Genomic DNA, 54,441 nt, shown 5'->3' on the forward strand with positions numbered 1-54,441 from the left:
CAACTCGAGGAGTTGGAAGCGGACGCCGGTGAGGATGAACTAGCGGCGGAGATCGCAGCCAAAGCCTCAACCGTCAAAGCCTTTGAGCGCAGGCGCCCATCACGTAAGCCCTTTCCCGAACACCTGCCACGCGAGCGCGTCGTCATCGCTGCTCCCGCCAATTGCGCCTGCTGCGGATCGGCCAAACTGTCGAAGCTCGGTGAGGACATTACCGAGACCCTGGAGGTCATCCCGCGTCAGTGGAAAGTCATCCAGACGGTGCGGGAGAAGTTTACCTGCCGCGAGTGTGAGAAGATCACGCAGCCACCAGCACCCTTCCATGTGACGCCCCGCGGTTTTGCAGGACCGAACCTGCTGGCGATGATCCTGTTCGAGAAGTTCGCCCAGCACCAGCCGCTCAACCGCCAGAGCGAGCGCTATGCCCGCGAGGGCGTCGACCTCAGCTTGTCGACGCTGGCAGATCAAGTTGGAGCATGCGCCGCGGCGTTGAAGCCCATTCACTCCCTGATCGAGGCGCATGTCCTTGGCTCCGAACGTCTGCATGGCGATGACACGACTGTGCCGATCCTGGCGAAGGGAAAGACGGATACTGGCCGCATCTGGACCTATGTCCGGGACGATCGGCCGTTCGGAGGGCTCTCCCCGCCGGCGGCCCTTTACTATGCCTCGCGAGATCGGCGGCAGGAGCATCCAGAACGCCACCTGAAGACCTTCACCGGCATTCTGCAGGCGGACGCTTATGGCGGCTACAATCCGCTGTTCAAGGTTGATCGCGATCCAAATCCGCTGAGACAAGCGTTTTGTTGGGCACACGCGCGGCGCAAGTTCTTCGTGCTCGCCGACGTTTCCGCAAACGTCAAGCGTGGAAAGAACGCCGCGCCGATCTCGCCTATGGCGCTCGAAGCCGTCAAACGGATCGACGGCCTGTTTGATATCGAGCGGGAGATCAACGGGTTTACGGCCGATCAACGCCTGGAACGTCGCCGCAAGGAAAGCCTGCCGCTCATCGATGATCTGCAAGCCTGGCTTCAAACCGAGCGGGCAAAACTCTCACGCAGTTCTCCGGTCGCCGAGGCCATCGATTATATGCTCAAGCGATGGGACGGCTTCACGTCATTCCTGGACGACGGCCGGATTTGTCTGACGAACAACGCCGCCGAGCGAGCCCTGCGAGGCTTCGCGCTCGGCAGGAAGTCCTGGCTCTTCGCCGGATCAGATCGTGGCGCTGACCGTGCCGCCTTCATGGCCACGCTGATCATGAGTGCCAAGCTCAACGACATCGATCCGCAGGCGTGGCTTGCCGACGTTCTTGCCCGCATCGCCGACACGCCGATTACCAGGCTGGAGCAGTTGCTTCCGTGGAATTGGACGCCGCCGACCGTCAACGCTCAAGCTGCCTGACCTGTGGCCTTCACCGGAGGCTTACCAGAGCTGCGCGCCGACACCGGCGCTATTGGCTGATGTCTACAAAGAAACATCAAGATAAATGACCAGGAAATCCGCGGCGGCATGCGCCTGCGGGTTTCCTGAGTTGACGCTCATGCGGAGAGGATCAGGTTGGGGTAGATTGCGTGGTCTGCCTCACCCGCTCAGAGATTTCACCGATCGTGAGCTCATCGCCAGTGATGGAAAGGCCAATATAGGTTTCCGCCTCTATAGTGATTTCCTGCCCGGCCAATTGCGCCTGAACGGTCTCAATTTCCTGGGACCCAGCGATGGACCAATTCCGACTTTCGACGGAAGCACCAAGCTGTCGCAAAACTTTCTTAACGGTCGCGAGTAGGTGCGGATCGTATTCAGGACCTAGTATCACAGTTCTTGCCATCGGATTATCCATACTTGGTTGGCTGTTCATCCAGCATGCCTGATCGCGGGTTTCAGAACGATAGCCGATGTGTATCCTCGCCATCCGTTAGCCATCAGAGCCGGAAGTTTTCCGCCGCGGCGTTGAGCCACTCCTTCTGTTAAGGAATATGCACCACAAGATCTTCCAAATATGAGGCAAACCGTTCGAATGTCTTCATGGCATCGGGATCCTCGGAAGCATGGCCCCACCCTACAGTATGGGATTCCTCGAGCTGGTCCAGAATTTTGAAGAAAATATCACTGCTGCGCGCGATATCTTCATGCTCAAGTGCCATGACACAGTGCATGAAACAAAACTCGTCGCCCACGCATAGCAATGAGGGCGCAGTCTGCATGTCTTCGTACAATCGGTTGATCGATAACATTTGGATCCAACGGCGTCACAGGTTCAATTATCTACCTTATTTTTGGCAGAACAGTTCTGGTTTCCAAGAAGCGCCGCGATGGCAGCCTTGAGGCCTACGCCACTGACGCGGGTGCCCATCATATCTCTTATAAGGGTGGAAATAATCTCAGCAGCTTCGGTGGCGGACAAACCGCCATCCCGGATATTGGAGACACAGTTGCGGTTGGAATCCGGGTTTCCCGACGTCGGGCCGTAGGTGATATAGGCACCGAGACTATCGGCGGCGGAAAGTCCCGGACGTTCTCCCACGAGCACGATCGTCAGTTTGGCTTCCAACGCCTCACCGACAGGATCGCCAATGGCGACTCGCGCCTGGTTGGCGAGAATAATCGGCGCAGCCGTCAGCTTAAGAGATTCCAGCCTCGGAACGAGCGCCTCGATCAAAGGAACCGCATTAAGCTCAACCGCACTGGACGAAAGGCCGTCCGCGACGATGATTGCGACATCGTAGCCTTCGCCCGTCCATTTCTGTTTGAGACGAACCGCGGATTCCGCCGAAAGCTGCCGTCCGAGATCAGGCCGCCGCACATAGATGATGCGGTCACGCGCCATGCTCTCAACGTTGACAACCGAAAGACCAAGGCGATTGAGCCTGTTTGCCAGCGAGGGTCGGTCGACGCTTGTCCAGACCGCTTCACGCGCCCGCGCGTGGTCAAGAAGAAAGGCGAGCTGTGCACGCGTCGGAAGGCCCGCGCCATGGCGGCCAAGCGAAACACGCGCATCGGTCATGTCCTTCAGGTTCAGTGTTTTATCGTTGGGTGCTGGTTTAAGCGTTTCTACCACCTCAGGCTCCGATCAATTCGCTGTTTCGGACATAATTGGACAGCGCAATAGGCTCTCCAGCCATGGCACCGTGGCGATCTGTCAGCCCGATATCAAACAACCATTTCTCGAACTCCGGGGCAGGTGGACGCTTCAGGGTCTCACGGCAATAGACTGCGTCGTGATGGGAAAGAGACTGGTAGTTGAGCATGATGTCGTCTGCGCCGGGAACTGTGATGACGAAGTTGACATTCGCCGCGCAAAGCAGGGTAAGCAGCGTGTCCATATCCTCCTGATCGGCGTCAGCGTGATTTGTGTAACAAACGTCCACTCCCATCGGCAGGCCAAGGAGCTTTCCGCAGAAATGGTCTTCAATGCCGGCTCTGATAATCTGCTTGCCGTTGAAGAGATATTCGGGTCCGATGAAGCCGACAACCGTATTCACAAGCAGCGGCTCGAATTCGCGGGCAACCGCATAGGCGCGTGTTTCCATCGTCTGCTGGTCGACGCCGAAATGGGCGTCGGCGGAAAGCGCCGCGCCCTGACCTGTTTCAAAATACATGAGGTTGGCGCCCGGTGGGCTGCGTTTGAGTGATCGTGCGGCTTCATGTGCTTCCTTGAGCAAGGCAAGGTCGATGCCAAAACCGCGGTTGGCTTTCTCCGAGCCGGCCACAGACTGGAAGACCAGGTCGACAGGCGCGGATCTTTCCATTGCCTGCATCGCCGTTGTGACATGACCAAGGCAGCAGGTCTGCGTGGGGATCGCCAGCTTCTCCCGCAATTCGTCGAGAAGTGAGACGATGCGAATATAATCATCTGTTGCATCGGTTGCGGGATTGACACCGATGACAGCATCCCCGGATCCCATGAGGAGACCATCGATCGCAGAGGCGATGATACCGCGGCTGTCATCTGTCGGATGATTTGGCTGATTTCGAGTCGAAAGCCGGCCAGCGAGCCCCAAGGTGTTTCGGAAACGTGTAACGACATGGCGCTTGGCCGAGACAGCGATCATATCCTGAAGCCGCATGATTTTTGATACCGCGGCAACCATTTCCGGGGTGAGGCCCCACGTCACCGCCTCCAGCTGGTGCTGCGTTGTCTCGGGACGTAGCAGCCACTCGCGAAATTCCCCTACGGTAAGTGAAGAGACCGGTGCAAACGCTGCCGAATCATGCCGTTCAGTGATGAGCCGTGACACCTCATCTTCGTCGGACGAAATCAGTTCTTCGCCCAGAAATGCCTTGAGCGGCAGATCGGCCAGCGCTATCTGTGCGGCAAGCCTCTCGACCGGACCTTCGGCGGCGATTCCCGCGAGCTGGTCGCCGGAGCGCTCCGGCGTCGCCTTCGCCATGAGGTCCCTCAGGTCGTCAAAACGAAATACAGTTTTCTCGATCGTCATCGTGTGGGGCATGGAATGGCTTACCGGTTGAGGAGTGTGAGGGCATCATCATGGAGTTTTGCGTTGGCCGACGCCAAAACGCGGCCATCCGAATGAAATGACAGCGCGTTGCCCTGCCAGTCGGTGATTGAACCGCCAGCGCCGGTCACGATCGGCACGAGCGCCATGTAGTCATAAGGTTGCAGACCCGTTTCGAGCGCGATCTCGCAATGGCCCGATGCGAGGAGGCCGTAAATATAGCAATCACCGCCGAAGCGTCGCAGCTTGGTTGCCCTGGACAGACGCTCGAAGCAATCGATCTCGGCACCATCGAACATGTCGGGTGATGTCGTATAGAACCGAGCGTCAGAGAGATTTTCGTTGCTGCTGGTTCGTGCCGGTTTTCCGGCAAATGTTGTTCCTCCCGGCTTTCCCAGCCACCGCTCGCCGGTTGCGGGAATATCGACTACGCCACAGTACGGTTTGCCCTGATACGCTAGTGAGATGAGCGTGCCAAACAATGGAAAGCCTGTGATAAAGCTCTTTGTGCCGTCGATCGGGTCGAGCACCCATGTAAAGTCGTCGCCTTGCTTGACGCCAAACTCCTCACCGTAAATCCCATGGTCTGGAAAACGCGCCTCGATCATCTCGCGAAGATGTTTCTCGATTGTACGGTCGGCTATCGTGACCGGGCTGTCGTCGAGTTTCGAGATGACGTCCAGTGGCGTCCTGAAATAGGATAGCGCCAGCGGGCGTGCGGCGTCGGCAAGCGCTTCGGCAAAGGCGAGGTAAGGCGCTGCCTCTTGCAAATGGATATCGTCGGTGGTCATCAGAGCGCTTTCAGGAAAAGGGGCCAGCGAGGATCATGGATGATCGAGCGGGCGCGCATGTGTTTCCATATCCCGTATTTGTAAAAGTCGAAATCAAGCGTCGAAATCCGGTTCTGCACCATCGCCCATGTGCTCCACTTGATGTCGGCCAACGCCTTGTGCACGATAAAGCGGGCATGAGACGCCTTGTTGTAGAAACCGAAATATTCCTCGATGATTTCGCAGTCGATGTCCTCCGAATAGAACATTTCGCCGCTCCAGATCGCCAGATCGTAGAGACGTTCGTTGTTCGAGGCATATTCGAAATCGATAAGCTTGATGGACTTGTCGTCACCAATCAGGAAATTTCCCGGCATGGGATCGTTGAAGCACGGAACGAGATCAAGCCCGGAAGCCTCAAGTGCTGCGCGCGCGCTCTTATAGGAGCGAAACAGCCAGTCGTGGTCGAGTGGCCAGTGGCCGCTAAGTGCTCTTACCTGATCAAAATGCTCGTCAATCATGTCGAACACGGTTTTTGTCAGCGGCAGCGCAGGGGCATCGTGAAACTGCCGGTACACACGCACCGCCTCGTTTCTGATCGCCGTGTCGGCGAAATCCTTATGGGTCGAGGCGCGGCGGCCGTCTATAAATTCAGCGATTTCGATATCGAGGTGATCGAGATAATCGAACGTCTTCGGCCCGACGCCGATTGCCTCGGCCTGCTTGCTCGCCGCAGCCGCAGCCTTGCGGTCGATGAACATCTCCGTGCCGCGGCCAGGGATTTTCAGAAAATACCCGAGGTCGTCACCTTCTACCTCTATGCGAAAATTGGTGTTGCTGATGCCTCCGGAAACCGGACGGTAGCGCAATCGCCTGCCTTCCCACGGTTTAACCTGGATGATTGCGGCTTCCAGCGCCCTCTCGGCATCTGATCGTGCCATTCCCAGTTCGTTCATAGGCTTGTTCCCGTTATCGTTTTTAGCCCGTTGTTTTAAGTGTCGACCTAGAGTGTTCGCAGCCTGGCTTCGAAGTCTGGATGGCCAAGCAGCATTCGGCAGCGCAGGAAGCGCCAGCCGGCATGTTTCAGAAATTCGACACCCTTCGGTGGTGACCGAAGCTCAAGCACGAGGCTTCGTAAAGCCCAATAGAGGTCGTCCGCCGCAGCATAGACCCGGCAGCGACTGAAGGCCTTTTCGGTGAATGCGCCATCGTGCATTTCCAGTAGCGGCTTCATCTCGCTCTCGAACTGGAAAAGTTCGTTCATCAGCACGCCGAGCTGATAATAGGGGTCGATGTCGGCTGCCATGTCGAAATCGACGAGTTGCAAAGAACCGTCGGGGCCAAGTATGACATTCGACGTCTGCGGATCCCCGTGGGCCGGTTTCACATCGACACCTGCCGCCGTCACTGCCTCGCGGATTGGCTTCATCCATGACAGCATCCACTCAGCATCACCGGGCAGATCTGCATCGCCAGCGGAGACAATCGCCCAAAGCTCGTCTATCCCTTCAAAGACCGACCAACTTTGACCGAAGGGCGCACCGGCTGCGATCGTTGTCTGTATTTCAATCAGTCGGGCGGCCCTTGTCGGCTGCATGAGATCGTCGATCTTGGCCGTCCGCCAGCCGTTTGCAAGCAGGGAAAAAAGCGTTGCGCGTGTCTTGGTGTCGTAAGCGATGGGCTCAGGTGAGAAGCCGAGTTGGTGAAAACGGGTTGCGGCAGCAAACGCCAACTCGCCGTCGACCAGATCAGCGACTTCATCAGCACCAAGGCGAAGGAAATATCGCGCTTCCCCTTCAGCGCTTGCCACTGCAAAGCCGCTGGACTCGACGGCATGGTAAGACGGCGATGCGACAGGAGCCGTTGACCGAGAATAGGCCGGTCGGTTCCCGACCACGTCAGAAAACGCAAGAAGTGAGTTCTCCGCGCGTTCTTCCAGCGGGTTCTGCGGCGATCCGACTATTTTCATTCGGCAGCCTCGACGAGTTCTGCGGCCTGCAGGCCTTCGCAGGCGATCCGGTAGAGCATGTCGGCAAGGATCTGCGTGCCAACGGCCTGGTCTTCCGGGGAGGTATATTCAGTTGGATGATGGATGACGCCGTCTCGGCTGTGCACCGCAAGTACAACCGCCGGGCAAACTGCTGACATCGCAACCGAGTCATGGCCACCGATCGTATCGAGGTGGCGAGCGCTCAATCCGAGATTTGCTGCTGCACTTTCAGCAAGAGCAACTAGTCCAGGCGCGAATTTCCCAGCCTTGCGGCGGTCGATCGAGCGTACTTCGGAGGTTACTCCGGCCTTTAACGCGGCCTCGTCAATCTTGATTTTCATCTTGCGCTCGGCATCTGCCAGAACGTCCGGCGACCCTGATCGCAATTCAATGAACAGCACGGCTTCGGCGGGCACCACATTTGGTGAATTGGGAAAGACTTCAAGTCGCCCGACCGAAGTATGCAAGTCGAGGCCATGCTCGGTCGAAAGTTGTTTAAGGTCGGCGATCAGATAGGCGGCAGCAAGCAACGCATCCTTCCGGTCTGCCATCGGCGTGGCGCCCGTGTGGGCCTGACGGCCGAGGAAAGCGAGTCGATATTTCGTGGCGCCCCAGAAGCGCGTGAAAACACCGAACCGCTCGCCGGCATTGCTGAGGGTCGTGTCTCCCTCGATATGAAGCTCGATCAGGGCGTCGGGGATCTCCACTTTGTCTTTTCCCGCATAACCGATTTCTTCCAGCGACTGGCGCACGGTAATGCCGTCCCCGTCGGCCCTGTCGAGCGCCCATTCGAGTTCCGTTGCCCCGGCAAAAACACTGCTACCCAGGAGGCTGGGCTGGAAACGTGCGCCTTCCTCGTTCGTCCAGTTGACGATCTGAAAGTTGCAGGCAGAAAGCCGGCCTTCAGCCTTGAGGCGCTCGGTCACGGCGAGAACCGCTTCGCAGCCCGCTATCACGCCAAGCGCGCCATCGAAGCGCCCGCCGTTCGGCTGACTATCAATATGCGAACCAACCATGATCACCGGAGCATTGGCGCCAGCCAGCGTCATCTTGCCGAATTGGTTGCCAATGGCATCGATGGACTGCGTGAAACCGTTATCGGCAAACCAGCGGCCGAGCCAATCGCGCGCCATACCGTCTTCTCTGGACAGTGTAAGGCGTGTCATCGATCCGTCGGGACCACCTCCAAAGGTGGACACAGCCTCCATCAGCGCCTGAAGGCGATTGGGATTGATTGGGGCAGGTGAGGAAGCAGCGTCAGGCATGTATGATTTCCACGTTTGATTGATTGAATTGTTCCGAGAATTCCCGGGCCACCACACCACTGGTTACGACCGCATCGATGTCATGGAGGCCAAAGGTGTGAATGGAGCCGAGGCGGCCGAATTTCGAGCTGTCGGCAACGACCACCGAGCGTTTTGCCTGCGCCTTGGCAACGCGGCGCAAGACGGCCTCGTCTTCACCGAAGTCCATAAAGCCCCGCTCGGAATGGATGGCGCTAATGGCGATGATGGCGAGGTCGAAGAAATGCTCTTTCAGTGCGGCAACGGTTTCATGTCCGTAAGTCGCCTGGTATTCGGGCCGCATACGCCCCCCGAGAACGCGGACGCTCGCCTGCGGCAGGTGGAAAAAGTGGGCGGCGACAGCCAGAGAATTGCTGACGACGGTGATATCCTTGCGGCTTTCGAGATGTTTCAGGCATGCAAGAGTCGTCGTACCGGTATCGATGAACACCTTCATCCCGTCTTCGACCAGGGCAGCTGCTGCTTCGCCGATCCGTGCCTTTTCGCGAGATGCGACGCGCAGACGCTCGGTAAATGGCTGGTCGCTTTCCTGCTGGTCGAGAACTGCTCCACCATAGACCCGGCGGGCATAACCGCGTGCCTCCAGTTCCTTCAGATCACGCCGGATCGATTCCTGACTGACATGCAGATGCTCGGAGAGTTCCTTCACGTTGACGCGCTGGGTCTGTTTCAGCGTGTCGAGGATTAGCTTGAGGCGATGTTCCGTGAAACTCATGAATATTCCCTGGATGCTAGCGACGGTCGGAACCACATGGCCGGGCACGCGACCACGTTCAGGCCGAAGCCATTTGAGGTGTTTGCATATCACCGCCGGCGAGTGACGGTACCAGATGACAGGCGGCGAAGTCCTGGCTGCCTCTTACAGTCAGTGCAGGCTGAAGGGTGCCACATTTCTCCATCGCATGCGGACAGCGCGACTTGAAGCTGCAACCGGTGGGAATGTCGATCGGACTTGGCGGCTCGCCTTCGAGAAGGCAATCTTCCGGCTGGTAGCGGCGTTTCTCAAGCGTCGGCATCGCGCTTAAAAGCGCCATGGTATAGGGGTGGCCAGGATCGAAGAACAATCGCTCATTGTCGGCCAGTTCGAAGACCTCGCCGAGGTACATCACAGCGACCCGGTTACAAACCTTGCGGACCATCGCGAGGTCGTGGGAGATGAAGATGTAGGTGAGGTCGTATTCTTTCTGCAGCTTTTGAAAAAGATCGAGCAGCTTGAATTGCTCCGTCTGGTCGAGTGCAGATAACGTCTCGTCCATGATGAGAATTTCCGGCTCCAGCACGAGTGCGCGGGCGACATTGATCCGCTGCCGCTGGCCGGCACTCAGCCCTATCGGCAGCTCTTCATAGAGATCGATGGAGAGGCCGACTTCGCGCATAACCTTGAGTACGCGTTCGCGAATCTTGGCGCTGTCTTTCCACCCGTGAGTGCGAAGCGGGCCCTCAAGCATCTTGCCGACAGACGTGCGGGGCGGAAGCGAGCCGAAGGGGTCCTGCAGAACCATCTGAAGCTTCTTGCGGAACGAAAGGAGGCCCTTGCCGCTCAGGGTCGCAATATCATTATCACCACACAGGACCTGACCGGAACTCGGCAATTCCAGCCGGCTGAGAAGCCTCATCAGGGTGGATTTGCCACAACCGGATTCACCGACGATCGCAAAACTATCACCACGACGGACATCAAAGGTGACGTTTCTGACGGCACGGACGTGATTGAAGCCGCCAAAGCCTGTTTTCTTTCTAACCTTGTAGATTTGTGACGCGTCGCGCAAACTCAATACAGTTTCGCGCTTGTCGTTCAGCCGTGGGATCTCGCTTTTCTCAATCCAGATCTTCGGCGTCTGCTGAACAAGGTCCTTCGTGTAGGCGTGGGCAGGCGCCGCGATCAGCTGTTCGGTCTCTTGCTCTTCGATGATGCGGCCTTCTTCCATCACCAGCATGCGGTCGCAGGCTTCGCGGGCAACCGGCAGGGAAGAGGAGACGAACAAGACGGCCGTGTCGAAGCTCGAAGTCAGTTCCTTCATCAGACGAATGACTTGAGCGGCAACAGTGACGTCGAGCGGTTGAGTCACGTTGTCTGCGATGAGAAGCGCGGGATTGGTAACCAGAGCATCGACGATCAGGGCACGTTGCATCATGCCACCGGAAAACTGCGACGGGTAGTCGCTGAAACGGCTGCGGGCAGATGGAATTCGTACCGCCTCAAGTAACTCGATTGTTCTTTTTTCCGCTTCTTGCCGGGAGGTGCCCGGCACGACGGCACGCAGTTTCTCCACGATCTGAGAGCCGACCGGTAGAGTTGGATCGAGGGCACCCATCGGGTTGGCGCCAACATAGGCGATACGCCTGCGCAAGACGCGCATCTCGCTCTCTGGGATGCCGTAAATATCCTTGCCTTCGAAGAGCACGCTACCGGATTGCAGGGCGAGTGGGGCTTCCAGCCAGTTGACGACGGCTTTTGACAGAACCGTCTTGCCAGCACCGCTGGCGCCGACGACGCCAACGATTTCGCGCGGTGCGATGCTGAAAGATATATCATCGAGAATGATCTTCGGCTGGGCACCGCGTCTGGCAGCAACAGTGACATTCCTGAGTTGAAGAAGCGGCTGGCTCATCACTCTGACCCTCCGTGAACGGTGTTTCGGGCACGCTCCAGAGAGGCGCCGATGAGATTGATGCTGGTCAACGTCAGGCCGAGGAACACGCCTGGCATGGTGGCGATCCACCAGGCATTGAGAAGGTACTTCCGTCCATCCGCGATGATATTGCCGAAGGTGGGAGTCGGCGGCTGGACGCCCAGGCCCAGGAAGCCGAGGGTCGATTCAAAAATCATCATTCGGGCTACGTCTAACACGGAGGTGAAGATCACGGGCGGGAGCAGCAGCGGCAGAAGCAAGCCGATGATTATGCGAGCATCGGTCGAGCCACCCAGCTTTGCGGCGCGCACATATTCCCGTTGTCTCTCTGTCATGACGATACTGCGCATGATGCGCGCATAGACAGGCCAGCTCGACAGACCAAGGACAAGAACAATAGCTGGAATTGTCGGGCGTGAGACGCCGAGGACGGCGATTGCAAGAATGATCATCGGTATCGAAAGCTGTGCGTCGGTGAGACGCATGATCAGCATGTCTATGCGACCGCCGAAATATCCGGCGATGGTTCCTAGGGCGCATCCGACGATGAGCGTCACCGCAACCGAGGCGATACCGATCAGGAAAGAGTAACGCAGGCCGACAAGCGAGCGAACCAGCATGTCGCGACCGATCTGGTCAGTGCCAAGCGGATGGAGCCAGCTCCAGTTCTCTCCGATGAAAAGCGGGGGCAGGAGGCGCGCTTTCACATCCATCTTGGTGGGGTCGATACCGCTGATTTCAGGATAAAGAGCAGCTGAGATCGCCAGCAGGAGGAAGATTGCCACGCCGATACGAAAGCCGGGCGTCGAGGCGGCGCGGTCGAAGATGCGCCGTGCAATCGAGCGGCTTGCTGCTTTAGACAGTAGTGGTGTGTCGAGTGCGGATGTGATGGACATCAGTATTCCAGCCTCGGATCGATGGTGGTTGCGACGAGATCGACGATGATGTTGATCAGAACGAAGATCGCACTGGTAACGATCGCAATGCCCTGGATCAGCGGAAAGTCGCGCTGCAGCACGGCGTTGATCGTTAGAAGACCAAGTCCCGGATAATCGAAGATGTATTCGACGATAATGACACCGCCGAGCAGCCCTGAGAACTGCACGCCAAGCAGATTGAGCAACGGTACCGAGGCGTTGCGCAGCGCGTGGTTGGAAATGATCCGAGCCTTGCTCAGGCCGCGCACGCGGCCGACCGAAACATAAGGCTCCATCATCTGCCCCGACACGGAACTGACCAGCGTGCGGATCAGAACCGGCGACAATTCGACCGCCAGCACGATGGCGGGCAGGATCGTATATGCAAAGCCCTGATAGCCGATCGCAGGCAGCCAGCCGAGCTTTACTGAAAAGAGCAGAGCTAGAACGATGCCGAGCCAGAAATTCGGCAGCGAGATGAAGACCGAGGAAATGTAGAATGCCAGCTTGTCGGGCCATCTTCCGATCGACAGTCCGCCGGCAATGCCGACGATTGCAGAAAAGATCAGCGCGATCACCAGTGTGACAGCCGCAAGCTGGAGAGTCATCGGCAGGGCGTCAAAAATCAGGTCGAAGACTTTTGCGCGCTCGCCGCGTGTCGTGTCGTTGAACGTCGCTCCGCCTGTCGAGGCGCCGTTTGCCGGGCGCACGAAGGACTGACCGAGATCGCCGCGAACGACGCCGCTCATATACCTGCCGAATTGCACGGGGATTGGATCGCGCAGGCCCATATCGGTCGCTATCTTCTCGATCAGCGCCTCGGGCGCCATACCACCCGCCATTAGGCGCACCGGATCTCCCGGCACCACCCGCAACAGGGTGAAAATCAGCAAGGAGACGAGGAATATGATGATGACACCTTGGAAAAGGCGCCGCATCAGGAAGTTCACGGCAAACATTCAGCCACTCCGCTCGGAAACTTACGTGAAAGTCTGCACGCCTCCAAAGGAAAGGCGGCGTGCAGATGAATGTCGTCAGGCAGCCGGTTTGGCGGCATCAATCGATCCGTCCGGATAGATGTACATGCCTTCAAAGTCCTTCTGCATGGCGTGGATCATCACCGATGTGAACAAGGAGAGCGCCGGCATTTTCGAAGCTATGAGCGGCATGGTTTCCTCCTGAAGGATTTTCTTGCGTTCCTCCAAAGTCGGTGCCGAACGCTCCTTGTCGAGGCTGGCATCGATATCCTTGTCCTCGATGCCGCAGATGCGGTGGGACGTGGAGTGGAAATGGGTGCGCAGCACAAGGTCCGGTTCCGGCGAAGCCGTTGACCAGCCGCAATCGACCATGTGGCCCGGGCCGCCGCCTGGCCGGTGATAAAGCTGCTCGTTCCAGGCCGCGGGCTCAAGTACGGTCAGGCTGACGTTGAAGCCCTGCTCCTGCAACATGGCCGTGACCATCTCGCCATATTCCTTGGTCTTCGGGTAGAAGCCGACGGAGGTGATGTATTCGAGCGGCGGCAGCCCTTTACCGTTCGGGAAACCGGCTTCGGCCAGCAGGGCCTGTGCCTTTTCCGGGTCGAATTTCGGGTAGTCGGGCAGATCGACATAGCCGAACTTAACCGGCGATACGAAGTTGGATGAGGCGTGGCCCGCCGAACCCATCAATTCCATGATCATGTCCCGATCGATCGAGTGGCAGGCGGCCAGACGGATACGCGGATCGTCAAAAGGTGCTTTCGAGCAGCGGAACCACAGATACTTGTTTTCGACCGAAACGACCTTGTTGATGAATATTGCCGGATTGTCCTTGATCGAATCCACCTGTTCGGGCTCAAGCCGCTCGACGATTGAGGCCTGACCATTCATCAACGACAGCATCCGGGTGGTAGAGTCGCCCGTGAAGGTGAAGTTGATACCGGGAATGGCGGGTTTGCCTTTGAAATAGCCATCATAGGCTTCCATCACAGTGTCGTTGCCGCGCTGCTCGACAAACTTGAACGGGCCGGTCCCGTTGAGCCGCTGTGAGAGCGGACCACCGGGGCCGCCTGCGATATCCTTGGCCGACATAATTGGCAGGAAGGATGCGAGGAAGATGAAGAGGTGAGCCGGATAACCGCCCTTCGATGTATCGACGATGACGGTGAAATCATCAGGTGTTTCGATGCTTAGGGTTTCGGTGGGGCCGGGATACCACTGTGCCGGACGGTCTGCCCGCGAGCCGTATTCAAAGGTTGCCTTGACGTCTTCCGCCTTGAAGGGCTTGCCGTCATGAAAGACGATGCCGTCGCGCAGTTTGATCTGCAGGCGGTGGGGATCAAGCAGCTTGATGTCGGTTGCCAGTTCGTAGACGACCGCACCGGGGTCGTCGAGCTTCATCGGCGTGCGGGTCAGGAAACCCATCACGAAGCCTTCGATATTCTTCTGCGACAGTGTGGTGTGCGCGGTCGGGTCCCAGTTGCCGGTGATGTTTTCGGCCGACAGGAAGGTCATAGTTTTGCCGGCCTGTGCAAAAGCCGACGAAATGAAGAAGTCAGGATTAATCTGCATATAGCCCGCAACAGCGGCGGCGCCAACAGAGCCTTGAAGGAAGCGGCGGCGACTGAATTCTGAACCCATTGAGTTCCCCTTTTCTATTTTGAGCAAACCGTCAAATCAGTCAAAACGGTCAAATCAGTCATAAGCAAAGGGCATGCCAAGTTGAGTCTTACGGGAAATCGTGCCTTTCAGTCCGGGCCATCTGTGGGATTTGACCATTTATTGGTCGATTGAGAAAGAATTAATCGGCGGGCACGATCGCTGAAAGACCAGTTGTGACCGATTCCCGTCGGCCACTCTTGTCGATGCTGGGCAGCGGCCAGACGGCACGCAAACAAAATCTCGGCGCCAGCAGGCAGTCTTGCCAAGGGCGTTTAAAAGAACATTCGACTTTTTGCGTGCCTTATCTAGACTCTGCTGAAAAAATTTTGCCCCGTCTCCCTGCGGACACTTTGCCGAAACTCTTCCCGCCGGCCTTTGACCGCTCGTGGAGTGGCAGGATTGCCCGAAATCCTGCCACTCCACGTTGTGTTGATATCTCCGCTAATCTTAGACAAGCCGACCTTCATTTTGCGGTGAAACGTCGGTTGTGCCCTCGTAGTTAGAGGTATCGTTTTCGATCACCAATCGTCCCCGGAGTTGGTCGATAGCCCGTTGGAAAACGGCTGGATCGTCCATTGCCCGAGAAAGAATAATTGCTCCTTGGATAGCGAGAACTGCCTCTTCCGCGAGGAGGCGCGATTGATCGGCTTCACGGCCCTGCCGAATAAGCGCTGACTGCAATGCGTCCACCCAAGCTACGAAATAACCTCGGATGGCTTTCGCGAAGAGGTCACGCGTATTGGCGACTGCCAAGGCACCGACGAGGCACACGCGCCTTCCGGACCGAAAATATTGGTCCGTGGAGGCGAGCATGGCACAGATGGCGCCATTAACATCGCTCTCGTTACGCAATGGGGAATATACGGCATCCTCGAACCATTGGCCGATTTCGTCGAGAACAGCCCGCACCATCTCTTCTTTTCCGTTCGGGAAGAAGTGGTAGAGGCTGCCCTTGCCAAGACCGGTAGCCTTGCCGATCAAGGCAAGGCTTGCGCCCTCGTAGCCATGTTCGCGGAAAACTTCGGCCAACGGGGCTATGGCGTCGGCTCTTTCAGCGACCATGCGGGCCATGATTAGAGGCCCAGATCGCTGAGGCTGGCGTGATCATCCGGCCGACGGCCAAGAGGCCAGTGAAACAGACGATCGCTTTCAGCAATCGGCATTTCATTGATGCTTGCGTGTCTGTGCGCCATAAGACCGTCCTCTGCGAATTCCCAATTCTCGTTACCATATGCGCGGTACCATTGACCGCCATCGTCACGATATTCATACGCGTAGCGTACCGCGATGCGGTTATCGGTGAAAGCCCAAAGCTCCTTTATGAGGCGGTATTCGTGCTCCTTGTTCCACTTACGTGTCAGAAATGCCTGAGCTTCTTCGCGATTGCTCGCGAACTCAACGCGGTTCCGCCAGCGGGTGTCGAGCGTATAGGCCAGAGCAACTTTCGCCGCGTCTCTGGTGTTCCAGCCGTCCTCAGCCAACCGAACCTTTTCGATGGCGCTGTCGCGGGTGAAGGGGGGGAGTGGGGGACGTGACATCTCTGGTTCCTTGTTGAATTGATGAAATTGTACCGAACGGTAATCTGTTTACCGATCGGTACAGTCTCGCATGAGCAAGCGGTTGTCAAGCTGCATTTCCGTCTGGCTATTTGAGATCGATTGGGAGCGGCGCGTGGTAGACTCGTTGGCGGCCGCTACCGACCAGATCGGAGTGTTCTCACTCTGGTGCGATCGCGAGGGAGGTCGTACGCGGCGGTTCGTCGGCTGCGGGGCTAAATGGGGACTTATCGGGCCTAAAGCGCCTGGGCCGTTCTTGGATAATGACGGGCAGCACCTCTGGCTGCGTTTAGATGGTTCAGCATCAGTTGCGAGGCCTTGTTTTTGTCACCCTCTGATATGGCGGCAATAATGCTGAGATGTTCGCGGCACCAATCGCGTACCCGACGACGATTGGAGTATCCACCGAACTCCAGTAGACGCCTTAATCTGTTTTGCTGCTGAATGGCCTGAAGAAAGAAAATATTGCCGCTGAAACCGGCGATCATTTCATGAAACTGGGCGTCCGTATCAAACAGAAGGCGTGGATCGACATTTGCGATATCGGGGTGGCCTTCAAGATAAATATGTTCCAGCCGCGAACGCTCAAGCAATCCTGCGTCGAACTTGAAGCTGCTGAGAAGCAGGCCGGCCGGCTCGAGTGTGCTTCGGTAATCGTAGCTGTCGCGCAGCGCCACCTGTGAATCGAGCGTTGGCCGAAAAGTCCAGCCGCGGCCGCTATTGCGTGAGAGCAGGCCATCATTGACGAGATGTGTCAAAGTCCGTTGCAGAAGTGTTCGGTCGATGTTGTAGCGCCGGGTTAGTTCCGCCTGCGTGATGCTGTCGCCCAGAACGCCGGACAGTCTGTCTTCGACGATGCGGGCGTAGAGATCCTGATCGGCGGTCGCCGGCACTTCAAGCTCGGTACGATGGAGCGCTACCTGTTGTGCCTTGAGGAAAAAGCCCTGGTTCTTCCTCGCCTCGACTATCCCGCGTTCGGCCAGAAGATTGAGGGCCGCTCTGACAGGGGTGCGCGAGACCCCGAGCATGTCACCCAATTGTTGCTCGCGCAAATGATGGCCGATCTCGAATTTCGCATCGCGAATGAGATCCAGAATCTGGTTGGCGAGGCGGTGCCTGCTCTGCCGTGCGTTGGTCGTCACTGCCTGGAGGATTTTTGTATCGCTATCTGACATGTTGTACAATCGTGAAGGCTGGATTTTGTGTAGCCTACTAAAAGCCTTTCCTTTGAGAAAGTCTATCTCCCCTTGGTAATCGCGTGTTGAATTAAGCGTTCAAACTCAATTATGGGGCGAAAAAACCGATAATGTGGCAAAAATAATCAATGTGAGCAAATAATAGGCATAAATCAGAATTGCTTAATATTTTGCTTTCTGGCTTGACTTATCGTTTTTCTGAATTGTATTGTTGTAGTCAGAAAATGCAATGTGACTGAACAATAATAAGGGAACGCGCATGCTTAAGAACATATTTGCCGCATTTATCCTGCCGTTAGGTATGGCTGCCACTGCCTCTGCTGCCGAGCTTCCGGGCGGCGGCTTGGTAGAGAAAGGGGCGTTGACATATGGTGTCGCCGCGACCTTTGCTCCCTTCGAATTTCAGAAGGACGGTCAGCTCACGGGCTTTGACATCGATCTCATCGCCGCACTGTCCAAGAAGCTGAAGGCCGAGACAAAGCCGATGAACATGGAGTTCAAGGGTCTCATTCCCGCGCTGATCGGCGGCCGCATCGACCTCATCAACTCTGCCATGTACATCAATCCGGCACGCTCCGAGCAGGTTGATTTCATTCCCTATCTGAAGATTGGAAATATGGTGATCGTGCAGGCCGGCAACCCGAAGAAGATCACCGGTCGAGACGACAGCCTTTGCGGAAAGACGATCTCTGTCACGCTCGGTGGCATTCAGGAAAGCCAGGCGCGCGCCGATGATGCACGTTGCAAGGCGAAAGGGCTCGAGGCCGTCAAAGTGCTGACCTTCCCAACGGCGCAGGACTCCGCGCTGACCCTGCGTCAAGGCCGTGCCGATGCGACTTTCGATTCCACGCCGGGTGCCATCGAACTGCAGGGCGCCGTTCCCGGCGTTTATGAAACGGTTGGCGAGGAATTCGAGTCCAACACTAGCATTGGCATGGCGACCCGCAAAGGGGATGCGGCCCTTCAGGCTTCCATCAAGGCCGCGCTTGGCGAGATCGTTGCTGATGGCTCGTACAAAGCGCTGATCGAGAAGTGGAAGCTTCCCGCAACGGTTTCGATCTTCAACTGAACCGGCTGATAAACAACAGAAAAGGAGAGCGGGATGTCACTTGATCTGGTCTTCGACTATGTCTTTTCACCCGCTTTCTTCCACGGCGCGCTGCTGACCCTCATCATTACCGTGACGTCGTTGTTCTTCGGAATGATAACCGGCCTCATCGTTGCGTTGCTGCAGGAGTCCCGCTTAAAGCCGCTAAAGATATTCACGCTTGTCTATTTGTGGATATTCCGCGGCACGCCAGTCCTGTTCCAGATCATTTTCATCTACAACGTGCTGCCGAGTTTCGGCATCATGCTGTCGGCCTTCGTCAGTGCCGTTATTGCGCTGTCGCTCAACGAAGGTGCCTATATGGCGGAGATCATTCGTTCTGGTCTTCAGGCCGTCAAAAAAGGCCAGAGGACGGCGGGTCTTGCCCTTGGCATGAGCCGCTTTGCCGTCATGCGCTACATCGTCATTCCGCAGGCTGCTCGTATCGTATTGCCGCCAACGGGAAACCAGATGATCGGGATGCTGAAGACGAGTGCGCTCGTGTCAGTGGTAGCGGTGGAGGAACTGCTTCTCGTCGCAAACCAGACCGCAAGTTCCAACTTCAAGTATTTCGAAGCGCTGACCGCCGCCGGCATCTATTATCTGGCACTCACCACCATTTTCATGGGCTTGCAGTACCTCCTTGAGCGAGCGCTTGATCGTAAAAGGCCGCGCGGGAAGAAACGTGCTGTCTCCTGGATGGAGCGCCTGACTGCGCTCACGGAAAAAGCGGAAGCCCGATAATGGAAAACGCGATGACATTCACAGAGAACAAGCCGCTGCTGGAAATCATGGGGATCAACAAGAGCTTCGGCGATCTGCAGATTTTAAAGGCTTGCAGTCTCAATGTCCGAAGCCGGGAAACCATGGTGATTATCGGCCCGTCCGGTTCCGGCAAGTCGACCTTGCTGCGCTGCATCAATCTGCTAGAGCCCGCAGATGACGGCAACATTTTCTTCGAGGGTAATGACATTGCCCGCGAATTGCGTCGCGCTGCCGAAATCCGCCGGCAGATCGGCATGGTGTTTCAGAATTTCGAGCTTTTCCAGCATCTCACCGCCATCGAGAACATCATGCTTGCACCCATGAAGGTCCTCGGCATGAGCCGCAGCGATGCACATGATATTGCCATGGATCTTCTGAAGAAGGTTCGTATTCCCGAGCGTGCCGATTTCTTCCCCGACGAGCTTTCCGGCGGGCAGCAGCAGCGTATTGCGATTGCCCGCGCGCTCGCCATGAAACCGAAGCTGATGCTTTATGACGAGCCGACGTCGGCTCTGGACCCGGAAATGATCCGTGAAGTGCTCGATGTCATGGCCGAGCTCAGCAGCGAAGGCATGACCAGTATCGTGGTGACCCACGAAATGGGTTTTGCCAAGCGCGCGGCAGACCAGATCGTCTTCATGGAAAACGGCGAGGTGATCGAAAACGCCTCGCGTGATGACTTTTTCGGTGGAACCGTCAACGAGCGGGCCACACGCTTTCTCGACCAGATCCTGCACTAGGTGACATGCAATCATGACCAATAAGCCAGACATCGCACGCATGAAGCGCGAACTTGCGGAAATCATCGCCATCCGCAGCGAAAACCCGCCGGGCGGAGAGGGGGATGTCGCCATCTATGTCGAGCGACTGCTGAAGGAGGAGGGCTTCTCGGTATCTCTCACCGAATACAAGCCGGGACGCTTCAACGTTGAAGCGAGGCTGGAGAACGGCCCAGGTCCTGTCTTCGCCTTCAATACGCATATGGACACGGTGCCTGCGGGCGATGGTTGGACCTCCGACGCGTTCACGCTACGGGAGGAGGATGGCAAGCTCTTCGGTCGCGGCGCCTGCGACTGCAAGGGGCCGCTAATCGCCATGATCGAAGCGATGCGCATGCTGGTGGCAGACCGCGCCACCTGGTCGGGCACGCTTCTCGGCGTTTTCGTCGGTGACGAGGAGATCGCAAGTGAGGGTGCCAAATATTACGCCGCGACAAAACCGAAGATCGATTTCGCGGTAGTCGGCGAGCCGACGTCCAATACGACCTATTCGGCCCATAAGGGCAGCCTTCGCCCTGTCGTGCGCGTTCATGGCGTTACCGCGCACTCAGGCACACCGCATCTTGGCGACAACGCCATCTACCGCGCCGGCCAGCTTCTGACCTTGATAGACGCCTATCACAATGAGGTCGTGCGCAAGCGGACGCATCCGCTTGTCGGCGAAGCGAGTTTGACGGTCACGCGCATTTCCGGTGGCCATGCGGACAACGTGCTTCCCGGCTCCTGCGATCTGCTGCTCGATCGACGTATGGTGCCGGGAGAAGACGAGGATGCGGTCAAGCAGGAGTTTGCAGCACTGCTGAAGGACGCTCAAGATCGTTTCGGCGTGAAAGCTGAGATCGTGGATTACAAGGCGACAACCGGTAGCGCCACGGAAACGGCCGCCGATCACCCCGTTGTTCTTGCGAGTCTGACTTCCTGCAAGGAGAATGGCACAGCCGATCCCGGCCCCTTCGGGTTCCAGGGCGGATGTGATCTCGTTCACTTTCGCGCGCTCGGAGCCCAGGGAACGGTCATCGGACCGGGCAGCCTGTCCGTTGCTCATAAGGCGGACGAATTTGTGCCGCTGGACGAATTCATCACCTGTAGCGTCATCTATCGCGATGTTGCGAGAAAGATGCTGCGGCCAAACCCATGAAAGCCTCCCTTCACAGAGCACAGCTGCGATATGGCGGCGGGCTTCTCCTTCACACAGCGTCCTCTGGCCCGGTCGACGGGCTCGACACGCTCTATCTCATGCTTGAGCATGGCCCGCACACGGGTATCGGCGAAGTCCGCATCAATATTGCATACCTCAATCGCATCAGCCCGGAGCTATGCCTTGAAAAGACCTTGAGTTTTTTGGGTGACGTTGACTGGTCGCTGGAACCGGCAGCGATGCAGGCCGAACTGGCATTGCAGAAGGGTGTCATTGCGCCGGTTCGCATGCTCGTCGATATCGCTCTCCACGATCTGATCGCGCGGGAAAGCGGCGTGACGGTCTCAACCATGCTTGGCGGCGGTGCCGCTTCGGTCGTGCGTTATCACACCAACCAGACCCTGTTCATATCCTCGACCGAACGGTTTTTGGCGCAGGCCGACGCCTATGTCGCGCGCGGTTTTTGCGATCTGAAAGTCCGCGTCGGCGGCGGTGACTTCGCCGAGGACGTGGCACGCATTGCAGCGCTACGTCTCCGGTTTGGCGACGCCGTCAAGCTGGCGATCGACGCCAACGGGTCGTGGGGCGAGGCGGAAGCAGTTGAAAATTTGCGGGTGTTGACGCGTTTCGGGCTCTCCTATGTCGAGCAGCCGGTTGCCCTCGGTGATTGGGACATGCTGAACCGTCTCGCCGAGGCAAGCCCTCTGCCGCTGATGCTTGACGAAAGTGTCGCCACATCGGCGGATATGGACGCCATCGTGGCTGCCGGAGGCCGGCTTTGGGCACACCTCAAGCTCGTCAAACTCGGCGGTATCGCCGCCAGCTTTGCCGCAGCAAAGCGGCTTGCGGAGGCAAACATTCCCTTCATGGTCGGGCAGATGAACGAGGGCGCGGTCGCGACGGCGGCCGCACTGCATCTGAGTTGTGCGACCGGCCCCCGCTTCGCCGAACTCTATGGCGCGGATGGGCTGGAGAACGATGCTGCGAGCGGACTGGTCTACCGGGATGGCGGCGTCGAAGGCCCTGCTCACGCCGGTTTGGGTTTGGAATTCGATGCGTCGAAGGCGCATCTCGTCAAGGAGTTTGAAGCATGAACATTCCCAGCGATATCATCCAGGGACAGGAATCCGCTTTTCCGAGGGAAGAATATGCGCGCCGTCAGGCGCTCGCCCGTGAAGGGCTTGCAGCCGCTGGCCTCGACGCGCTTGTGGTCACCGGGCCGGAAAACATCTTTTATCTGACAGGGCAGCAGACACCCGGTTATTACACGTTCCAGGCGTTGATCCTGCCTGCGGATGGCGATCCGGTATTCCTGATCCGTCAGCTCGAATATTTCAACTTCATCGCCAACACCTTCATTTCGGATGCCGTCGTCTATCAGGATGGTGAGGACCCAATCGGCCTCTTGGTGAAGCTGATTGAGAACCGTGGCCTCGCCTCCAAGCGCATTGCCATCGACAAGCGTGGCTGGTTCCTGCCAATCGCCGTTTATGAGGCTCTACAGGCGCGCCTTGGCGCGATCGGAGATGGCGCCGGCGTCATCGAAAAATTTCGTGCCGTCAAGTCGCCGCTGGAAGTGGCAAAGCTCGAGAAGGCCGCAGCCTATGTGGATGAGGGCATGCGCGCAGGCCTTGCGGCCGTTGGCGTCGGCGCCACCGAGAACGATCTTGTTGCCGCAATGATGGGCTCTGCCATCGCTGCCGGTTCTGAATATCTCGGCATGGAGCCGCTTGTGTCGGTCGGCCCGCGCACCGGCGTGCCGCATGGCACCTGGCGGCGCCGGGCGATTGCGGCAGGCGATCCGGCATTTCTTGAAATGGCGGCCTGCCACGACCGTTACCACGCGGCGCTGATGCGCTCCGCCTGGATCGGCGAACCGCCCAAGGAAGCTGCCGACATGATGAAGGTCTGCCAGGAGGCGCTGCAGGTCTCGCTTGATGCCATTCGTCCGGGCGAGGCCTGCGAAGTACCGCATATCGCCTGCCAGAAGGTAATAGACCGCGCCGGCTATACCGAAAACTTCAAGAAGCGCCTGGGATACAGCGTCGGCATTTCCTTTGCGCCGGATTGGGGCGAGGGGGCAATCCTCAGTCTCAATGCCGGTGTTAAAACCGAGCTGCAACCTGGCATGACCTTCCACCTGCCGCCGGCGCTTCGCATCTATGGCCGGTTCACGGTGGGCGTCAGCGAAACGATCGTCATCACCGAGACAGGTTATCGCGCGCTCGGCACAATCGATCGCGATCTGCTGATCGTCTGAAGCAAAGAGATTGAACGGAGCTGAAGATGGGTCTGATCCTTGTCCAACATGACACCGACAGTCCTGCTCTTTACGGAGCGGTGGCTGCAGCGGTTGCCGTGAGCCGCAATTGTGGCTTCATGCACATCGCAGCCCATTTCGATACCGCCTGCCATGCGGATGCAGAACAGCACGTGGTGGCAACAGGTGGGCTTGCGGCAAGCGGTCTTTGCTGGTTCGAGCGGCTGTCGGGAAAGCCGGTCTCGCCGCCCGCGACGGTTGGAGAGGTACTCGATGCGGCTCGCCTCGCAGACGTTGTTGTCCCGGTTCATCCAGCTTTTATGGCCCAGCCAGATGCCGCAAGGATGCTTGCGGAAAGCGCAAATGAAGTGATCAACGTTGTCGAGCGTGAGGATCATTTCATCGACGGGGAGACCGACGTCGTGCTTGCCTGGCGCGATCGCTTCGGTCGCGTCGATCTGAAACAGGCCGAGGCCGCGCACGCCGCCGCAGTGAAGATCGCATTGGTGGGCGCCGAAAGTGATCATTTCGGCGTCTATCCGGCGGCATTGGCAAGCCTTGCCGACGCGGCGGACAGTCTTTCTGCTGCTGTCGATATAGACTTCATCGATCCGGTCGATTTCCGGGACGCCGATGCCGGCAAGACGCTTCAACCCTATGCCGGTATTCTTCTACCGGGTGGATCGGACATGAAAAATGTGGCCGGACAGACAGCGGTGGCGGCATTTGCACTCGACAACGCCGTCCCGATCGTCGGCCTCTGCCTCGGTATGCAGACCATGGCAACCGCCGTGGCCTGGAAGGCATTCGGCCGGGAAAATGCCAATCTCGCTGAGGCTGATCCCGATGCCGATATCAAGACGTTCCGCGCCATGGCTGGAGAGAAAACAGCCGATGGCGGCCTGCTGCCCGAACACCGCACGGGCGATCAGATGACACAGCCGATGCCGGGAACGCGGCTGGCGGCGCTGATCGGTGCGGATACGTCCATTCGGTGCAATCACCGTTTCCGGCTCAATCCGGAACTGGTGGAAGCGATGCAAATGCGCGGGTTGCGGGTGGCCGCCCGAGGCGTAGATGGCGCTGTCGTCGATGCAATTGAGGTGATCGACCATCCGTTCTATATCGGGATGCAGGGCCACCCCGAATTATCGTCCCGCACCGGCGCTCCCCATCCCTTGATCGTCGCCTTTCTTCAGGCGGCGCTTATCAGACAGTCACCGGCAGTCTAATCGTCGTTACTCAACCAAAAAAGACAGGAAACACTCATGCGCTCTCTTTTCCATCTCGCTTATCACGTCAACGATCTCGATGAGACCCGCCGTTTCTACGGCGACGTTCTGGGCTGCCAGGAAGGGCGCAGCACGGAGACATGGGTGGATTTCGACTTTTTCGGTCATCAGATTTCCATGCATCTCGGCAAGCCGTTTGAAACGACGCGCACCGGCAAGGTCGGAAATCACATGGTGATGATGCCGCATCTCGGCGTTGTGCTTGAGCTTGATGCCTGGCTGGCGCTTGCCAAACGCCTCGAGGATGCCGGCGTTGCCTTCGACATACCGCCGGTGGTGCGCTTTGAAGGTGAGCCCGGCGAGCAGCGCACGATGTTCTTCTTCGATCCAAGCGGAAATCCGATAGAAGTCAAAGGGTTCAAGGACTTCGACAGCGTTTTTGCCCACTAGGTTTATTGTCAGAAGAAGAGGAGTCCGCCCGATGATCGCGCTTGTGACGCGTATGACCGCTGACGTGGAACAGCTCTGGCTGGCTGCACTTTCACAAAATCTGCCGGGTGAAACGATTGTCCCGTTTCGGCAGCTCGATGAGGATGCACGGCAGAAGGTCGACATCGCAATCGTCGCCGATCCCGACCCAGCCGATATTGCACAGCTGCCGGGGTTGAAGTGGATTCACAGCGTCTGGGCCGGCGTCGAACGCCTGGTCGGCGAACTTGGCGAAAGCCGGTTGCCGATCGTGCGCCTCGTTGATCCGCAGCTCAGTCGCACAATGGCTGAAGCCGTGCTGGCTTGGACCTATTATCTGTTCCGTGACATGCCAGCCTATGCGAAGTTCCAGCGTGAGCATGTCTGGCACCAGCTCGCCTATCGCCGGCCTGAGCAGGTTACAATAGGCCTCCTGGGTCTAGGTGCGCTCGGAGCAGCCTCCGCGTCACGCCTGAAAGAGGCGGGGTTCAGCGTGATCGGCTGGAGCCGCTCGGCAAAGTCGCTTTCCGGTGTCGAGACCTTCCATGGGGAAGAGGGGCTGAATCGCCTTCTGAGCCGTACGGACATCCTTGTCTGCCTGCTGCCGCTCACCAGCGAAACGAAGGGATTGTTGAACCGTGACCGGCTTTCCAAATTGCCTGGGGATGCCTCCCTGATCAATTTCGCCCGTGGTCCGGTCGTCGTTGATGGAGACCTGATCGAGGCGCTTGATTCCTGCGCCCTGAAACATGCGGTTCTCGATGTTTTCGATATCGAGCCGCTGCCTGCCGACAACGCCTTGTGGGATCATCCCGGCATTACGGTTTTGCCGCACATCTCTGCGCCGACAGACCGGGAGACTGCAGCCGCCATCGTCGCTGGCAATATCCTGACCTATCGCAGCACGGGCGCACTTCCAACCACCGTCGATCTGGAGCGTGGCTATTGAACTTGGCCGCGCCACATCCCGATAATCAAACGTATCTTCTTTTGGAACGGAATGAACATGACCTCCCCTGAACGTACCGTCTATGTGGACGGACATTATTGCCTCGAATCTGAAGGCAAGGTTTCGATCTTCGACCGTGGTTACCTCTTTGCCGACGCCATCTATGAAGTGACCTGCGTTATCGGCGGCAAGCTTGTCGATTTCGACGGCCACATGGCTCGGCTTGCACGATCGCTGAAGGAACTGGACATGCCTGCGCCAATGAGCCCACAGGAATTGCTGGCCATCCATCGCAAGCTGGTCATCGATAACAACGTTGATGAGGGACTGATCTACATGCAGATCTCGCGCGGCGTCGCAGATCGCGATTTCAATTTCCCACCAAAAGACACGCGGCCGGTGGTGGTGATGTTCACCCAGTCCCGCCCGGTTCTGGAGAGCCCGCTTGCCAAGCGTGGCCTCAAGGTCATCACTCTCCCCGATATCCGTTGGGGCCGCCGTGACATCAAGACCGTGCAGCTTCTCTATCCTTCGATGGCGAAGAACGCCGCCCATGAAGCGGGCGCTGACGATGCCTGGCTCGTGCAGGACGGGTTCGTAACGGAAGCATCTTCTGCCAATGCCTACATCGTTACCGCAGACGACATGATCGTGACGCGCGCATTGTCCTCAGACATCCTGCACGGCATCACCCGCGCAGCCGTTCTTGGATTTGCCCAAGAAGCGGGCTACGCGTTGGAAGAGCGCCCGTTTACCGTCGCAGAAGCGCTCCAAGCGAAAGAGGCCTTCATCACCTCAGCCACTTCCTTTGTCACCTCGGTTCTTTCGATTGACGGTGAAACGATTGGCGATGGCGCAATCGGCCCGGTCAGCAGCCGGCTTCGCGAAATCTATCTTGAAAAAGCGGTTGGTGCTCGCATCTAATTCTAGTTTCTGCTCACTTTTTCCGGAGTTGCGGAGAGGGGCAGGCAACTTCTCCGAAAAGCGGGGCTTACCAGTCAATCGAAAACCAAGGGCGGCGGGCTAAGCGCAATGATGAATTGCGCCGTCGTTCACGCGCTGAAAAATGGCATTAAAGAGTGTCAATGCGCTAATATTCGATGCTTGAACACAGGTTATCCTAGGCCACTGACTGCAGGAGACTTCGCGTCTTTAAATTCAGGTCTCTCAGATGTGCCAGCGGAGCTCCATCCCCAACAAGCGGAACCTCCACTGATATCGCGGCCTTACCGTCGAGCTTCATAATCATGTCCTTGAGGGCAAGGATGCCGTCGCCCGGAGCAAGCCGTCCTGCTCGTGCTTCATTCACCATATCCTCGGGCCTTGAGGGGGCAGGGCCTGTCACGTCGCAGAGCTGCAGGTGATGCACGATGTCCGTATCGATTTCACTGATGCTCCCACCGTTTCGGAAAAAGTGGATGGCATCCACCAAAGAACCTGCATTGCCCTGCTTGCAGGCTTTCACCAGTTCGGCGCTTCGTGCATATGTATTGATGGTGCGCCAGCCCATATTCTCGATATCGACCGCCATGTCGTAGCGTGCGGCAAGCTGGCAAATTGCGACGAGGTTGCCAATCAAGCGTTGATGGTCGTTATCGTCTCCACAGGCGCTCAAACGCTTGGCTCCGATATCGGCCGCAGCAGCGACAATATGTTCAACTGATGCCGCGTTAAAATCGGGTCCAAGAATAAAGAATTCGATATCGAAGACTTTAATGCCTTCGCCGTCGAGTACGGACCGAAATTCCGATGCGGCCTGACTTCCTTGAGGCAATTCGTAAAATGGCGCGCCGGGAAAGGCGGGGTGAAGGCGGAGCCCGACCGAGTTGAAACCGGCGGCGGCTGCCTGCTTCGCGAACTGCGCGGGCGGCAGTTGGATCGCGGAAAAGTGCGCTACACCGATTGGAACGTCTTTTAAGTTCGATACATCTTTCATCGCACGACCCCCATCCGCTCGAGATGCCCTAGCAGGTTGGTGCCGGTGCGATGGATGTGCTGGCGGAGTTTTTCTGTGGCGTAGTCCAGGTCTCTCGCGACCGCGCCCTGCGCGATCTCGCTATGTTCCTGACTAACGTTTCTATCGCCCGACGTCTGCGTCAGGAATATTCTGCGGTAGCGGTCGTTAAGGTTGAGGAGCGTCTTGCAGAATTGCAGCAAAAGCGGCTTTCCGCATCCTGAAATCAAGGTTAGGTGAAAGTCGCGATGGATCGCCTCCCAGTGCTCCAAAGTCTCTGGTCTGCTGGCATCCCTTTCTGCGCGGTTGAGCTTGTGGAGCACACGCATGACACTGCCTTCCCACTCCGCATCACCGATCCGGATGGATTCTCTCAGAGCGAAGACCTCGAGCTCTTCGCGTAGGGTGGTGATCTCCTCGAGGTTGGTCAGCGAAACCGGCGAGACGCGATAACCGCGATTATCCTCGAACTCAACGAGACCATCGGAGATCAGCCGGGCAAGAGCTTCGCGCAGAGGGCTGAGGCTGACGTTGAAAGACTGCCGGGCCTTGTCGAGATTGATCTTGCTGCCAGCTTCAAGTTCGCCCGAAATGATTGCTTCCCGCAGTCGGAAGGCCAACTGGCTGCCGATCGTGTTTTTGCCGTCATCGGAAAAACCAACGTTTCCAGCCTGCTCGTTCAACAAATTTGGGGCCTCAGCCTGCGTCATGGAACCTCCGAAGCGCGCGTGTCTGCCATCGTTGACGATTACGATAAACGATTATTTTGTCAACGATGATCGATGCCTTCTCAGAAATCATCGGAGACCTCGAAAAATATTAGCCATCTATGCCGAAGAATCCTCGACCTGAAGAGGTTATCCGACTTTTACAAGAGGCTTTTGTGTTGGAGCCGTCCAAGACGCCTTGACTAATAATCGATTATTTTGCATCGATGTTGGTGTGGAGGTGATCAATGGTAATCAAGACTGAAAGCGATGTAACGCCTGCTGTGCTTGCCGTAATGGGGCAGACATCCGATCCCAGGGCGAGGGAGATCCTGACCGCGCTGGTGAAGCATCTTCATGCTTTTGTGCGCGAGGTTCGTTTGACCGAAGTCGAATTTCGCGAGGCGACTGCCATACTGAACGAGATCGGCCAGCTGCAGACGGACAGCCACAACGAGTTCGTTTTGATGTCCGGTTCGCTCGGAGTGTCATCTCTCGTCTGTCTTCTCAATAACGGTGACAGCGGGCAGACCGAGACCTCGCAATCGCTACTTGGCCCGTTCTGGCGACTTAATTCTCCCCGGGTCGAGAATGGCGGGACCATCATCCGATCCGATACTCCCGGTACGCCTCTTTTCGTCAGGGCCCGCGTCATCGACCGTGATGGTCATCCTGTTTCAGGCGCCGAGGTCGATGTCTGGCATGCGTCTCCGGTTGGTCTCTATGAGAACCAGGACCCCGATCAGGCGGAGATGAATCTCCGCGGCAAGTTCACGACCGATGAAGAAGGACGGTTCTGGTTCAGGACCGTTAAGATGGTCGGTTATCCGATCCCGGTGAACGGCGTCGTGGGGCGTCTTCTCAAGGCTCAGGGTCGGCATCCCTATCGTCCGGCGCATCTGCACGCGCTGATTTTCAAGCACGGTTACAAAACGCTGATCTCGCAGGTCTTTGATCCGAGCGATCCTCATATCGAGTCCGATGTGCAATTCGGTGTGACCGCGGCGCTGACAGGTGATTTCGTCCGCCATGAAGAACCACATCCCACCGATAAGGACGTTCAGGGCCCGTGGTTCTCGCTCGACTACACCTATGTGATGGAGCCGGGCGAAGCCGTCTTGCCGCGTCCCCCGATCAAATAAGTTATTACGGAGCCCAACCATGATTACCGAGGAACTGCGCCAAGCCGCGGCAGATGCCATATTAAAGGCAGAGACAGATCGAAAGCCGATCGTCCAGCCGAGCAAAACCTATCCTGACCTCGACCTGGAGGATGCCTACCGCATCCAAGCGCTCTGGGCGCAGTCGCGTGTCTCTCGCGGCGCTCGCATCATCGGACATAAGATCGGCCTGACGTCGCGCGCCATGCAGATGGCGTCGAAGATGACCGAACCCGACTATGGCGTCATCCTGGACGATGCGCTCTACAACGACGGCGCGCAAATCAAGTCCGACCTGTTCATCAAGCCGCGTCTCGAGGTCGAGCTGGCATTCATCATGGGCGAGGACCTCAAGGGCGCTGGCACCCGGATCTACGACGTGATGCGGGCGACGGAGTTTATCGTACCGGCCCTCGAGATCATAGACTATCGAACCGAGGTTCCGCGTGCCATTACCGATACGATCGCTGACAATGCCGCCTTCGGAGCAATCGTCGTCGGCGGGCGCGTTATCCGGCCCATGGATATTGACATCCGCTGGGTTGGGGCAACGCTTTCAAAAAACGGAATCATTGAAGAGTCGGGCGTTTCGGCGGCTATCATGGGTCACCCTGCTGCTGGCGTCGCCTGGCTGGTCAACAAATTGCATGCCGTTGGCGGTGGCTTGAAGAAGGGGCAAATCGTCCTTGCGGGTTCGTTTACCCGGCCGGTGGATATCCTGAAGGGCGATGTCATCCAGGCTGACTATGGTCCTATTGGCTCAATCGGTGTTTCTTTCGTGTGAGGTTGAAAAATGGAACTTCCCGTCAATCAGTTTAAAGCGAAGCTGCGCGCCGGCAAAAGCCAGATCGGACTATGGTGCGGGCTTCCAGGAAGCTACGCGGCAGAGATCGTCGCGCCGGCTGGTTTCGACTGGCTTCTCTTCGATACAGAGCATTCCCCCAGCGACGTACTCACGGTACTCCCTCAGTTGCAGGCAGTAGCGCCCTATCAGGTATCGCCAGTCGTGCGGCCGGCGGTCAACGATCCGGTTTTGATCAAGCGTTTTCTCGATATCGGTGTCCAGACGCTTCTAATCCCCTATGTTCAGAATGCCGAAGAAGCCAAAGCCGCTGTGGCGGCAACCCGATATCCTCCCGAGGGTATTCGCGGCGTCTCGGCTCTGACACGCGCCACGCGCTTTGGTCGGGTTGCGAACTACGCACGAAACGCAGCGCAGGAGCTGTGTGTTCTTGTTCAGGTTGAAACGCGCGAAGCGATGGCGCACGTCGAAGCCATCGCGTCGGTCGAAGGGGTTGATGGTGTCTTCATCGGCCCGGCTGATCTAGCGGCGAGCTTTGGATATCCGGGCCAGCCTGGTCACCCCGAAGTGGTCGAAGCGATCGAGAAAATGATCGGTCAATTAAAGCGCCTCGGTGTTCCCGCTGGGATACTCACGCCTGATGAGACCTTTGCATCACGGTGCATCGAACTTGGAACACTATTCACCGCTGTTGGTATCGACGTCGCTCTGCTGGCGCGGGGTGCAGAGAAGCTGGCCAGCCGGTTTTCGAAAGCGACGTGAAGATGTCGCGTCGTCCGATCGATATCGGTGAGATCGCGCCGACGGGATCGATCCGCGCGGCGGTGAACATTGCGAATGCTGCGCTCGTTCGCGTGGACGAGAGAACCGGCGCGCTGATTGGTCCCAGTATCGATCTTGCAAACTCACTGGCGGCAGAGCTTGGCTGCCAGCTTGCACTCAGACCATACCCATCGGCTGCCGCGATACTGGCGGCAGCCGACCAGGATGATTGGGATATTGCCTTCATTGCGGCCGACCCATCGCGCACGGACCGCTTTGAATTCTCGCCGCCGTACGCGTTTGTCACCGCAACCTATCTTGTTCCAGAACAGTCGCATATTTATGCGGTCGCGGAAGTCGATATTCCCGGCTGCCGCATCTCGGCGGCACGGGAAGCAGCATATACCAAGCAGCTTGAAAAGCTCCTTAAGCATGCCGCGATCGTTTATGCGGACAGCCCAGCCGCAGCGATCGAACTCCTGAAAAATGGGACATGCGATGCTGCCGCGGGGTTGAAGGATTCCCTCCAGGTCGCCGCAGCGCAAAGTGAGCGTTTACGCATGTTGGAGGACACGTTCCTCGAAATTCCGCAAACTATTGCCATGCGGAAGGGCGCGAAAGCTGCACTGTTCGTGTCAGAATTTGTGAGCGAGTATGTCAAAGCTCTCTCGTCCGATTGCCTTCATGGAAGGGATTGTGACGGCAGTTAACCTTAGACTTTGCCGTTCTTCCTACGGCTTCGGGAGCAGATCAGACTGACCGCAACCGTATAGCCGCGCTCCGTGATCAGACGCACCGCGTCACGCTCATATTCTTCGCTGAAATTCGATTTGCTCACGATGCTCATCTTGCCTCAAAACCAGGATAGGAAGCGTCTTCAAATCTAAGGCCATTCAGCCTTTTATCGAGTGAATGAAACCAAATCAGTATCTTCTTCGTATCTAGGCCGGGCCTTGCTGGGCGCTAACGGAGAAGACGGCCTGATGGAGCTTGAAAGAGACGATAGGCGGACGGGCGTGGCCGTAACAGATGACCTGACGAAGGCGACCCTGACCGTTGCCTGGGTTATCATCCTGAACAAGCCGTTTTATCCGCTCTACGTCTGGTATCTCGTTGATGCCGGTGCCGCTAAGGCATCGCTCGTTACGCTGCTTTCGGTGCCATTTTTCCTTGGAATTCCGCTTTTGGCAAAGAAATCCCATCTGGCTGCGCGCCTGGCGCTTCCTGTCGTGGGGACGCTTGATACACTGTTTGAAACGGCGATATTCGGCCACCCGTCCGGCACCGAATTTTTCTTTGCGGCCTGCATCATGCTGGCGACCGTCTCGTTCTTTGCTGACGAGAAACCCTGGCAATACGCGACGGCAATTCTCGTCTTTATCGCGTTCGTTTGCTCGCGCACGTTTCTGGGCGCGGCGCTGCAATCCTGGTCGGCAGATGACCTTGCAACGCTTCTCAATCTGAATGCGTTCTCTGCCGCCAGCCTCATGGCCTTTATCGCGCTTCGATATGCCGGCTTATCAAGGCGAACTGAACCCTGAACCCGATTGATCGATAGGAGGAGTTTATGCAGAAAAATCGTAAGCGCATCATCGGCACACTGACATTCTCGCTGTTTCTATTAACGGGCTCGCTCGCCGCGGCGGGCCCAAAGCCCGTTGCCATTGATGCCGATCACTATCGGGGCACATGGCTGGAAATCGGCCGCATGCCGATGCTTCTGACGGACGGATGCGTCGCCGGCTATTCCACCTACCGGCAGGGTAAATCGGCGGATGAAGTGCTGGTCGAAGATGGCTGCCGCGAAGGCACGCCGCAGGGCAAGTTGAAGACCATCAACGGCGTTGGAAAGATCGAGGACTTTGCGTCTACCAAGGCGAAGATGCGGGTTCGTTACCCGCTTCTGATCACGTTCAATTACTGGGTGCTCTACAAATCGCCTGACAAGTCCTGGTTCATCAGTGCCAATCCATCCACTGACGATGTCTGGGTTTATGCCCGCAACGTTCCTTCCAAGGCGAAGCTCGAAAGGATGATGATGAAAGTGCGTGAGCTGGGCTATGATGTCAAAAAGCTCGAATTTCCCGCCCAGAAATAGCCACTGACGGAGCGTGCCGATGAAGTCCCTTGAAAACGGCTATCGAGCCATCGTCATCGGTGCGTCCGGCGGTATTGGCGCAGCACTGCTTGCGCGCCTCGATGCCGATCCCCGGTGCGCGCTCGCCCTGCCTCTGTCTCGCAGCCGCGACGGTCTCGACATCACCGATGAGCAGACGGTGCGTGAAGCCGCTGCCCGTCTGGAGGACCAGCGCGGTTCATTCGATCTGATCTTCAACGCAACGGGTGCTTTGGTGATCGAAGGTGCCGGGCCGGAAAAGTCGATAAGGGCGATCGACGCCGATCACATGGCGAAACAATTTTCGGTCAATGCAATAGGGCCTGCACTGCTACTGAAATATTTTTCTCCGCTTTTGCGACGGGATAAGCGAAGCGTCTTTGCCTCTCTGTCTGCGCGTGTTGGCTCGATTGGCGATAACCGGCTGGGCGGGTGGATCTCCTATCGTGCCGCGAAGGCCGCTCAAAATCAGATCATTCGAACCGCCGCGATAGAAATTGCCCGCACTAACCCTCAAGCCATCATCGTCGCGCTGCATCCCGGGACAGTCGATACGAAACTGTCTCATCCTTTTTCTAAGGGCAGAGACCGGTTCACCCCCGATCAATCGGCTGTGCGCCTTTTGGAAACGATCGACGGTCTCGACCAGAGCCAGACAGGTCAATTTTTTGCCTATGATGGCTCAACTATAGAATGGTGAGTTCTGGGGTACATAGTCCTGCCGCTTGCACCAGCAACGCGACGAGACGACACGACGGTAAGTTTGGAATAGGACGACTTTCTGCCTTGCAGCCTAGTGAACTCGGCCTTTTTCCTAACTTGCAAATTTATTACCGCTGGTGCCTCAGCTACGTGACCCCTGAGGTAAACCTTTAGGATGCGAATCCCTGTTCACACGCCGTGAATAGACCTGCGATACGTCCGCTTGACAGTGCAATTTGCAGGTTACCGGTTGATATCTATTGAAGAGCAGGGCTCGGCGCAGGTGTGTTTCAGGGTCCAACGGACTGTCGGGCGTAAGATGCATTTGTCAGCGTGACATCCGCTTCGCGCGTTGTCACAAACCGCGGCTGTACTAAGCTCCTTCGCTGGGTCGACAGCTATTCCCAACCACGAGCTCCAATCCCAAAAATCACAGCCGGTAATTGAGATTGAACGCCATGCATGGTTCCATGCCGGACGCGTAGCTGATTCCTCCCCGTCGAAGCCAAATTACGATCCGAGAGGCCCATGTCGATTTCAGATACGATTTTTCGCCCTTTCGAAATGCTGATACGGCCGCTCGACATTCCCTTTCGGCCACTGCCGTCGAAAGGCCCTGTCGCGGTGCTACTGCATTTCATCGGGATGTTTCGGGGCGTCCTTATTGCTCTTGCCCTGTCGTCCATGGCGGTTGAGGCTATCAACCTGTCGATCATCTGGGGACTGTCCGTTATCGTCGATGGCGTGACGGCGCAGGGAGCAGACGCTTTTCTGCGCAATGAGTGGCCACTGCTGACCGTGCTTGGGCTGTTGATTTTCCCAGCGATGCCGATAGCGTCGTTTCTTCTCAACACACTCACCTCGCACACGCTTGGCATCGCGATGCCGGCGGCCATCCAGTGGCAGGGTCACAAGGCGGTGGAGCGGCAGGATCTGGCGTTTTTCCATGAGCTTTATGCGGGGCAGGTCGCCTCGCGTCTTTCGCAGGTCTCGTCGGCCGTTCAGCAGCAGATCATCAATGCATTCCAGACAGGACCGCGTTTCCTGCTGCAAATGATCGGCTCTCTTGCGCTTCTTGCCGCCTTGTCCTGGCAGCTGGCGCTGCCGGTGTTCATCTGGATCGTGCTCAATGTCGTTCTCGCCGTTAAACTTGCCCCGGTCTTCACGGAGCGGTCACGGCGCTCGGCGAAACAAAAGAGCCTTGTCTCGGGGGCGATCACCGATCTTTACAGCAACATGCAGATGATCAAGCAATTTGCAGCCGAAGACAGCGAGGCGGGCGCAATTCGCCGCATTCTGAACAAGGCGGTGCAGACGCAGCACAGGGAGCAGCGTGTCTACCGCGCGTCCGAGCTGGTCGTGGTTGCGCTTAACATGGCGTTGTGGCTGGCGATCCTGTCTGTGGGGTTTTCCGGTCTGGTGAAGGGGTTCATCACGGTCGGAGAATTCGTCGGCGCGGTCTATATATTGCAGCGGCTGTCCGGGCACACATTCACCTTCCTGCAGATGGGCCAGCAGATATTTCAGGCGATCGGCACGATCAAGGACGCCATGCCTGTCATGACGACGCCGCCGACGATTACGGACAGATCCGACGCGGCGGAAATGAGCGTCTCGCATGGGAACATCGATTTCGACCACATCCGCTTTGCTTACAAGTCAGGCAGACCGGTGATAGATGATCTGTCGCTGACCGTGCGCGCCGGGGAGAAAGTCGGTCTTGTGGGTCTGTCGGGTGCGGGAAAAACGACGTTGGTCAATTTGCTTCTGCGCTTCTACGACATTCAGAGCGGAGCTATCCGCATCGACGGTCAGGATATTCGCGAGGTCACGCAGATGAGCCTGCGCCGCAATATCGGGGTGATTGCCCAGGAAGTGGCGCTGCTGCACCGGTCGGTAGGCGACAACATACGCTACGGTCGACCGGATGCGACGCAGGAGGAGGTGCAGCAGGTGGCGAAAGTGGCGAAGGCCGACGCCTTTATCGGCGATCTCGCCGACAGCGAAGGACGAAAAGGGTATCAGGCCTTTGTTGGAGACCGCGGCATCAAGCTTTCTGGCGGACAGCGACAACGGGTCGCCATTGCGCGGGTGCTGTTGAAAGACGCGCCTATCCTCATCCTCGACGAAGCCACCTCCGCGCTTGATAGCGAGTCCGAAGCCGCCATTCAGGAAAAGCTCAATCTGGTGATGGAGGGCAAGACGGTGATCGCCATCGCGCACCGCCTGTCGACCATTGCACGGATGGATCGCATCATCGTGTTGGATCATGGCCGGATTGTCGAAGAGGGAAGGCCAGAGGACTTGGTCGAGCAGGATGGATTGTTTGCGCGGCTCTGGAAACGCCAGATTGGCGGCTTCATTCCAGAAGATGAGGGAGTGACGTCGGAGGCGGTGGTGGACCGAAGCTGAGAGCCGAAAGCTTTATCATTTGCAAAGAGGTCACGATGAAAACCGACTGGAATTCGATCAGAGGCATGCTGAATGCAGCAATCGACGCCTGCGAACGCATTGAGGCGTTACGGTATGCCGAGACTGACCGGGAGGCCACGATCAATATCGGCGGACAAAAGGTCAGCCTCCATGATTTTCTGGTGACCGCGTGGACATACCCGGAGAAGCTCCGTTACCAGATCATACGCGAACGCCACGACATCGGCGTCGATCTCCCATACGTGCCGGAGGCAGCGCGCATTCTGTTGGCAATGTCCCAAGCTGCAATTGAATTGGTGGATGCTGGTGAAGTGACCCCGGCCAAACAAGATATCCAGCAGATGATCAAATGGTTTGATGAGGACTTGGTGCGTGGGAATGAAAGTGCCGTCGCTACTCAACGATAAGCAAGGTTGCAATGGACTGGGTGGCGTAAGTGAAGGAGAGGCGGGATTGCCGGATTGCTGCTCGAGATCGTTGCAGCGGAGCCTTTGAGTGGCAAGCACCTTGCGACACTTCGCGAGTATCTTACCCTTGCTCCAGAACAGTTTGCAGCGCTGCTGAAACGGATGCAGGACAGTGATGCGGCAATAGGTCTTGTCGCGCGCGCCGCAAACCGTCACCTCGGAAAATCCGATCGCGAAGCTGCAGGCGTTCTGTCGGCAGCCCAGCGCCATACGCATTTTCTTGATTCACCGCGCATGACGGCCGTCCTCAGCCGCTCGGATTTCCGGTTTGCCGATCTCAAGCGCAGCAACATGACGGTGTTCCTCGTTCTTCCGCCCGACCGCCTCTCCACCTATTCGCGCTGGCTGCGACTGCTTGTCTCGCCACTGCAACGGAATATGGTACGCGGTGATCCAGCCTGTCCTGAAGGGAACGCGCTCCCCATAGCGCCGAAGTGATCGGCAGGACGGGCGTGCGTCTTACTGTGAAGGAATAAAAGTGGAGGCGTGCTGCGTGTTTTCAACGACAACGACCATGAAAGCGTCCGCTGTATCGTTGGCGCGGCCCGGATCGGGATGGGCGAAACAGGCCGGAGCTGCTCTATTCACGGTTCTCTCGTGCTAGGCGAGACAGCCGATATTTTTAGGATCCCATATGATCCGTGTTAAGACATAGCGGGCTCTGGATCGATTGCGTATCTCATGGACTATGCCGTAAGCTCGCACATGAGCTGTGGGCCTCCTGGCGTTTGTGACACCCCGGGCATGATACTTTTTGGGCCGATGATCTAGCTGGGAATACCTGCGGCGTGTGTCGTAACAGGTGTTTTGACGCTAAAAATCTGGATCGATCTCCGCTCTACGAGGCGATGGCGACCTGGGATCCGAACGGAAAGGCGCAACGAACGGTTGGCGCACTGTCGTTAAAACCATGGGCGGAGCCTTGCAGATTAAGCATATCCTTGAGAGCTAATTGACAAAGTGAGTGGAAATCTCGATTGATCTCCACGTTTCATGGGAACGAGCAACGTTTTTCTAGCTCAAATACTTTCCCGAATATTGGCTACTCGTATTCTATTTATTTCATCAAGCATGCCGCTTCCAGCTATCTGGAGCGGCTTTTGATAGAGGCAAGCTAATGTTCTCATTGAGAAAAATCTAATGTAGAACCATTGGCGCGGATGTTCTCACATAGTTCGCCCGTTGTTCAGTGACAGTTATGAGGCCGACAATTCGCCGTGGAGGCGCCGCAACTGCTCGCCGCACTCGTCGCCTTCAGCCAGCAATGCAATGCGGGCTTGAGCGATGGACAGCAGGGGCACGCTCAGTGCCCCTTGGTCTCGCTATCTTTCTTCGCCTGATCGTAATGCCACTTGATCGCATAATACATGCCTATGCCGAGCACTATGATCTTGGCCGGGAAAAAGACGAAAGGAAACCAATCTACCCAAGAACCATCAGACATTTCGAGCGTTTCCATTCGGCTGTTTGGAATTGGCTATCTTCAAGGATAGCACTCGCTTGAAATGCTCCTTCAACAGCTCCATTACAAGATCGTCAGGCATGGTCTTTTTGACGCAGCCTGCGACAGTTCGCCCCCATGGCCATGGCCCGCACTTTTTCGGTGCGGAAGGCTGTTTGTGTTCTTGGTGACCACCGGAGCAGTCTCGCTTTAAAGATCGGGGATGTTCAATTTTCATTCTGTCCGAATGAACGGCGCGATCTCAGGCAAGCTGACGTTCGATCGCAGCCTTGTCGATGACCGACCAGACCCTGCGGATTTTTCTGTGCTCGAATTCGTAGAACACATGCTCGCAGAATTGAACGCGCCGGCCATTGACCGGAAGGTCCATGAAAGTGGATTTGGGGGTGCAATCGAACGAAAGACGGGCGGCAATCCGCGTCTCGTCGCTGACAAGGATATCTGCTTCAAATCGCAGGTTGGGAATGTCGGCAAAGTCCTTGACCAGCATGTCGCGATATCCTGCCAGGCCGAACGGTCGGCCGTTGTGTTCGACATTGTCGTCGACGAAGGTACGGAGGTCATCGAGGGCCTGGTGGTTAAGGCAGTCGAGTTAAGCGAGATAGATGTCGTTGAGTGTTTGCAAGTTGTCCTCCTCTACCGGCATGGTTTGTTCTGCCCGCAGTTCTGGAGTTACCGGAGCAAGATGGTGCAGGTCAAACTGCGATGAGCTCGCACCTGCCATTATCTAGCCGGTAAAATCCATCCTGCGGAACGGGCAGTTCGAGCATCTCCCGCTTTGAAAGTCCGAGAAACACGCCGCGAAGGATCCGCCCGAACAGACCATGGGAAATGGCGATTGTCGGATGGCGGATATCCGAGATCCATGAGGTCGCGCGCTTGCAGGCGTCATCAAAACTCTCTCCATCTGGCGCCCTGAAATACCAATCGAACGCGTTGGACCCGTCAAGATGGCCGGGAAACTCGTTGTCGATCTCAAATCGCGTCATCCCGAGTGCTGGAAGAAACCGGCGGTCGTCCTGCTGTGGTTATTACCGTCGACGATGGCGGGACGTCGTTCGGTACCGTATCCTCTTTCGAGGAGATCAGGGAACTGGCGCCGCGGATTGGCGCTGATGCTGCGGAAAGCGCACGTCTCGAGTTGCTGAGGCTGAGACGGAGATGGAATGCGGCCGACCGTCGTATCGGCTACAGCGCAAGCCTTGCGAAGGCGCAGGATCTTGCCCGGTTCGAGGGCATTGCCGGGCGTGTCCTGATTTCGCTGCAGCCCTATTACATCCACGATATCGCCGCCAAGCTTCATTGCATGCTGGTGATGTATGATCCGGAGCTACGCAAGCAAGAGACCCCCTGGCCGGAACTGCGCCGCATGCTGCGTGAACTGATCCAGCCTTACTGGTCTGTGATTGAGCCGCAGTCGCGTATCCGCCTGCTGCGGCCGAAGACGCGCGAAACACCGTTTCATGAGGAAAGGGGCAGGATCGCCGTGTAAGCGGCGTGAAGGGCTCGGTAGGGCGCGGCAACGGTCTTTGGTGAACAGGATCGTTGCCAGGCCTTCGGCGCCCTTCGACGGCGAGACAGAAGCACGCCCTGTCTATGCGGCAAGGCCCGTTACCAGATAGGCGGACGCCAGAAGCAGGGTGATTATTGTGAAGAATATCAGTCCTGCCGCCAGTTCATCGAACCGGCCGTCGCGTTCATTGCGGTCCCAGTCGTAAGCCAAAGCCAACCTCCATCGTTGCTGTGAGAGAAGGGTGGTCCGGTATGGTTAATGAAGTACTAATCTGCGCGGTGGGAAAGTTGTCGGTATGATTTGGCATTTGGCCTTCCGAAGAAGGCGCCGACCGTCAACCGGCAGGTCTGACGATGCTGATGTCGGTTTTGCTGTCGAGGACGATATGCAGGTCGCGGATCATGGCGGCCGCGAGCAGAAGAGCGTTTCGCACCTCTTCATCGCTGCGCCACCCGAGCTCGATGGAGAGGGCAACGGTTTGGATTTCGAGGAGACGGTCCCGACCGGGGCCGGGTGGAATGCCGATTGTTTCGCGCATGTCACGGATCGTTGTAACGGCCCGTTCGAGCATTCGTCGCCTCTGATAACCGTTTAGGTGGTCGAGCAGGTTGGCGTCACGGATGAGCTCGGCAATGAAACTGTTGGTCAGGGTCATGGTATGAGGTTGCCGGGACAGCCGATCGGCGTCAACAGAAGTCCGGCAGCGCGGCCTTTGGACTGCGGTTTTGGGGCGTTACTGTGATGCCAGTGCATCAGGGCAGAACGCGCGGTGAACAAGATTATGCCGCGACATTGTGATACATTATGGATAAATATCATCGATTTATGTGAGATTTATAATAAATAAAATTAAACTTATTGTAGGTGCCGGTGTAGTAATTTATCTGGCAATGGAGATGAAACAATAGTCTTCTCAAACGAAGAAATAGGCCCTTTCTCCTGGCGGGGGCAATCCCACACAGATTGCCGATCAGGATGATTTGGTGCGATCAAGTGAAAAACTTACCGAGCGGGAAGTGATGCGTCGGTTTTTTGAAAACTTCCTGTACGGTAAGTCAAGAGATGGAGGTTGACGATGTTCAGGTCCGCACGCGGTTTCGGAGCCGCTATCACAGAGAAACGTAAATCTCTTGGCTGGACGCAAACCGGGCTTGCTGCCCGTTCCGGAACGGGTGAACGCTTCATCGTCGAGCTTGAATCGGGCAAGCCGAGTTGCCAGCTCGAAAAAGCCCTGATCGTCGCGCGAACCGTCGGCATTGAGATCGCCGATCTCAAGACGGTCCAGACTGTGCCAGCTGCGCCGGACGATGACCTTGGCTTTTTGCCGATATTTGGTGTTGATCGATGACAACTATTTGCCATGAGACCTTGCCTGTCGCCCATCTCACTTTTGATGGGGAATGGACGTTGGACTATGATCCGGGCTGGGAAGCACGCCGCACGGCCTTTCCGGTGTCGCTCACCATGCCGCTGCGCTCCGGGTCCGTGAGTGCTGCGAAGCTGCTGCCCTGGCTTGCCAATCTGCTTCCGGAAACACATCTTGCCGAGATCGGCCAGCGCCTCAAGGTTTCTCCACAGGACATTGTCGGTCTGCTTGGTCATATCGGACGTGACACGGGGGGGGCGCTGTCGATCGGCGAACCGCGGAAAGCGGGTGTCAACCTTTAGCCCGTGCCGGATGAGCAGGCGCTGGAGCGTATTCTCGATGAACTTCCTGCCAAACCTTTTTTGGTCGGTGAGCGCAGTGTTTTCATGTCGCTTGCGGGCGTCCAGGAGAACTGCGTGCATGCCGCGACGTGAAGGGGAAGGAGCTTTATTCGAGATGTTTTTACCGCGAAGTGCTTTTTAGGAAGCAGTTCTACGATGACATCATGTTTCGTCACGCACATGTGCCAAAGCGATAATGAACCCGTTCATTACCGCGCGCGTCGGGCCGACCGAAAAACTTGTTTACGGGCATCTTTGTCACAGACCGTACGAAACGGAACGCTGCGGGAACGCGACGCCCGTATCGCCGTTATGACCTACTGCTGTAATAGATGGCATTGGAGTACGTGCGTATGGGCAGTCGAGTTTGCATCATTGGGTCAGGTCCCACCGGTATTTTCACACTTCAGCGTCTCGTTCAGTCTCCCGCACCACTCTCCATCACCGTTTACGAAGCCGAAATGCTGGCCGGAAAGGGGACGCCCTATCTTCCGGGCGCCAACGATCCGGTAATGCTGTCCAATATCCCCAGCATTGAAATACCGTCGATGCACTTGTCGCTGGTCGACTGGCTGTCCAGCCAAAGTGACGATTATCTGAGCCGCTTCTCCATTGTGCGATCTGGAATCAATGAGCGCGAATTCTATCCACGGCTCGTTCTGGGCGATTATTTTCACACACAATTCACAGCCATTGTGACAGACGCGAGGAACCGCGGGCATGAGGTCGATGTGTGCCCAGGCCATTTTGTCAGGGATATCGTTCTCGGTATTGATCAGATCCGCGTCAGCGTCGATACGAGTGATGGCAGTTTTGACGCCATTTTCGACCATGTCGTGATGGCGACAGGCCACAACTGGCCAGATAAAACCGAGGTGAGACCCGGTTATTTTGCGTCTCCATGGCCGGCGGCAGCTCTTAAGGCTGCCTGCCACGGTCGGCTTGGTATATTGGGAACGTCTCTGAGCGGCATCGATGCCCTGTTAACCGTCGCGGTATCGTGCGGTTCATTTATCCATGATGACGCGGGAATATTGCAGTTTCACGCTGCCACCGGCCACGAGAATTTCTCGGCCGTGATGATGTCGCGCAAGGGGTTGTTGCCGGAGGCTGACTTCTACGGCCCGCTTCCATATTCAATGCCAAATGTATGCACGCAGGAGGCCGTGGATCAGGAGATTGGACGAGGACCGGTTGGTCTGCTCGACAGGGTGTTTGAACTTTTTCGCCGTGAAATCGCGACTGCTGATCCCGACTACGCCTCTGAGATAGGCTTGCACAGCCTTACCGTCGATAGTTTCGCGGGAGCTTATTATGGGCGCCGGTCAGCCACTGATCCATTCGCCTGGGCAGCAGCGAACCTTGCGGAGGTTGAGCATAATGCCCGGGAACGTTTCACGGTACCCTGGCGCTACGCCATTTTGATAACACACGAAATTATCGCGCGGGCGATCCCACATTTGGACACACAGGATCTGGGCCGGTTCAACAAGTCGTTCAAAAGTGTTTTCATTGATGACTATGCGACAGTTCCGCATTTGTCGATCAAGCGTCTTCTTGCACTACGGAATGCCGGCCGGCTCGAGATTATGCGGCTCGGCGACGATTATTCCATCGATACTGATGGCCTTTCGCGCGGGGCGAGGGTGCGTATGAGGGATGCCGAAGAGATATTCGACAGCTTTATCGATGCCACTGGCCAGACTGCCCTCTCCGCCCGGGACCTGCCTTTCCCTTCGCTGCGGCGCGGGATTGTGAAACCAGCAATGACAGTGGAGTCCGTGACTCCGTTAGCTATTGAAGAGAACGACCCAATTGTCAGAAGAACCGGTGGTATAGCGGTGGACGAACGTTACCGTCCGCTCGATACGGGCCTGCTGTCGAACCGACTTTACTGTGTGGCCATTCCCTTTCTGTTGCACAAGCATCCGTTCGTTCAGGGCATAACAAGCGCAGCGGAACTGGGCGAGACCGCTGCGGAGGCCATTTTGGAAGACCTGAGCAAAACCGCATTTCCGTCGATACTTTTAACGGCCTGACAGTAGCACACGGGAAGTGATGATGACGGAGCGCATTCGACCAATGCCGACAATCGGGAAAATCGTAGAAATATGGCGATACCCAGTGAGCTCGCTCGGCGGGGAATTATGCCATGAGGCCGACATCAGTCTGAATGGGATGACGGGAGATAGGCGTTTCGGCCTCTTTGATCCCGTGTCCGGCGTAGTCGCTGCGCCGGAAAAAGACGCTCGTTGGCGCCCGGCGCTTTTTCTTAAGAGCGCCATGGATGAGAATGGCGTTCGTATTGGGTTTCCGAACGGACGATGGCTATACCTCGAAGATTCTCAATTGCCGCAGGCGCTGTCAGCGCATTTCGGATTTGAAGTGGAGATCGGCAGCTATGTCGCGGCGGATCCTCTGGCACCCTCTGTTCCGCAGATCAGAAATCGCTATTCGGTATCGCCCCTGCATTTAGTGACTACCTCCTCGTTGTGCGAACTTCAGCGGATGACGCCACAAAGCTCTATCGACCGGCTGCGTTTTCGTCCCAACATCCTACTTGAAACGGAAGACATGTCCGGCTTTTCGGAATTTGGCTGGATCGGCGACGCCATCAGTTTCGGCGCAGTTGAGGTCACGGTAACGGAAACGACAAAACGCTGTGGCATGACACTTATCGCGCAGCCGGAGCTGAAGGAGCAGCCTGAAATCCTGCGAACGATGCTGAGAAACACCAGTCGCGCGCTTGGCATTTATTGTGAGCCCAGGACAACAGGCCGTATTAAGATCGGCAGTACTGGGAAAAAACACGTCGGGTAGCCAGTTGTCTGCGGTGAGATGCGTCACAGCTTGCGCAGAGGTTATTTAAGTGTCCCTCTCGGCAGGTATGCCAAAGCGCGTGCCGACCAACGCAACAATTAAGACTGCTTACTATTGAGGGCTTGAGAGATGTAGTCTCTTTCCCGATGAAGGTAGGTGGTATTTCGTGTTCCCCGCTGCTGCGCAAAAAGGGATAAGAATCGTGAAGAATGCTATCAGCTTAGCCGTCTTTTTTGCTTTGACCGTATCATCGTCATCAAGTCAGGCGAAGGAGCCGAAATTCTCGACTCGTTTGATTATTTCCGTTGATGAGCCGCTGAATAAAGAAGGTGGGGCGGTAATCATATCTGGTCGAAAGGTGTCTGATGATGAATGGCGCGCCCTAGCTGCAGATTCGGGACCTGGGGACGCTCGCGAAAAGGCGTTTCATATAAGCGTGTCGTCGCCTGCATCTATCGTGGATTTTGTTTACCCTGAGAGCGGAACCTACAGTTTTAAGTTTCAATCTCTTCCTGGCAGCAACGCCCCGCCCCTTAAAACTCGGGAGGTTTTAACTGGCAGCGCTGAGGTAGCCGATCCGGAAACCAAAGAGCAGGTGAGTTGGCCATCGATGAGCGTCATTTATGTTGAGGGTGCCACCTATAATGAGGGATGGGCGCGGATATTCGCTTCCACGTTCGATCTGGCTTTCAATAGCGAGGATAAAGCTGCCATCTCTATCGAGCGTTTCCCTGCGGGCCGTGTTTTATCGTTATCCCAGAGCGCGATTGTAACCTTTGTGAGGGATTCCAAATGAGCCAGTTGCTCCCGGTATCGCTGTCATTTCGTCTCAATAGGAGAGATATCGGTCTGGGTGGTATTGGCTTCCACGGCGATTGAAGAGGATTCTCGTAATTTTGGACTTCATTGGGAAAGATTGCACGCTCGACCATCAGGCCATCCGAAACAGGAATTTCGCGGCGAGGATTTATCCCGAATTTCCAAGCGGGGAGGAAATCGTTCTTGTCGCCACGCGTATCGGCAGTGACGAGATTGATTTCGCTGCTTACGAGTTCGGTCAGTCTCCGTGCCAATTTTTACCGCAACCGGTCGGGTCGGTGCTTGATGCGCTGTTTGAAAATTCGCCCTATAACCTTCTGATCCATTTTTCAGGTCATGATGTTTGGATCTGGGCGCCGGAGGATCACGAATACCTCGTTGTCTTTGGTGATACCAATTTGGTCCAGGCGATAGAACGAAGTGACATATTCTCCTACAGCTTTGCTGAATATCTGGGCAGTGGTGCTTTGTCGCAAGCGACAGTCACACATCTTCGCGGCGTAGCATCGAACTATACGATCGGGGAATAGCGGGCGAGCCCGCTGAGGGCGGATCATGGATGTGCTGGAAGGGTCCGGGAATGTGTTCGCTGGCCGGTACAAGGGTAACCAAAGCTCATTTCACGATGACACCTTACGATACGATCGTGTTGTGCCTGGAAGCAGATTTTAGATGTTGGAGCAGCGTGAGCTGTTCTGCATGAAGCAACGCCTCGGGAGAAGAAAACTTTTTCGCTATTCCGCTGACATAGAAGGTCGGTGCTTTGGTTAAAGCAGATCGACTATCATCATAGCCCAAAAAAAGACGAGCATGGCGATACAGGCCGGGCGGAAGAGATAAAATCGCTGCCAGTTCGTGAGGCGGAGGTCGTTGTAGTGCATGGATCTGTCAAGTCTGACGTGATCCATGTTGCTGTCGACAGAAAAATCGCCACCGTTCTTCTTGTAGAAATTATACTCCCGAACCTGCGCGATAATCTGTTGCACAGCCAGAAGGCCAACCGCGATAAGAGCCGCAGAAAAAATGACGATCTCAAGTATCAGCAAGCGTTTCTCCTCTACAATCAGTTGAAACGGCGACGTATCCGGGTGTGCATCAAATCGTGGGAGACGAAGTGCCAAACCGCTTCAATGATGCAATTGTCTTTAAAAACTACGCAATGTCGATTTTTTCGTCCAGTATCTGACAGCGATGTGGAGCGGTATTTCGGACAGGCGAAAGGTGGGCTTCCACGAGCTTGATGCGGACACAGGGATAAACTGTCATGTGAGGCCGCATATTAGAGCATCGGATTGCGCCCTAAGTAGATAGACGGAAATATAAAAACCAAAATTTCGTCGAGGAAGACGAGAAAATCGAGATGATGTCGGCAAAAATAGAAATGAATTTAGCATGATTGGCGTGTTTGTTAGACTAATAATTCTTGCGGTTGCATTGCCTATTTTCTCGGAGACGTCCGGGGCGGCGGCGAATGCTGAGGTAATAAAGCCAGTACAAACTCAGGTCACGATAATCGTCGATAATGCTGTGCTTCAAACCGGCGGAACGGTTCTCGTGGTGCCCCAAAAGGTCTCCCGGGACGTCTGGGATAGACTGCCCAAGCGACCGGAGAATTCCCTGCTTCGGAATAATCCGAAATCTCGGGTGATCGGGGACGCGGATAAATTGCTGGAGGTGATGGTCTCCAGCAAGGTTTCCGTTGTCGAGTTCGACTATCCAGCCGATGGGACTTACGGGTTTAATCTGGTTCCCGGCGATAACACTAGGCCGTCCGCCCTGCGCACGAAGCGCATTTTGGTGGGCAGCGGATATTATACCGATCAAAAGACAGGAACACGAGTGGACTGGGGCGAAGTTTCAACGATCCACATCTATGGGCCGGACGTTGATGAGAGTTTTAGCCGATCGGTCAGGATCTCATCGAACGAAATAATGAATATTGGCGCCGACAAAATCGCGGGTGAGGGATTTGTCGTACATCGGCTCAGTGATAGGCAAATAGACCGTGCGGTGATCAAAGAGCCGAAATAAAAAAGAATATGTCTATATTACCAATATCCCGGCAGGCCGTCGACATGAGGCAACGATGAAATCCGATCGATATGGAATAGACAAGGAATTCTGCCGCAGGAACGGTTGTAGGATCTTCTTTGGGGTGGATTGGCTGGATGACGCCGAATTTGAAGCCTTCAAGGCATTTTTTGGCTCGCGTCGATTGTTCGTTTCAAGCGGGGATAAACCAATTGAGGAATCACCCACCTCAACGTTTTCCGAGGCTGTGAAATTGGAAAGTGAATTTGTCGATGACGACAAGTATATTCTCTCATCTAATGACGCGTTGGTTTATGTAAGTGATGATCGCGATGTTTACCTCGTTGCCGCATCGAGCGAGCGTATTGCAACGTTGATCACCGAAATATCAGCCCGCGGCGGGAAAACATATTCTTCCCTCGTGCGCAGCGGCACAGTCAAACCTAAGAGGCAGGTCAGGGCTTTATTCGACTATTGGGCAGATCTGAATTTCGAGATCGCCTGAACAGCTGGCTGCGCAAGTTCGAGGTTAAGACCCCGGTAATCCCTGGCATGTGCGCTCGGTTCAACGGTTGACGCGGTTCGCGGTCTCAACGCATACGCTGCGCGCCGCAGGCGGTCAGGCATGCACGCCGGCGTCTATCGCGTCGATGTATTCGAGTACTTCGTGAGCGCGCCCGTCTCGAACAAGCTGCATTGCCGTGTGGCCAGAAAAGCCTGAGAGAGGTTCTGAACGATACCACGCCTATGCCATGAGCGCAGACCCGAAACGGGCCTCAACCTTGTTGATGACTTCGATCATTTCGCGCAGCCGCCGTTGGGTTTTGTCCGACTTGATGCGTTCTTTGCGCTGTACGGCATCTTTGCCCAACCCGGCACTGCGGGCGATATCGTCGCTTGTTGTATGAAGAACGTCGGCGATTTTTCTTGGCGCGAACAGTCCTTTGTCAGCATATTGTGCCAGAGCCATGATCGCCTCCTTTGATCAGCCAACGATGCTGACGCAATATGGCGTCAGAGTTGCAGGCGTTGAAGGTATGTGTCCCTTATAGCTGCTAGGACGGACGCAATGGTCGAACATCCGACTTGGCCCATCAGCGCCAAAAGGCGTCTTCATCTCCGCGCCAATAGGTTACGTTTTTGCTCGCTCGGAGACCTCTCATGAAAACTATTCATGGAAGTGATAAGGGCGGCAAGCTGTACTTGACGCCCTGGCAGCAATATCGTCGATCAGCACAGATCAATCAAGCCTGTCAATGTGGGATATCTCGCCGTTGCCCGGCAATCAGCCAGTCGAAAAGGGTCTCCATGCCGCTCCTCGATGCGGACGCAATCCATCCAATCACTCTGCCTGACGGTCGCGTCCATTCGGACACGGTCTACCTGAAGAACGTCATCGACCATCCGCGTATCGACGTCGGTAACTTCAGCTATTTCACGCATTCCGGAACATTGGATGAAACGGCCCAGATACTGGCACCCTATCTCGGTCACGCGTGTCGCGAGCGTCTGGTTATTGGCAAATTTGTGCAGATCGCTCGGGGCAGCTATTTCATAACCAGTTCGGCCAATCATCCGATGGCTGGTTTCACGACATATCCATTTCGAATCTTCAAGCCCGAGACATTCGGATACAAGGACCTTCCTGTTCGAGACACTGTTGTCGGCCATGACGTTTGGATCGACCACGACGCGGCAATTATGCCGGCGTTCACATTGGTGCTGGCGCCATCGTTGCCGCAGCCTCAGTGGTCGCGCGCGATGTCCCACCTTATGCAGTGGTTGGCGGCAATCCGGCCCACATCATTAGAATGCGGTACTCAGCTGAGGTGATAAACGACCTCCTCGATATCGCCTGGTGGGATTGGTCGATCGCGAAGATCGAAGCTAATTTGACATCCTTGAGAAATGGTGACTTGGCCGCTCTCAAGAGCGCCTAGCATGTCTGCCTCGGCCTGTCGGAGATATGGGTTGGTAATGGTCTAAACTCAGCCGCTGCTGAGAGTAAGCGTAACGACAAATGAGGCAGCAATGAGCGACTTCGGGAACGATGGGATCGAATTGGTTCCCCAAGACGATGGAGCAGTTGAGCATCTGCTTGGAATGGAAGTGCCACGCATTGCTTTGCAGGCGACAGATGGGACCGCGGTGGACCTTTGTGGTCCTGGCATATCTGTCGTGTACGCATATCCTCGGACAAGCCCACCGGGAGGTAAGGCACTTGACGGGTGGGATGCAATCCCGGCGCGAGGGGATGTACACCGCAATCCTGCGCGTTCCGCGATCATTTCGCGGAACTGAAGGCGCTAGGCGCTAGCCATCTATTTGGCCTCTCGACCCAGACTACGGAATATCAACGCGAGGCTGCGGAACGGCTTCACCTTCCGTTCCCACTTCTTTCGGATCATTCGCTCCGTCTGGCATCGGCGCTTGGCTTACCGATGTTCAAAGCAAGCGGTCTGACCCTGTTACGCAGGCTAACGATGATCATCCAGGCGGGTGTCATCAGGCATGTCTTTTATCCCGTGCATCCGCCGGAAAAGAATGCGGAAGCAGTCATAAGTTGGTTGAAAACCAATAGTGTTGTCGACGCGGTGCCATGACCGATCCGGGCCAACAGGTGTCTGCTGCTCAGCGCCAACCTCGTCATCGATTAAGTAAAAGAAATTTGAGGCCCTTCACATTCTCCGTACTGGGAGGACATCGGGCTACTGGTCTTGTAAAAGGCGGCCCGCAGTTGGAAGCGACATTGCGGTCACATTGTTTGGCAGAGGAAATGACTCCTCTCCAGGATAGATGACAATGCGCTTTATGGGCTGGAGATCCTCGCAAGCAAGGTGAAACCCTTTTTCGATTTTCGGCGACAGACTTCGCTTTATCTCTATTGCCCAAGGCTTTTGACCTGGAGGGGTGAGCAGAAGATCGATCTCGGCGCCGGCCGCCGTACGGTAGAAGTTGGCCGCAGTGCCGTGAGGCGAAGAGGCAACGAGTGTTTCGATCACAAAACCCTCCCAGCTGGCGCCGACAATGGGATGTCCGAGAAGTTGCTCGGTGCTTCCAAGCCCAAGAAGTGCGTGGGCAATGCCGCTGTCCCTAACATAGATTTTGGGTGATTTGACTAACCGCTTACCGATATTGGTATGCCAAGGTTCGAGACGACGCACCAACAGCAGGTCGACGAGAAGATCAAGATAGGAAGCCACGGTCTTGCCATCGACCCCGAGTGAGCGAGCGAGTTCGGCTGCGTTAAGAAGCCCGGAGTGATGATGGGCCAGCATGGTCCAGAATCGTCTCAAAGTCTCAGCGGGAATGCGCGGTCCCAGCAGGGGAATATCGCGTTCGAGATAGGTACGAATGAAATCCTGGCGCCAGCGCATGCTCCCACGGTCGCTGGAAGCAAGGAAACTATCGGGAAATCCGCCCCTTAGCCAAAGTTTCTCCAGTGCATTTGCCGGCACTTCCAATCCATCGACAGGCTGCATTTCAAGATAGGCTATTCGGCCAGCCAGTGTTTCCCCAGATTGTTTGAGGAGATCAATGGAAGCCGAGCCGAGTAGCAGGAACTGGCCGGTGCGCCGTCCAGAGCGGCGATTGCGATCGATCAAGCCCCGCAGAATCTGGAACACGTTAGGCAGACGATGAACTTCGTCAAGGATGACGAGTTTGTCACCGTGACTTGCAAGATAGAGCTCCGGTTCCGATAGTTTGGCGCGGTCTGCTTCTGATTCCAGATCAAGATAGATCGAGGGCCGGGTTTCTCCAATATTGAGTGCAAGTGTTGTTTTGCCGACTTGGCGAGGGCCCAACAGTGCAACCGCAGGACTTTCATCTACGAGATGTCGGAGTTCGGCTTCAATTCTTCGTTCAATCATCCTTGCATTTATGGATTTTTATTCCATAATTGCAAGGATAAATTTGAATGGCGTTAGGTGCGTGGCCGCCCAACCGCTTCGCCGCGACCTGCTCGCCACTTGCGGATATTTGGTGAAACGCGACTAATCTTACCATCGGCGAGGCAACGTCAAAAAGCTTTTCAAGCCGCCATGTGCCAAGTTGGGAAAGCTCGGCGTCGGGCACATGTATGGTTTCAAACCGATCCTCGCACTTGATGGCAACAGAGCCCTGGAAAGCCTGACGATCTACGACGCGTTGCCGCATACGGCGATCCAGGGGCAGGCTCAAGAGATGCAGTTGATGGATAACGCCGCGTTTCCGCCTCGGCCGGTGGGCGTGATTGGTTCATGAACTCGGCCCAATGACCGCTTTTGGCGGATACCGTTGAGAAAGTCGGCTGACCCCGCTACCAATGCCAAAACCGGCGTGACGGGAAAGACATCTCGACACGCCCCGACAACGGAAGCCTCCGCGCAAGATTAGCACGCGCCTTTTTCAACGGTATCGGCCAGAAGCGGCCATCAAAGAAATCATGAACTTTGGCTACATACCTGCAATCAGATGATAGGTGCGGCGGCAGCAAACGGAGAGAGGAGTGGTCATGAAGAATGTCTTCGGTTTATGGGCTTCCTAAATCGTTCTCTATGTGATCCTCTTTGCTATCAATGACGGAGCCCTTCGCGCTAATCAACCATTAGACAGACGTGGTGGATGCGGCACGACGACCAACAATGGAAATAGAACTGCATGACGCCTGAAATTCACGAGCTTTACAAAACAATCGTCACAGCTATTCACAATGCTATTCCGGATCAGGGTTGGACGGAGGCAAGCTATCACTATCATCGCATTACCCAATTTGCCGAGGAAACTGGATCTTTCAAGCGAGATGACGGCAGTGTCGTATCGTTTGTGATCGAAGATGACGGTTCTGATGCACTAAGCGATCTGCGTAAAGCCATGGTGCGCCAGAGCGACAATCGTCACGCATGGTACTCCGCGACAGTCAGTCTCCAGCAAGATGGTGGCTTCAAGTTCGATTTCGTCTACGACACCCTTCCCACATTTAAGATAATCCCTTCGCCTGCAAAGTGGGCAGATGAGTTTCGCGCTTACCCGCGTCCAGAGCTTGAGCCTTTCGTGCCAGAAATTCCGGACTGACGCTTGACCGCGGTCGGCAACCTAAAATGTTCAGTCCGGTTTCAACTAGCTCATCGACCTAACGCAGTTGACGGGTTGGTTCACGCCATTCCGACGGATTTTGGCCTTTCTGAAACCTGACCGGTTTGGGCCGGTCGGAGACATTGCAATGGTTTGGTAAAGGTCTAATCTCAGCGGCTGCTGAGAGCAAGCGTAACGACAAATGAGGCGTCAATGAACCTTGATGGCCCGGATGCGCCTTTTGGCATGGAAGAGACGGTTCCGTAGATCGTCAGCACGCTTCTGGCGCAGCGTGGCAAGCCAAGGGCTTCAGTATCTTGACCGCGACGGAAGGACTGTTCCATTGTGAGGCTTTCGCAGGCTCCAGCATTTTTCTGAAAGACGAAGGTAGCCCATTTGCGGCGAATTCATATAACGCGCGACGGGCAGCAAGGCCGTTTTAGGGAGAAGTCGGGTTACTATAGCGGCTGACAGATGGTTGAAAACGGTCACGATGATGCAGTCTTGCAATTCGCAACGAGTCATAAAGCCGAGTTTTCTGAGCATACATGTGAGTTGCGATTTCTCTTAAGTGCTATTATATTGGCATTAATATATCCGATGTGCGCATGGGTGATAATATGTTAGCATTTAAAATGTCTTCTCCTGTGGAGGTTATCCGGGACCTGGCGGACAGAATGAAGCGCCGACGGATCCAGCAAGGATTGACCCAGCGCGAATTGGCTGCGAGATCGAATGTTTCCTACGGATCGCTGAGGCTATTTGAAGAAACCGGCAAAATTTCCCTCGAAAGTCTGGTGAAAATTGCCTTTGCTCTTGAGGCGGAAGCGGAATTCGAACGGCTGTTTCCAGGTCTGCCGCCACAGAATATCGATGATGTCATTGATCGTCCTCTCAAGCAGCGTGTGCGCCGTAAATGAAGTTCACGTCAATCCAGAAGATGAGCATTTGTCTGGAGCTCGAAGGGAATGAGAAAAAGCTCGGCTGGCAGTTTTCTCGGCGGTTTTTCTTCAGGCAATAGGTAAAGTTGCTTTTGGAACATAGCTCGCGGACTTCCCATCACCCTTGTTCGTGTTCATCAGCTTCACGTTGACCGCTGCCTTTTTCCTCAGCCTCTTTCGCAAGGGGGTAGGGGACTTGGCGTGCGGACCGATTGCTCTACTGAATATCAGCACGGCACTGACCTATATGTGCTTTTTTTATGCGTTGAAGCTGATCGAGCCGGCGATCGTCGGTGCGGTCGAGATCGGCATTGGGCCAGTTCTGGCCGTAATTATCACGCTGATCCTGTCGGGGTTCGGCCGACAAAATTGAGAATGGTCGTTTGCGTCGGCATTTCGGCCGGATGCGGTGTGCTGGCAGTTACAGCCCGACAAGGCACGGGATTTACGGTCGAAGGCGAAAATGCATGGTATGGGCTAGGCGCCAGCGCTGCGGCGGGATTAGGAGCCGTCCTCATCACAATCGCATCAAATCGCTTCTCGGTCGCGGATGGAAGTTCGGCGCGGTTTTGGCTCATCGCTTCTACATCATCTTGCCGCTGTCGCGGATCCTAACGTTCGGCTCTGACCTGTCGGGCATTCAATGGTCGGCAGGCTTGATTGTCTCGCTGGTCTCCGTCTCTCTTATCGGCGTCCTCATACCGCTTTACCTGTTGCAAGTCGGAATAGGTCGCTGCGATCCTTACACGGTCATGGTTTGAATAGCCCCGAGTTTCGTAGACACCCCCGGGTTAGATTTTCTGCTGCCTCTCGAACTCGACGGGCGACAGCATTCCGTTTCTGACGTGTTTGC

57 protein-coding genes and 7 pseudogenes are annotated in these 54,441 nt (G+C 56.2%); 36 read left to right on the forward strand and 28 right to left on the reverse strand.

Annotated features, from left to right (window positions below):
• Positions 1-1,401: IS66 family transposase (tnpC, locus tag ACFVTJ_RS24450; protein ID WP_386911120.1), on the forward strand; the 1,401-nt coding region annotated here is incomplete at its 5' end.
• Between the two features lie 151 nt (positions 1,402-1,552).
• Here the strand turns inward: tnpC and ACFVTJ_RS24455 are convergent.
• The 16 genes from ACFVTJ_RS24455 to ACFVTJ_RS24530 form a co-directional block, all read right to left on the reverse strand.
• Entirely contained in the window at positions 1,553-1,825 is a 273-nt protein-coding gene (locus ACFVTJ_RS24455; RefSeq protein WP_386911121.1) for a hypothetical protein, read from the reverse strand.
• A 139-nt stretch (positions 1,826-1,964) separates the two neighbouring features.
• Positions 1,965-2,201: a hypothetical protein gene (locus tag ACFVTJ_RS24460; RefSeq protein ID WP_386911122.1), complete on the reverse strand. Its 237-nt coding sequence runs from the start codon at positions 2,199-2,201 to the stop codon at positions 1,965-1,967.
• 53 nt (positions 2,202-2,254) lie between these two features.
• Entirely contained in the window at positions 2,255-3,055 is an 801-nt protein-coding gene (eutC, locus tag ACFVTJ_RS24465; RefSeq protein ID WP_386911123.1) for an ethanolamine ammonia-lyase subunit EutC, read from the reverse strand.
• A gap of 1 nt (position 3,056) precedes the next feature.
• On the reverse strand, positions 3,057-4,448 hold the full coding sequence (locus tag ACFVTJ_RS24470; protein WP_386911124.1) for an ethanolamine ammonia-lyase subunit EutB: 1,392 nt from the start codon (positions 4,446-4,448) through the stop codon (positions 3,057-3,059).
• An 8-nt stretch (positions 4,449-4,456) separates the two neighbouring features.
• Positions 4,457-5,245 (reverse strand): histidinol-phosphatase, encoded by a 789-nt coding sequence (gene hisN / locus ACFVTJ_RS24475; RefSeq protein ID WP_386911125.1) that lies wholly within the window; start codon positions 5,243-5,245, stop codon positions 4,457-4,459.
• Positions 5,245-6,180 carry a phosphotransferase gene (locus ACFVTJ_RS24480; RefSeq protein ID WP_386911126.1) on the reverse strand — a complete coding sequence of 312 codons (936 nt, stop codon included), beginning with the start codon at positions 6,178-6,180 and terminating at the stop codon, positions 5,245-5,247. Before ACFVTJ_RS24480 ends, hisN begins: the two co-directional genes overlap by 1 nt.
• Positions 6,181-6,227: 47 nt before the next feature.
• On the reverse strand, positions 6,228-7,193 hold the full coding sequence (locus tag ACFVTJ_RS24485; protein WP_386911127.1) for a phosphotransferase: 966 nt from the start codon (positions 7,191-7,193) through the stop codon (positions 6,228-6,230).
• Positions 7,190-8,479, reverse strand: a complete 1,290-nt coding sequence (locus ACFVTJ_RS24490) for a Zn-dependent hydrolase (RefSeq protein WP_386911128.1) — start codon at positions 8,477-8,479, stop codon at positions 7,190-7,192. Before ACFVTJ_RS24490 ends, ACFVTJ_RS24485 begins: the two co-directional genes overlap by 4 nt.
• Positions 8,472-9,233, reverse strand: a complete 762-nt coding sequence (locus ACFVTJ_RS24495) for a DeoR/GlpR family DNA-binding transcription regulator (protein ID WP_386911129.1) — start codon at positions 9,231-9,233, stop codon at positions 8,472-8,474. Before ACFVTJ_RS24495 ends, ACFVTJ_RS24490 begins: the two co-directional genes overlap by 8 nt.
• A 58-nt stretch (positions 9,234-9,291) precedes the next feature.
• Complete coding sequence (locus tag ACFVTJ_RS24500; RefSeq protein WP_386911130.1) at positions 9,292-11,130, reverse strand: dipeptide ABC transporter ATP-binding protein; 1,839 nt, start codon at positions 11,128-11,130, stop codon at positions 9,292-9,294.
• Positions 11,130-12,047, reverse strand: a complete 918-nt coding sequence (locus tag ACFVTJ_RS24505) for an ABC transporter permease (RefSeq protein WP_386911131.1) — start codon at positions 12,045-12,047, stop codon at positions 11,130-11,132. The genes ACFVTJ_RS24500 and ACFVTJ_RS24505 overlap by 1 nt, the downstream gene beginning before the upstream one ends.
• The gene (locus tag ACFVTJ_RS24510; RefSeq protein WP_006700551.1) at positions 12,047-13,027 is read right to left on the reverse strand and encodes an ABC transporter permease; all 981 of its coding nucleotides are present in this window, start codon (positions 13,025-13,027) and stop codon (positions 12,047-12,049) included. Before ACFVTJ_RS24510 ends, ACFVTJ_RS24505 begins: the two co-directional genes overlap by 1 nt.
• A 75-nt stretch (positions 13,028-13,102) precedes the next feature.
• Positions 13,103-14,686 carry an ABC transporter substrate-binding protein gene (locus ACFVTJ_RS24515; RefSeq protein ID WP_386911132.1) on the reverse strand — a complete coding sequence of 528 codons (1,584 nt, stop codon included), beginning with the start codon at positions 14,684-14,686 and terminating at the stop codon, positions 13,103-13,105.
• 468 nt (positions 14,687-15,154) lie between these two features.
• The gene (locus ACFVTJ_RS24520) at positions 15,155-15,778 is read right to left on the reverse strand and encodes a TetR/AcrR family transcriptional regulator (RefSeq protein WP_386911133.1); all 624 of its coding nucleotides are present in this window, start codon (positions 15,776-15,778) and stop codon (positions 15,155-15,157) included.
• 2 nt (positions 15,779-15,780) lie between these two features.
• On the reverse strand, positions 15,781-16,245 hold the full coding sequence (locus ACFVTJ_RS24525; protein WP_386911134.1) for a DUF1348 family protein: 465 nt from the start codon (positions 16,243-16,245) through the stop codon (positions 15,781-15,783).
• 254 nt (positions 16,246-16,499) lie between these two features.
• Positions 16,500-17,438 (reverse strand): GntR family transcriptional regulator, encoded by a 939-nt coding sequence (locus ACFVTJ_RS24530; protein WP_386911135.1) that lies wholly within the window; start codon positions 17,436-17,438, stop codon positions 16,500-16,502.
• Positions 17,439-17,718: 280 nt separating this feature from the next.
• Here ACFVTJ_RS24530 and ACFVTJ_RS24535 point away from each other — a divergent pair, with 280 nt between their 5' ends.
• From ACFVTJ_RS24535 to ACFVTJ_RS24580, 10 genes are read left to right on the forward strand one after another with little or no spacing between them, the layout of a single operon-like run.
• Positions 17,719-18,528 carry an ABC transporter substrate-binding protein gene (locus tag ACFVTJ_RS24535; RefSeq protein ID WP_386911136.1) on the forward strand — a complete coding sequence of 270 codons (810 nt, stop codon included), beginning with the start codon at positions 17,719-17,721 and terminating at the stop codon, positions 18,526-18,528.
• 33 nt (positions 18,529-18,561) lie between these two features.
• Positions 18,562-19,290: an amino acid ABC transporter permease gene (locus ACFVTJ_RS24540; protein WP_386911137.1), complete on the forward strand. Its 729-nt coding sequence runs from the start codon at positions 18,562-18,564 to the stop codon at positions 19,288-19,290.
• An 11-nt stretch (positions 19,291-19,301) separates the two neighbouring features.
• On the forward strand, positions 19,302-20,051 hold the full coding sequence (locus ACFVTJ_RS24545; RefSeq protein WP_386911138.1) for an amino acid ABC transporter ATP-binding protein: 750 nt from the start codon (positions 19,302-19,304) through the stop codon (positions 20,049-20,051).
• 13 nt (positions 20,052-20,064) lie between these two features.
• Positions 20,065-21,228: a M20 family metallopeptidase gene (locus ACFVTJ_RS24550; RefSeq protein ID WP_386911139.1), complete on the forward strand. Its 1,164-nt coding sequence runs from the start codon at positions 20,065-20,067 to the stop codon at positions 21,226-21,228.
• Entirely contained in the window at positions 21,225-22,322 is a 1,098-nt protein-coding gene (locus ACFVTJ_RS24555; protein WP_386911140.1) for a mandelate racemase/muconate lactonizing enzyme family protein, read from the forward strand. The genes ACFVTJ_RS24550 and ACFVTJ_RS24555 overlap by 4 nt, the downstream gene beginning before the upstream one ends.
• Complete coding sequence (locus ACFVTJ_RS24560; RefSeq protein WP_386911141.1) at positions 22,319-23,488, forward strand: M24 family metallopeptidase; 1,170 nt, start codon at positions 22,319-22,321, stop codon at positions 23,486-23,488. Before ACFVTJ_RS24555 ends, ACFVTJ_RS24560 begins: the two co-directional genes overlap by 4 nt.
• A 26-nt stretch (positions 23,489-23,514) precedes the next feature.
• Positions 23,515-24,720, forward strand: coding sequence for a gamma-glutamyl-gamma-aminobutyrate hydrolase family protein (locus tag ACFVTJ_RS24565; RefSeq protein ID WP_386911142.1), 1,206 nt, complete (start codon positions 23,515-23,517; stop codon positions 24,718-24,720).
• Positions 24,721-24,756: 36 nt separating this feature from the next.
• Positions 24,757-25,170 (forward strand): VOC family protein, encoded by a 414-nt coding sequence (locus ACFVTJ_RS24570; protein WP_207591561.1) that lies wholly within the window; start codon positions 24,757-24,759, stop codon positions 25,168-25,170.
• A 31-nt stretch (positions 25,171-25,201) separates the two neighbouring features.
• A complete protein-coding gene (locus ACFVTJ_RS24575; RefSeq protein WP_386911143.1) occupies positions 25,202-26,137 on the forward strand; it encodes a 2-hydroxyacid dehydrogenase in 936 nt (311 codons plus the stop codon).
• A 51-nt stretch (positions 26,138-26,188) separates the two neighbouring features.
• The gene (locus ACFVTJ_RS24580; RefSeq protein ID WP_386911144.1) at positions 26,189-27,061 is read left to right on the forward strand and encodes a D-amino-acid transaminase; all 873 of its coding nucleotides are present in this window, start codon (positions 26,189-26,191) and stop codon (positions 27,059-27,061) included.
• Between the two features lie 196 nt (positions 27,062-27,257).
• On the opposite strand, the gene ACFVTJ_RS24585 is transcribed toward ACFVTJ_RS24580, so the two are convergent.
• A complete protein-coding gene (locus ACFVTJ_RS24585; RefSeq protein WP_386911145.1) occupies positions 27,258-28,073 on the reverse strand; it encodes a sugar phosphate isomerase/epimerase family protein in 816 nt (271 codons plus the stop codon).
• Positions 28,070-28,801: a GntR family transcriptional regulator gene (locus tag ACFVTJ_RS24590; RefSeq protein ID WP_386911146.1), complete on the reverse strand. Its 732-nt coding sequence runs from the start codon at positions 28,799-28,801 to the stop codon at positions 28,070-28,072. The genes ACFVTJ_RS24585 and ACFVTJ_RS24590 overlap by 4 nt, the downstream gene beginning before the upstream one ends.
• A gap of 245 nt (positions 28,802-29,046) precedes the next feature.
• Between ACFVTJ_RS24590 and ACFVTJ_RS24595 the strand changes: the two genes are divergently transcribed.
• From ACFVTJ_RS24595 to ACFVTJ_RS24610, 4 genes are read left to right on the forward strand one after another with little or no spacing between them, the layout of a single operon-like run.
• The gene (locus ACFVTJ_RS24595) at positions 29,047-29,940 is read left to right on the forward strand and encodes an intradiol ring-cleavage dioxygenase (RefSeq protein ID WP_386911147.1); all 894 of its coding nucleotides are present in this window, start codon (positions 29,047-29,049) and stop codon (positions 29,938-29,940) included.
• Positions 29,941-29,959: 19 nt separating this feature from the next.
• Positions 29,960-30,742: a 2-oxo-hept-4-ene-1,7-dioate hydratase gene (hpaH, locus tag ACFVTJ_RS24600; RefSeq protein WP_386911148.1), complete on the forward strand. Its 783-nt coding sequence runs from the start codon at positions 29,960-29,962 to the stop codon at positions 30,740-30,742.
• Positions 30,743-30,751: 9 nt separating this feature from the next.
• Entirely contained in the window at positions 30,752-31,522 is a 771-nt protein-coding gene (gene hpaI / locus ACFVTJ_RS24605) for a 4-hydroxy-2-oxoheptanedioate aldolase (protein ID WP_386911149.1), read from the forward strand.
• 2 nt (positions 31,523-31,524) lie between these two features.
• Positions 31,525-32,232: a transporter substrate-binding domain-containing protein gene (locus ACFVTJ_RS24610; protein ID WP_386911174.1), complete on the forward strand. Its 708-nt coding sequence runs from the start codon at positions 31,525-31,527 to the stop codon at positions 32,230-32,232.
• Positions 32,233-32,234: 2 nt separating this feature from the next.
• Here the strand turns inward: ACFVTJ_RS24610 and ACFVTJ_RS24615 are convergent, their stop codons facing one another.
• Entirely contained in the window at positions 32,235-32,369 is a 135-nt protein-coding gene (locus tag ACFVTJ_RS24615; RefSeq protein ID WP_386911150.1) for a hypothetical protein, read from the reverse strand.
• Positions 32,370-32,505: 136 nt separating this feature from the next.
• Between ACFVTJ_RS24615 and ACFVTJ_RS24620 the strand changes: the two genes are divergently transcribed.
• The 6 genes and pseudogenes from ACFVTJ_RS24620 to ACFVTJ_RS24645 form a co-directional block, all read left to right on the forward strand.
• Positions 32,506-33,063 (forward strand): hypothetical protein, encoded by a 558-nt coding sequence (locus ACFVTJ_RS24620; RefSeq protein ID WP_386911151.1) that lies wholly within the window; start codon positions 32,506-32,508, stop codon positions 33,061-33,063.
• Between the two features lie 26 nt (positions 33,064-33,089).
• The gene (locus tag ACFVTJ_RS24625) at positions 33,090-33,620 is read left to right on the forward strand and encodes a lipocalin family protein (protein ID WP_386911152.1); all 531 of its coding nucleotides are present in this window, start codon (positions 33,090-33,092) and stop codon (positions 33,618-33,620) included.
• A gap of 19 nt (positions 33,621-33,639) precedes the next feature.
• Positions 33,640-34,338, forward strand: a complete 699-nt coding sequence (locus ACFVTJ_RS24630; RefSeq protein WP_386911153.1) for an SDR family NAD(P)-dependent oxidoreductase — start codon at positions 33,640-33,642, stop codon at positions 34,336-34,338.
• Positions 34,339-34,868: 530 nt separating this feature from the next.
• Entirely contained in the window at positions 34,869-36,752 is a 1,884-nt protein-coding gene (locus ACFVTJ_RS24635) for an ABC transporter ATP-binding protein (protein ID WP_386911154.1), read from the forward strand.
• A 35-nt stretch (positions 36,753-36,787) separates the two neighbouring features.
• The gene (locus ACFVTJ_RS24640; RefSeq protein ID WP_386911155.1) at positions 36,788-37,180 is read left to right on the forward strand and encodes a hypothetical protein; all 393 of its coding nucleotides are present in this window, start codon (positions 36,788-36,790) and stop codon (positions 37,178-37,180) included.
• 45 nt (positions 37,181-37,225) lie between these two features.
• Positions 37,226-37,645: pseudogene (locus ACFVTJ_RS24645) on the forward strand (type IV secretory system conjugative DNA transfer family protein); the annotation flags it as partial.
• A gap of 54 nt (positions 37,646-37,699) precedes the next feature.
• Here the strand turns inward: ACFVTJ_RS24645 and ACFVTJ_RS24650 are convergent.
• From ACFVTJ_RS24650 to ACFVTJ_RS24665, 4 genes and pseudogenes are all read right to left on the reverse strand, one after another.
• Complete coding sequence (locus tag ACFVTJ_RS24650) at positions 37,700-37,828, reverse strand: hypothetical protein (protein WP_386911156.1); 129 nt, start codon at positions 37,826-37,828, stop codon at positions 37,700-37,702.
• Between the two features lie 715 nt (positions 37,829-38,543).
• Positions 38,544-38,684 (reverse strand): hypothetical protein, encoded by a 141-nt coding sequence (locus tag ACFVTJ_RS24655; RefSeq protein ID WP_386911157.1) that lies wholly within the window; start codon positions 38,682-38,684, stop codon positions 38,544-38,546.
• Between the two features lie 259 nt (positions 38,685-38,943).
• A pseudogene (locus ACFVTJ_RS24660) lies at positions 38,944-39,327 on the reverse strand (ester cyclase).
• Positions 39,328-39,397: 70 nt separating this feature from the next.
• A pseudogene (locus ACFVTJ_RS24665) lies at positions 39,398-39,694 on the reverse strand (histidine phosphatase family protein); the annotation flags it as partial.
• Between the two features lie 2 nt (positions 39,695-39,696).
• On the opposite strand from ACFVTJ_RS24665, the gene ACFVTJ_RS24670 reads away from it, so the two are divergent.
• A complete protein-coding gene (locus ACFVTJ_RS24670) occupies positions 39,697-40,194 on the forward strand; it encodes a hypothetical protein (RefSeq protein WP_386911158.1) in 498 nt (165 codons plus the stop codon).
• 102 nt (positions 40,195-40,296) lie between these two features.
• On the opposite strand, the gene ACFVTJ_RS24675 is transcribed toward ACFVTJ_RS24670, so the two are convergent.
• Positions 40,297-40,425, reverse strand: a complete 129-nt coding sequence (locus ACFVTJ_RS24675; protein WP_386911159.1) for a hypothetical protein — start codon at positions 40,423-40,425, stop codon at positions 40,297-40,299.
• 124 nt (positions 40,426-40,549) lie between these two features.
• Positions 40,550-40,870, reverse strand: coding sequence for a hypothetical protein (locus tag ACFVTJ_RS24680; protein ID WP_386911160.1), 321 nt, complete (start codon positions 40,868-40,870; stop codon positions 40,550-40,552).
• A gap of 420 nt (positions 40,871-41,290) precedes the next feature.
• On the opposite strand from ACFVTJ_RS24680, the gene ACFVTJ_RS24685 reads away from it, so the two are divergent.
• The 6 genes from ACFVTJ_RS24685 to ACFVTJ_RS24710 all read left to right on the forward strand — a co-directional run bounded on the left by ACFVTJ_RS24685 (position 41,291) and on the right by ACFVTJ_RS24710 (position 46,091).
• A complete protein-coding gene (locus ACFVTJ_RS24685) occupies positions 41,291-41,563 on the forward strand; it encodes a helix-turn-helix domain-containing protein (protein WP_386911161.1) in 273 nt (90 codons plus the stop codon).
• Complete coding sequence (locus ACFVTJ_RS24690) at positions 41,560-41,883, forward strand: HipA N-terminal domain-containing protein (RefSeq protein ID WP_386911162.1); 324 nt, start codon at positions 41,560-41,562, stop codon at positions 41,881-41,883. The genes ACFVTJ_RS24685 and ACFVTJ_RS24690 overlap by 4 nt, the downstream gene beginning before the upstream one ends.
• 392 nt (positions 41,884-42,275) lie before the next feature.
• Positions 42,276-43,961: an FAD/NAD(P)-binding protein gene (locus ACFVTJ_RS24695; RefSeq protein ID WP_386911163.1), complete on the forward strand. Its 1,686-nt coding sequence runs from the start codon at positions 42,276-42,278 to the stop codon at positions 43,959-43,961.
• Positions 43,962-43,983: 22 nt separating this feature from the next.
• Entirely contained in the window at positions 43,984-44,742 is a 759-nt protein-coding gene (locus ACFVTJ_RS24700) for an MOSC domain-containing protein (protein WP_386911164.1), read from the forward strand.
• A 202-nt stretch (positions 44,743-44,944) separates the two neighbouring features.
• Positions 44,945-45,538, forward strand: coding sequence for a hypothetical protein (locus tag ACFVTJ_RS24705; RefSeq protein ID WP_386911165.1), 594 nt, complete (start codon positions 44,945-44,947; stop codon positions 45,536-45,538).
• A 100-nt stretch (positions 45,539-45,638) separates the two neighbouring features.
• Positions 45,639-46,091: a hypothetical protein gene (locus tag ACFVTJ_RS24710; RefSeq protein ID WP_386911166.1), complete on the forward strand. Its 453-nt coding sequence runs from the start codon at positions 45,639-45,641 to the stop codon at positions 46,089-46,091.
• Between the two features lie 237 nt (positions 46,092-46,328).
• Here ACFVTJ_RS24710 and ACFVTJ_RS24715 read toward each other — a convergent pair whose 3' ends face one another.
• Complete coding sequence (locus ACFVTJ_RS24715; RefSeq protein WP_386911167.1) at positions 46,329-46,607, reverse strand: hypothetical protein; 279 nt, start codon at positions 46,605-46,607, stop codon at positions 46,329-46,331.
• A 346-nt stretch (positions 46,608-46,953) separates the two neighbouring features.
• On the opposite strand from ACFVTJ_RS24715, the gene ACFVTJ_RS24720 reads away from it, so the two are divergent.
• Together ACFVTJ_RS24720 and ACFVTJ_RS24725 are read left to right on the forward strand one after the other, a co-directional pair.
• Positions 46,954-47,592 carry a hypothetical protein gene (locus tag ACFVTJ_RS24720; RefSeq protein WP_386911168.1) on the forward strand — a complete coding sequence of 213 codons (639 nt, stop codon included), beginning with the start codon at positions 46,954-46,956 and terminating at the stop codon, positions 47,590-47,592.
• Between the two features lie 55 nt (positions 47,593-47,647).
• Entirely contained in the window at positions 47,648-48,097 is a 450-nt protein-coding gene (locus ACFVTJ_RS24725) for a hypothetical protein (protein ID WP_386911169.1), read from the forward strand.
• Between the two features lie 114 nt (positions 48,098-48,211).
• On the opposite strand, the pseudogene ACFVTJ_RS24730 reads toward ACFVTJ_RS24725, so the two are convergent.
• Positions 48,212-48,562: pseudogene (locus tag ACFVTJ_RS24730) on the reverse strand (MbcA/ParS/Xre antitoxin family protein).
• A 338-nt stretch (positions 48,563-48,900) separates the two neighbouring features.
• On the opposite strand from ACFVTJ_RS24730, the pseudogene ACFVTJ_RS24735 reads away from it, so the two are divergent.
• Positions 48,901-49,532 (forward strand): annotated as a pseudogene (locus ACFVTJ_RS24735) (CatB-related O-acetyltransferase).
• A gap of 91 nt (positions 49,533-49,623) precedes the next feature.
• Positions 49,624-50,195, forward strand: a pseudogene (locus tag ACFVTJ_RS24740) (peroxiredoxin).
• 105 nt (positions 50,196-50,300) lie between these two features.
• Here the strand turns inward: ACFVTJ_RS24740 and ACFVTJ_RS24745 are convergent.
• A complete protein-coding gene (locus ACFVTJ_RS24745; RefSeq protein ID WP_386911170.1) occupies positions 50,301-51,464 on the reverse strand; it encodes an ATP-binding protein in 1,164 nt (387 codons plus the stop codon).
• A gap of 166 nt (positions 51,465-51,630) precedes the next feature.
• On the opposite strand from ACFVTJ_RS24745, the pseudogene ACFVTJ_RS24750 reads away from it, so the two are divergent.
• The 4 genes and pseudogenes from ACFVTJ_RS24750 to ACFVTJ_RS24765 all read left to right on the forward strand — a co-directional run.
• Positions 51,631-51,837, forward strand: a pseudogene (locus ACFVTJ_RS24750) (T6SS immunity protein Tdi1 domain-containing protein); the annotation flags it as partial.
• Positions 51,838-52,233: 396 nt separating this feature from the next.
• On the forward strand, positions 52,234-52,647 hold the full coding sequence (locus ACFVTJ_RS24755; protein ID WP_386911171.1) for a hypothetical protein: 414 nt from the start codon (positions 52,234-52,236) through the stop codon (positions 52,645-52,647).
• A gap of 608 nt (positions 52,648-53,255) precedes the next feature.
• The gene (locus ACFVTJ_RS24760) at positions 53,256-53,567 is read left to right on the forward strand and encodes a helix-turn-helix domain-containing protein (RefSeq protein WP_386911172.1); all 312 of its coding nucleotides are present in this window, start codon (positions 53,256-53,258) and stop codon (positions 53,565-53,567) included.
• Positions 53,568-53,712: 145 nt separating this feature from the next.
• Positions 53,713-53,961 (forward strand): hypothetical protein, encoded by a 249-nt coding sequence (locus ACFVTJ_RS24765; RefSeq protein ID WP_386911173.1) that lies wholly within the window; start codon positions 53,713-53,715, stop codon positions 53,959-53,961.
• Positions 53,962-54,441: the final 480 nt, after the last annotated feature.

The sequence above is a fragment of the Agrobacterium sp. NPDC058088 genome, from assembly GCF_042885035.1.
Classification (GTDB): Bacteria; Pseudomonadota; Alphaproteobacteria; order Rhizobiales; family Rhizobiaceae; genus Agrobacterium.

What these genes read in the sequence shown, in the direction of transcription:
- ACFVTJ_RS24455 (WP_386911121.1), bottom strand. Translation starts at nt 1,825, where the DNA reads ATGGCAAGAACTGTGATACTAGGTCCTGAATACGATCCGCACCTACTC.
- ACFVTJ_RS24460 (WP_386911122.1), bottom strand. Translation starts at nt 2,201, where the DNA reads ATGCAGACTGCGCCCTCATTGCTATGCGTGGGCGACGAGTTTTGTTTC.
- ACFVTJ_RS24470 (WP_386911124.1), bottom strand. Translation starts at nt 4,448, where the DNA reads ATGCCCCACACGATGACGATCGAGAAAACTGTATTTCGTTTTGACGAC.
- hisN (WP_386911125.1), bottom strand. Translation starts at nt 5,245, where the DNA reads ATGACCACCGACGATATCCATTTGCAAGAGGCAGCGCCTTACCTCGCC.
- ACFVTJ_RS24480 (WP_386911126.1), bottom strand. Translation starts at nt 6,180, where the DNA reads ATGAACGAACTGGGAATGGCACGATCAGATGCCGAGAGGGCGCTGGAA.
- ACFVTJ_RS24485 (WP_386911127.1), bottom strand. Translation starts at nt 7,193, where the DNA reads ATGAAAATAGTCGGATCGCCGCAGAACCCGCTGGAAGAACGCGCGGAG.
- ACFVTJ_RS24490 (WP_386911128.1), bottom strand. Translation starts at nt 8,479, where the DNA reads ATGCCTGACGCTGCTTCCTCACCTGCCCCAATCAATCCCAATCGCCTT.
- ACFVTJ_RS24495 (WP_386911129.1), bottom strand. Translation starts at nt 9,233, where the DNA reads ATGAGTTTCACGGAACATCGCCTCAAGCTAATCCTCGACACGCTGAAA.
- ACFVTJ_RS24500 (WP_386911130.1), bottom strand. Translation starts at nt 11,130, where the DNA reads ATGAGCCAGCCGCTTCTTCAACTCAGGAATGTCACTGTTGCTGCCAGA.
- ACFVTJ_RS24505 (WP_386911131.1), bottom strand. Translation starts at nt 12,047, where the DNA reads ATGTCCATCACATCCGCACTCGACACACCACTACTGTCTAAAGCAGCA.
- ACFVTJ_RS24510 (WP_006700551.1), bottom strand. Translation starts at nt 13,027, where the DNA reads ATGTTTGCCGTGAACTTCCTGATGCGGCGCCTTTTCCAAGGTGTCATC.
- ACFVTJ_RS24515 (WP_386911132.1), bottom strand. Translation starts at nt 14,686, where the DNA reads ATGGGTTCAGAATTCAGTCGCCGCCGCTTCCTTCAAGGCTCTGTTGGC.
- ACFVTJ_RS24520 (WP_386911133.1), bottom strand. Translation starts at nt 15,778, where the DNA reads ATGGCCCGCATGGTCGCTGAAAGAGCCGACGCCATAGCCCCGTTGGCC.
- ACFVTJ_RS24525 (WP_386911134.1), bottom strand. Translation starts at nt 16,245, where the DNA reads ATGTCACGTCCCCCACTCCCCCCCTTCACCCGCGACAGCGCCATCGAA.
- ACFVTJ_RS24530 (WP_386911135.1), bottom strand. Translation starts at nt 17,438, where the DNA reads ATGTCAGATAGCGATACAAAAATCCTCCAGGCAGTGACGACCAACGCA.
- ACFVTJ_RS24535 (WP_386911136.1), top strand. Translation starts at nt 17,719, where the DNA reads ATGCTTAAGAACATATTTGCCGCATTTATCCTGCCGTTAGGTATGGCT.
- ACFVTJ_RS24540 (WP_386911137.1), top strand. Translation starts at nt 18,562, where the DNA reads ATGTCACTTGATCTGGTCTTCGACTATGTCTTTTCACCCGCTTTCTTC.
- ACFVTJ_RS24545 (WP_386911138.1), top strand. Translation starts at nt 19,302, where the DNA reads ATGACATTCACAGAGAACAAGCCGCTGCTGGAAATCATGGGGATCAAC.
- ACFVTJ_RS24550 (WP_386911139.1), top strand. Translation starts at nt 20,065, where the DNA reads ATGACCAATAAGCCAGACATCGCACGCATGAAGCGCGAACTTGCGGAA.
- ACFVTJ_RS24555 (WP_386911140.1), top strand. Translation starts at nt 21,225, where the DNA reads ATGAAAGCCTCCCTTCACAGAGCACAGCTGCGATATGGCGGCGGGCTT.
- ACFVTJ_RS24560 (WP_386911141.1), top strand. Translation starts at nt 22,319, where the DNA reads ATGAACATTCCCAGCGATATCATCCAGGGACAGGAATCCGCTTTTCCG.
- ACFVTJ_RS24565 (WP_386911142.1), top strand. Translation starts at nt 23,515, where the DNA reads ATGGGTCTGATCCTTGTCCAACATGACACCGACAGTCCTGCTCTTTAC.
- ACFVTJ_RS24570 (WP_207591561.1), top strand. Translation starts at nt 24,757, where the DNA reads ATGCGCTCTCTTTTCCATCTCGCTTATCACGTCAACGATCTCGATGAG.
- ACFVTJ_RS24575 (WP_386911143.1), top strand. Translation starts at nt 25,202, where the DNA reads ATGATCGCGCTTGTGACGCGTATGACCGCTGACGTGGAACAGCTCTGG.
- ACFVTJ_RS24580 (WP_386911144.1), top strand. Translation starts at nt 26,189, where the DNA reads ATGAACATGACCTCCCCTGAACGTACCGTCTATGTGGACGGACATTAT.
- ACFVTJ_RS24585 (WP_386911145.1), bottom strand. Translation starts at nt 28,073, where the DNA reads ATGAAAGATGTATCGAACTTAAAAGACGTTCCAATCGGTGTAGCGCAC.
- ACFVTJ_RS24590 (WP_386911146.1), bottom strand. Translation starts at nt 28,801, where the DNA reads ATGACGCAGGCTGAGGCCCCAAATTTGTTGAACGAGCAGGCTGGAAAC.
- ACFVTJ_RS24595 (WP_386911147.1), top strand. Translation starts at nt 29,047, where the DNA reads ATGGTAATCAAGACTGAAAGCGATGTAACGCCTGCTGTGCTTGCCGTA.
- hpaH (WP_386911148.1), top strand. Translation starts at nt 29,960, where the DNA reads ATGATTACCGAGGAACTGCGCCAAGCCGCGGCAGATGCCATATTAAAG.
- hpaI (WP_386911149.1), top strand. Translation starts at nt 30,752, where the DNA reads ATGGAACTTCCCGTCAATCAGTTTAAAGCGAAGCTGCGCGCCGGCAAA.
- ACFVTJ_RS24610 (WP_386911174.1), top strand. Translation starts at nt 31,525, where the DNA reads ATGTCGCGTCGTCCGATCGATATCGGTGAGATCGCGCCGACGGGATCG.
- ACFVTJ_RS24615 (WP_386911150.1), bottom strand. Translation starts at nt 32,369, where the DNA reads ATGAGCATCGTGAGCAAATCGAATTTCAGCGAAGAATATGAGCGTGAC.
- ACFVTJ_RS24620 (WP_386911151.1), top strand. Translation starts at nt 32,506, where the DNA reads ATGGAGCTTGAAAGAGACGATAGGCGGACGGGCGTGGCCGTAACAGAT.
- ACFVTJ_RS24625 (WP_386911152.1), top strand. Translation starts at nt 33,090, where the DNA reads ATGCAGAAAAATCGTAAGCGCATCATCGGCACACTGACATTCTCGCTG.
- ACFVTJ_RS24630 (WP_386911153.1), top strand. Translation starts at nt 33,640, where the DNA reads ATGAAGTCCCTTGAAAACGGCTATCGAGCCATCGTCATCGGTGCGTCC.
- ACFVTJ_RS24635 (WP_386911154.1), top strand. Translation starts at nt 34,869, where the DNA reads ATGTCGATTTCAGATACGATTTTTCGCCCTTTCGAAATGCTGATACGG.
- ACFVTJ_RS24640 (WP_386911155.1), top strand. Translation starts at nt 36,788, where the DNA reads ATGAAAACCGACTGGAATTCGATCAGAGGCATGCTGAATGCAGCAATC.
- ACFVTJ_RS24655 (WP_386911157.1), bottom strand. Translation starts at nt 38,684, where the DNA reads ATGTCTGATGGTTCTTGGGTAGATTGGTTTCCTTTCGTCTTTTTCCCG.
- ACFVTJ_RS24680 (WP_386911160.1), bottom strand. Translation starts at nt 40,870, where the DNA reads ATGACCCTGACCAACAGTTTCATTGCCGAGCTCATCCGTGACGCCAAC.
- ACFVTJ_RS24685 (WP_386911161.1), top strand. Translation starts at nt 41,291, where the DNA reads ATGTTCAGGTCCGCACGCGGTTTCGGAGCCGCTATCACAGAGAAACGT.
- ACFVTJ_RS24690 (WP_386911162.1), top strand. Translation starts at nt 41,560, where the DNA reads ATGACAACTATTTGCCATGAGACCTTGCCTGTCGCCCATCTCACTTTT.
- ACFVTJ_RS24695 (WP_386911163.1), top strand. Translation starts at nt 42,276, where the DNA reads ATGGGCAGTCGAGTTTGCATCATTGGGTCAGGTCCCACCGGTATTTTC.
- ACFVTJ_RS24700 (WP_386911164.1), top strand. Translation starts at nt 43,984, where the DNA reads ATGACGGAGCGCATTCGACCAATGCCGACAATCGGGAAAATCGTAGAA.
- ACFVTJ_RS24720 (WP_386911168.1), top strand. Translation starts at nt 46,954, where the DNA reads ATGATTGGCGTGTTTGTTAGACTAATAATTCTTGCGGTTGCATTGCCT.
- ACFVTJ_RS24725 (WP_386911169.1), top strand. Translation starts at nt 47,648, where the DNA reads ATGAAATCCGATCGATATGGAATAGACAAGGAATTCTGCCGCAGGAAC.
- ACFVTJ_RS24745 (WP_386911170.1), bottom strand. Translation starts at nt 51,464, where the DNA reads ATGATTGAACGAAGAATTGAAGCCGAACTCCGACATCTCGTAGATGAA.
- ACFVTJ_RS24755 (WP_386911171.1), top strand. Translation starts at nt 52,234, where the DNA reads ATGACGCCTGAAATTCACGAGCTTTACAAAACAATCGTCACAGCTATT.
- ACFVTJ_RS24760 (WP_386911172.1), top strand. Translation starts at nt 53,256, where the DNA reads ATGGGTGATAATATGTTAGCATTTAAAATGTCTTCTCCTGTGGAGGTT.